At 60.8% G+C, this 55,868-nt stretch carries 47 protein-coding genes and 1 pseudogene; 34 read left to right on the top strand and 14 right to left on the bottom strand.

Going from position 1 to position 55,868, the window contains the following annotated elements; translation table 11 throughout:
• Positions 1-105: 105 nt before the first annotated feature.
• The 4 genes and pseudogenes from ACIQU2_RS26910 to ACIQU2_RS26895 form a co-directional block, all read right to left on the bottom strand.
• Positions 106-514: pseudogene (locus ACIQU2_RS26910) on the bottom strand (hypothetical protein).
• 127 nt (positions 515-641) lie between these two features.
• Positions 642-1,055 carry a VOC family protein gene (locus tag ACIQU2_RS26905; RefSeq protein ID WP_347806308.1) on the bottom strand — a complete coding sequence of 138 codons (414 nt, stop codon included), beginning with the start codon at positions 1,053-1,055 and terminating at the stop codon, positions 642-644.
• A gap of 199 nt (positions 1,056-1,254) precedes the next feature.
• A complete protein-coding gene (locus tag ACIQU2_RS26900; RefSeq protein ID WP_403145253.1) occupies positions 1,255-1,857 on the bottom strand; it encodes a TetR/AcrR family transcriptional regulator in 603 nt (200 codons plus the stop codon).
• On the bottom strand, positions 1,844-2,695 hold the full coding sequence (locus ACIQU2_RS26895; protein WP_347806310.1) for a 3-hydroxybutyryl-CoA dehydrogenase: 852 nt from the start codon (positions 2,693-2,695) through the stop codon (positions 1,844-1,846). The genes ACIQU2_RS26900 and ACIQU2_RS26895 overlap by 14 nt, the downstream gene beginning before the upstream one ends.
• 165 nt (positions 2,696-2,860) lie before the next feature.
• On the opposite strand from ACIQU2_RS26895, the gene ACIQU2_RS26890 reads away from it, so the two are divergent.
• Together ACIQU2_RS26890 and ACIQU2_RS26885 are read left to right on the top strand one after the other, a co-directional pair.
• Positions 2,861-3,880: an AraC family transcriptional regulator gene (locus tag ACIQU2_RS26890; protein WP_403145250.1), complete on the top strand. Its 1,020-nt coding sequence runs from the start codon at positions 2,861-2,863 to the stop codon at positions 3,878-3,880.
• Positions 3,877-5,691, top strand: coding sequence for an ABC transporter ATP-binding protein (locus ACIQU2_RS26885; protein WP_403145249.1), 1,815 nt, complete (start codon positions 3,877-3,879; stop codon positions 5,689-5,691). The genes ACIQU2_RS26890 and ACIQU2_RS26885 overlap by 4 nt, the downstream gene beginning before the upstream one ends.
• 41 nt (positions 5,692-5,732) lie before the next feature.
• Here the strand turns inward: ACIQU2_RS26885 and ACIQU2_RS26880 are convergent, their stop codons facing one another.
• The 3 genes from ACIQU2_RS26880 to gspG all read right to left on the bottom strand — a co-directional run bounded on the left by ACIQU2_RS26880 (position 5,733) and on the right by gspG (position 8,015).
• Positions 5,733-6,233, bottom strand: a complete 501-nt coding sequence (locus tag ACIQU2_RS26880) for a hypothetical protein (protein ID WP_403145248.1) — start codon at positions 6,231-6,233, stop codon at positions 5,733-5,735.
• Positions 6,234-6,378: 145 nt separating this feature from the next.
• Positions 6,379-7,566, bottom strand: coding sequence for a type II secretion system F family protein (locus ACIQU2_RS26875; RefSeq protein WP_403145245.1), 1,188 nt, complete (start codon positions 7,564-7,566; stop codon positions 6,379-6,381).
• Between the two features lie 14 nt (positions 7,567-7,580).
• Complete coding sequence (gene gspG / locus ACIQU2_RS26870; RefSeq protein ID WP_347806388.1) at positions 7,581-8,015, bottom strand: type II secretion system major pseudopilin GspG; 435 nt, start codon at positions 8,013-8,015, stop codon at positions 7,581-7,583.
• Between the two features lie 195 nt (positions 8,016-8,210).
• Between gspG and ACIQU2_RS26865 the strand changes: the two genes are divergently transcribed.
• The 20 genes from ACIQU2_RS26865 (at position 8,211) to ACIQU2_RS26770 (ending at position 30,854) form a co-directional block, all read left to right on the top strand.
• Positions 8,211-8,819 (top strand): lytic transglycosylase domain-containing protein, encoded by a 609-nt coding sequence (locus ACIQU2_RS26865; RefSeq protein WP_347806387.1) that lies wholly within the window; start codon positions 8,211-8,213, stop codon positions 8,817-8,819.
• 443 nt (positions 8,820-9,262) lie between these two features.
• Complete coding sequence (mnxG, locus tag ACIQU2_RS26860; RefSeq protein ID WP_403145241.1) at positions 9,263-15,049, top strand: manganese-oxidizing multicopper oxidase MnxG; 5,787 nt, start codon at positions 9,263-9,265, stop codon at positions 15,047-15,049.
• A 165-nt stretch (positions 15,050-15,214) separates the two neighbouring features.
• Positions 15,215-17,167: a YncE family protein gene (locus ACIQU2_RS26855; RefSeq protein ID WP_403145239.1), complete on the top strand. Its 1,953-nt coding sequence runs from the start codon at positions 15,215-15,217 to the stop codon at positions 17,165-17,167.
• A gap of 13 nt (positions 17,168-17,180) precedes the next feature.
• A complete protein-coding gene (locus ACIQU2_RS26850) occupies positions 17,181-17,837 on the top strand; it encodes an SCO family protein (protein WP_403145238.1) in 657 nt (218 codons plus the stop codon).
• On the top strand, positions 17,834-18,472 hold the full coding sequence (locus tag ACIQU2_RS26845; RefSeq protein ID WP_403145236.1) for an SCO family protein: 639 nt from the start codon (positions 17,834-17,836) through the stop codon (positions 18,470-18,472). The genes ACIQU2_RS26850 and ACIQU2_RS26845 overlap by 4 nt, the downstream gene beginning before the upstream one ends.
• Positions 18,473-18,481: 9 nt before the next feature.
• Positions 18,482-20,032 carry an ABC transporter substrate-binding protein gene (locus ACIQU2_RS26840; protein ID WP_403145234.1) on the top strand — a complete coding sequence of 517 codons (1,551 nt, stop codon included), beginning with the start codon at positions 18,482-18,484 and terminating at the stop codon, positions 20,030-20,032.
• 15 nt (positions 20,033-20,047) lie between these two features.
• On the top strand, positions 20,048-21,001 hold the full coding sequence (locus ACIQU2_RS26835) for a peptidylprolyl isomerase (protein WP_347805339.1): 954 nt from the start codon (positions 20,048-20,050) through the stop codon (positions 20,999-21,001).
• A gap of 224 nt (positions 21,002-21,225) precedes the next feature.
• Positions 21,226-21,759 carry a response regulator gene (locus ACIQU2_RS26830; protein WP_347805340.1) on the top strand — a complete coding sequence of 178 codons (534 nt, stop codon included), beginning with the start codon at positions 21,226-21,228 and terminating at the stop codon, positions 21,757-21,759.
• 84 nt (positions 21,760-21,843) lie between these two features.
• Positions 21,844-23,550, top strand: a complete 1,707-nt coding sequence (locus ACIQU2_RS26825; RefSeq protein ID WP_403145231.1) for a GspE/PulE family protein — start codon at positions 21,844-21,846, stop codon at positions 23,548-23,550.
• Positions 23,531-24,334 carry a hypothetical protein gene (locus ACIQU2_RS26820; protein ID WP_403145229.1) on the top strand — a complete coding sequence of 268 codons (804 nt, stop codon included), beginning with the start codon at positions 23,531-23,533 and terminating at the stop codon, positions 24,332-24,334. The genes ACIQU2_RS26825 and ACIQU2_RS26820 overlap by 20 nt, the downstream gene beginning before the upstream one ends.
• A 1-nt stretch (position 24,335) precedes the next feature.
• Positions 24,336-24,881 (top strand): PilN domain-containing protein, encoded by a 546-nt coding sequence (locus tag ACIQU2_RS26815; protein WP_403145226.1) that lies wholly within the window; start codon positions 24,336-24,338, stop codon positions 24,879-24,881.
• Entirely contained in the window at positions 24,868-25,416 is a 549-nt protein-coding gene (locus tag ACIQU2_RS26810) for a GspMb/PilO family protein (protein ID WP_129443230.1), read from the top strand. Before ACIQU2_RS26815 ends, ACIQU2_RS26810 begins: the two co-directional genes overlap by 14 nt.
• Positions 25,416-25,934: a hypothetical protein gene (locus tag ACIQU2_RS26805; protein ID WP_347805344.1), complete on the top strand. Its 519-nt coding sequence runs from the start codon at positions 25,416-25,418 to the stop codon at positions 25,932-25,934. Before ACIQU2_RS26810 ends, ACIQU2_RS26805 begins: the two co-directional genes overlap by 1 nt.
• Positions 25,931-27,775, top strand: coding sequence for a secretin N-terminal domain-containing protein (locus ACIQU2_RS26800; protein ID WP_403145222.1), 1,845 nt, complete (start codon positions 25,931-25,933; stop codon positions 27,773-27,775). Before ACIQU2_RS26805 ends, ACIQU2_RS26800 begins: the two co-directional genes overlap by 4 nt.
• Positions 27,776-27,777: 2 nt before the next feature.
• The gene (locus ACIQU2_RS26795) at positions 27,778-28,251 is read left to right on the top strand and encodes a type II secretion system protein (protein WP_403145219.1); all 474 of its coding nucleotides are present in this window, start codon (positions 27,778-27,780) and stop codon (positions 28,249-28,251) included.
• Positions 28,252-28,255: 4 nt separating this feature from the next.
• Positions 28,256-28,630 carry a type II secretion system protein gene (locus ACIQU2_RS26790; RefSeq protein WP_347805347.1) on the top strand — a complete coding sequence of 125 codons (375 nt, stop codon included), beginning with the start codon at positions 28,256-28,258 and terminating at the stop codon, positions 28,628-28,630.
• Positions 28,605-29,150 carry a type II secretion system protein gene (locus tag ACIQU2_RS26785; protein ID WP_403145216.1) on the top strand — a complete coding sequence of 182 codons (546 nt, stop codon included), beginning with the start codon at positions 28,605-28,607 and terminating at the stop codon, positions 29,148-29,150. Before ACIQU2_RS26790 ends, ACIQU2_RS26785 begins: the two co-directional genes overlap by 26 nt.
• Positions 29,147-29,539, top strand: coding sequence for a curli production assembly/transport protein CsgE (gene csgE / locus ACIQU2_RS26780; protein ID WP_347805349.1), 393 nt, complete (start codon positions 29,147-29,149; stop codon positions 29,537-29,539). The genes ACIQU2_RS26785 and csgE overlap by 4 nt, the downstream gene beginning before the upstream one ends.
• Complete coding sequence (locus tag ACIQU2_RS26775; protein WP_403145213.1) at positions 29,536-29,955, top strand: curli assembly protein CsgF; 420 nt, start codon at positions 29,536-29,538, stop codon at positions 29,953-29,955. The genes csgE and ACIQU2_RS26775 overlap by 4 nt, the downstream gene beginning before the upstream one ends.
• A gap of 32 nt (positions 29,956-29,987) precedes the next feature.
• A complete protein-coding gene (locus tag ACIQU2_RS26770) occupies positions 29,988-30,854 on the top strand; it encodes a CsgG/HfaB family protein (RefSeq protein ID WP_056746588.1) in 867 nt (288 codons plus the stop codon).
• Between the two features lie 952 nt (positions 30,855-31,806).
• On the opposite strand, the gene ACIQU2_RS26765 is transcribed toward ACIQU2_RS26770, so the two are convergent.
• Positions 31,807-33,147 carry a hypothetical protein gene (locus ACIQU2_RS26765; protein WP_403145210.1) on the bottom strand — a complete coding sequence of 447 codons (1,341 nt, stop codon included), beginning with the start codon at positions 33,145-33,147 and terminating at the stop codon, positions 31,807-31,809.
• A 573-nt stretch (positions 33,148-33,720) separates the two neighbouring features.
• On the opposite strand from ACIQU2_RS26765, the gene ACIQU2_RS26760 reads away from it, so the two are divergent.
• Entirely contained in the window at positions 33,721-34,077 is a 357-nt protein-coding gene (locus tag ACIQU2_RS26760; protein WP_403145208.1) for a DUF6124 family protein, read from the top strand.
• A gap of 104 nt (positions 34,078-34,181) precedes the next feature.
• Here the strand turns inward: ACIQU2_RS26760 and ACIQU2_RS26755 are convergent, their stop codons facing one another.
• Genes ACIQU2_RS26755 through ACIQU2_RS26740 form a run of 4 tightly spaced genes read right to left on the bottom strand, consistent with a single transcriptional unit; the run spans position 34,182 to position 39,808 of the window.
• On the bottom strand, positions 34,182-35,630 hold the full coding sequence (locus tag ACIQU2_RS26755) for a curlin (RefSeq protein ID WP_403145206.1): 1,449 nt from the start codon (positions 35,628-35,630) through the stop codon (positions 34,182-34,184).
• A 27-nt stretch (positions 35,631-35,657) separates the two neighbouring features.
• Entirely contained in the window at positions 35,658-36,119 is a 462-nt protein-coding gene (locus ACIQU2_RS26750) for a curlin (protein ID WP_403145203.1), read from the bottom strand.
• A 60-nt stretch (positions 36,120-36,179) separates the two neighbouring features.
• Positions 36,180-38,426 carry an Ig-like domain-containing protein gene (locus ACIQU2_RS26745; protein WP_403145200.1) on the bottom strand — a complete coding sequence of 749 codons (2,247 nt, stop codon included), beginning with the start codon at positions 38,424-38,426 and terminating at the stop codon, positions 36,180-36,182.
• 35 nt (positions 38,427-38,461) lie between these two features.
• Positions 38,462-39,808 carry a hypothetical protein gene (locus ACIQU2_RS26740; protein WP_403145197.1) on the bottom strand — a complete coding sequence of 449 codons (1,347 nt, stop codon included), beginning with the start codon at positions 39,806-39,808 and terminating at the stop codon, positions 38,462-38,464.
• Positions 39,809-40,091: 283 nt separating this feature from the next.
• On the opposite strand from ACIQU2_RS26740, the gene ACIQU2_RS26735 reads away from it, so the two are divergent.
• The 5 genes from ACIQU2_RS26735 (at position 40,092) to ACIQU2_RS26715 (ending at position 48,564) form a co-directional block, all read left to right on the top strand.
• Complete coding sequence (locus ACIQU2_RS26735; protein ID WP_403145195.1) at positions 40,092-41,540, top strand: sensor histidine kinase; 1,449 nt, start codon at positions 40,092-40,094, stop codon at positions 41,538-41,540.
• A 192-nt stretch (positions 41,541-41,732) separates the two neighbouring features.
• Positions 41,733-44,540, top strand: a complete 2,808-nt coding sequence (locus ACIQU2_RS26730) for a multicopper oxidase domain-containing protein (RefSeq protein WP_403145194.1) — start codon at positions 41,733-41,735, stop codon at positions 44,538-44,540.
• 17 nt (positions 44,541-44,557) lie between these two features.
• Positions 44,558-45,568 carry an SCO family protein gene (locus ACIQU2_RS26725; RefSeq protein ID WP_403145192.1) on the top strand — a complete coding sequence of 337 codons (1,011 nt, stop codon included), beginning with the start codon at positions 44,558-44,560 and terminating at the stop codon, positions 45,566-45,568.
• Between the two features lie 103 nt (positions 45,569-45,671).
• Complete coding sequence (locus tag ACIQU2_RS26720; protein ID WP_403145191.1) at positions 45,672-47,165, top strand: sensor histidine kinase; 1,494 nt, start codon at positions 45,672-45,674, stop codon at positions 47,163-47,165.
• Complete coding sequence (locus ACIQU2_RS26715) at positions 47,134-48,564, top strand: sigma-54-dependent transcriptional regulator (protein ID WP_403145189.1); 1,431 nt, start codon at positions 47,134-47,136, stop codon at positions 48,562-48,564. The genes ACIQU2_RS26720 and ACIQU2_RS26715 overlap by 32 nt, the downstream gene beginning before the upstream one ends.
• 3 nt (positions 48,565-48,567) lie before the next feature.
• On the opposite strand, the gene ACIQU2_RS26710 is transcribed toward ACIQU2_RS26715, so the two are convergent.
• Positions 48,568-48,954 (bottom strand): hypothetical protein, encoded by a 387-nt coding sequence (locus ACIQU2_RS26710; RefSeq protein WP_347805745.1) that lies wholly within the window; start codon positions 48,952-48,954, stop codon positions 48,568-48,570.
• A 185-nt stretch (positions 48,955-49,139) separates the two neighbouring features.
• On the opposite strand from ACIQU2_RS26710, the gene ACIQU2_RS26705 reads away from it, so the two are divergent.
• From ACIQU2_RS26705 to ACIQU2_RS26680, 6 genes are all read left to right on the top strand, one after another.
• Positions 49,140-49,940, top strand: a complete 801-nt coding sequence (locus ACIQU2_RS26705; RefSeq protein ID WP_347805746.1) for a class I SAM-dependent methyltransferase — start codon at positions 49,140-49,142, stop codon at positions 49,938-49,940.
• Between the two features lie 77 nt (positions 49,941-50,017).
• On the top strand, positions 50,018-50,686 hold the full coding sequence (locus ACIQU2_RS26700) for an ABC transporter ATP-binding protein (protein ID WP_403145185.1): 669 nt from the start codon (positions 50,018-50,020) through the stop codon (positions 50,684-50,686).
• A 1-nt stretch (position 50,687) separates the two neighbouring features.
• Positions 50,688-53,159 carry an FtsX-like permease family protein gene (locus ACIQU2_RS26695; protein WP_403145183.1) on the top strand — a complete coding sequence of 824 codons (2,472 nt, stop codon included), beginning with the start codon at positions 50,688-50,690 and terminating at the stop codon, positions 53,157-53,159.
• Complete coding sequence (locus tag ACIQU2_RS26690; RefSeq protein ID WP_403145182.1) at positions 53,149-54,213, top strand: lipocalin-like domain-containing protein; 1,065 nt, start codon at positions 53,149-53,151, stop codon at positions 54,211-54,213. Before ACIQU2_RS26695 ends, ACIQU2_RS26690 begins: the two co-directional genes overlap by 11 nt.
• 127 nt (positions 54,214-54,340) lie before the next feature.
• Positions 54,341-54,583: a hypothetical protein gene (locus ACIQU2_RS26685; RefSeq protein ID WP_056746628.1), complete on the top strand. Its 243-nt coding sequence runs from the start codon at positions 54,341-54,343 to the stop codon at positions 54,581-54,583.
• Positions 54,584-54,594: 11 nt separating this feature from the next.
• Positions 54,595-54,768 (top strand): hypothetical protein, encoded by a 174-nt coding sequence (locus ACIQU2_RS26680; protein WP_403145177.1) that lies wholly within the window; start codon positions 54,595-54,597, stop codon positions 54,766-54,768.
• Positions 54,769-55,560: 792 nt separating this feature from the next.
• Here ACIQU2_RS26680 and ACIQU2_RS26675 read toward each other — a convergent pair.
• Positions 55,561-55,773, bottom strand: a complete 213-nt coding sequence (locus ACIQU2_RS26675) for a DUF6124 family protein (protein ID WP_403145256.1) — start codon at positions 55,771-55,773, stop codon at positions 55,561-55,563.
• Between the last annotated feature and the right edge of the window lie 95 nt (positions 55,774-55,868).

Here is a 55,868-nt window from a genome sequence, read left to right as displayed (position 1 = left end):
TTTCCCCATGTGAGAGTAGGTCATCGTCAAGATTAAATTCCGAAACCCCTATCTGCGTATGCAGGTAGGGGTTTTGTTTTGCCCGCAGGAAAGTGCGAGCGGACATTACCGATACTTGATCACAATCCCTTTGAGTTTCCGACCTTCGATGGTTTTTACGTCGCGAGCCCAAAGCGGACCGTTGACATAGGTGCCCACCGCTTGGATATGGTCGTAGACCACCACCACGGCATCGCCGCCGAGCTTGGCGGACTCGTCGCGTAGTTTTTCTTCTACCTGAGTGATGGGAGGAGCAGGCTCGACGCTGGCATCGATGAGCACCTCACCCAATCGGACGTGAGGGCGAAGAGGCTCGGTGTGCAGCACCACGACCTCGCTGGCGAGCGTCGGCGCGGGATGCTCTACGCCCATCGACGGTGGCGCACCCACTCAGCGCGAGCAAAGTGGCGGTGAGCCCTCCAGCCAGCAGTGACAGTTTGAAACGAGTGGACCAAGGCACGTCATGGGCAGGCATAGTGGGGTTCCTCCGAACAATCCGCTGCTGTACGAGATAGCGTGTTGACGGTAGCAGACAGTCCGGCAGTTGCCAGAAGCCCAACCTTTTCAGGTTGGGCTTTTTTTATGACTTGAGAAAGTGAGTTTCACTGATCCTTTTCGCAATTCACCATCCACGACACACCAAACCGATCAACCAACATGCCGAAGCGAGCCGCCCAGAACGTGGTTTCCAGTGGCATTTCCACCTTGCCGCCGTCCGACAACGCAGAAAACACCCGTTCAGCCTCCGCAATGCTGTCGACATTCAGTGAAACCGAACAGCCGCTCATTTCGTCAGTAGGACGATCAGGTGTTGTGTCCGAGCCCATGATCGCCTGATCGCCCACCAGTAGGCGGGTGTGGATGATCAGGTTGTGGTAGTCCGCCGGGAAGTGCTCGCGCGCGGGGCTTTCGCCGAAGGTCATCATGACTTCGATCTGGCCTCGCAGACTTTGGGCATAGAAGGTGAAGGCGGCTTTGCAATCGCCGTTGAAGATCAGATAGGGATTGATTTTCATGCTTTGCTCCCGGTTACGAAGAGGCGAAGAGAGGCCGAATTCACCTCAGGCTCCGCAGTGATTGGGCTCCCATTAGCAAAGCGTTAGATGTCGTGATTGGCGGGAATTGTTTAGATGTTTTTTCTATTGAAGCGACGTGGCTTATGGCTTCCGGCGCCTAGGTGTCGATCCACGGTCACGGGGATATCGTCCTGGGTCCTCAAGCTACTGCGCGTGGAACTGAGGGGCGCAGCAAACGCTCGATGGCACCGCTGACCAGGTTTTCCAGCAGCTCATCTCGCTCCGCTTCACTCAGCGTGTGCTGCGCCAGCCAATTGGGCGCACTGTTGAGTAAGTTGGCGATTGCATGTCCGGTGGCCAACAGGCCTTGCTCACTGAACCGCGACCGGGGCCCAAGCATCATGAGCAACTTGCGCTCGTATTGCTCGCGCAGCTGCCGAACCCGTTTCTGTTGCTCTTCATTCAGGCAGCCGCTGTCACGCTCTGCCAGACGGAAATGCCAGGGCATCTCCTGATGCAGGTTCAAATGCGCTCGGATGAGGGCATGGAGTTTGTCACGTTTTGCCGGCGCCTTTTGCTGGATCCGCCCCAAGGTTGCCAACAGCTCTTCGTAGAACTCTTCGATCAGGTCGAGCAGCAAGTGCTGTTTGCTGGGGTAATGGTGATACAACGAGCCGGGAGCGAGCCCCAGGCAGGTCGCGAGCTCACGCATGCCGACCTGTCCGAAACCTTTGCAGGCGAACAGCTCCAGCACCTTGTCCCGGTACTCGGCAAAGCGCGAGCAACGCTCAGGCATAGGCATGGAAGCCACGCCCCGTTTTGCGCCCCAGGTACCCGGCGGCGACCATTTCCTTGAGCAGTGGAGCAGGACGGTACTTGCTATCGTTGAAGCCGTCGTAGAAGGCTTCGAGGATCGCCAGCACGGTATCCAGGCCGATCAGGTCCGCCAACGCCAACGGTCCGATCGGCTGATTGCAGCCCAGGCGCATGCCGGCGTCAATGTCTTCGGCGCTGGCCAGGCCTTCCTGAAACACCAGGATCGCTTCGTTGATCATCGGCACCAGAATCCGGTTGACCACGAAACCCGGACGGTTGCCCGCGGTGATCGCGGTTTTACCGAGAGTGGTCGCCATGTCCAGCGCCAGGGCGTGGGTGGCGTCGCTGGTTTGCAAACCGCGAATCACCTCGATCAGGCCCATCACCGGCACGGGGTTGAAGAAGTGCAGGCCGATGAAGCGCTCAGGCTGGCTCACGTTGGCAGCGAGCTGCGTGATGGACAGCGACGAAGTGTTGGAGGCGATCACGCACTCGGCGCTGACCTGCGCGGCGATCTGTTGCAGCACGCGCAGTTTCAGGTCGAGGTTTTCGGTGGCGGCTTCGATCACCAGTTGCACGTTCTGCAGGCTACTGTAATCGGTGCTGGTGCGGATCTTGTCGAGGGCGGCGAGCTTTTGCTCTTGCGTCAGCGTTTCCTTGGCAACCTGCCGATCGAGGTTTTTGCCGACGGTTGCGATGGCTTTTTGCAGGGCGCTTTCGGAGATGTCGAGCAAGGTCACGTTAAAACCGGCCAAGGCGCAGACTTGCGCGATGCCATTGCCCATTGTGCCTGCGCCGATCACGCCAATGTTTTGCAGATTCATGTTCTGTCCTTCCGATCAAATCCCGCGATACCTTGGCCGCCATAGTGGCCGAAGGCGTACTATTGGCCGCGAGTCTAGAGCCGGCAGGGCGGTTGTCCTATGCCGAAACTGTTCAACGGCACTGGTGTTTTTTGCCATTCGGGTGATGGGGAGAGAAGCGTTCACATGCGGGAAAAGGACTCGGTTTCCGCCTACTTCGTGCAGGCAATGATCTATGGGCTGGGAAACAATCCGCAACGTCAGAGGGCTGCGCTGGAACAGGCCGGCATCGATCCGGCGTTGATGGAGCAGCCCACCGCGCGTGTACCGGCGAGTGCGTTTGCCGCATTGTGGCTGATCCAGATCCGCGAGCTTAACGATGAATTCTTCGGGCTCGACTCCCATGGCATGCCGCCAGGCAGTTTCGCCCTGATCTGCCGGGCATTGATTCAGGAGCCTGACCTGCACAAAGCCATGCGCCAGTGCCTGGCCAATTTCGCGCTGTTCCTCCAGGACTTTCGCGGCACGCTGACGGTGCGCGGCAAACGTGCGGTGATCAGCTTGCAGAACCACTCGCCAAACAGCGACGTCAGCCGTTTGGGCGAGGAGACGTTCCTGGTGTTGATGATCAGTCTGCTCTGCTGGCTGGGTGGGCGGCGCATTCCTATCGATCGCGCAGACTTTCGCCATGAGCGTGTGTCGCTCAGCGATGACCGTTTACTCTGGGGACCGAACCTGACCTTTGGCGCGGAGCGCACCGAAATCGAGTTCGCCAGCCACTACCTGCGTCTGCCGGTGGTTCAGGATCTGGCATCCCTGAAAGTGTTTTTGCGCACCGCGCCGCAATGGCTGGTGATCCGTTTTCGTAATCAGCACGGCCTGGCGTCGCAGGTCCATCAGCGCCTGCGTAACAGCCATTACAGCCAATGGCCGACCTTGCAGGCCTTCGCCCTGGAACAGAACCTGAGCCCCAGCACCTTTCGCCGTAAACTCGAACGGGAAGGGTGTTCGTATCAGGAGATCAAGGACGAGGTGCGGCGTGGCGTTGCCTTCGAACAGCTGCGCCAGAGCCGAGCGAGCATCAGTGACATTGCCGAGCAGCTTGGCTTTCAGGAGCCGAGTGCGTTCCATCGAGCGTTCAAGAAGTGGACGGGGGAAAGTCCGGGACGGTATCGGGCGAGGTATCAGGGGGAGCTCACGGAGTGAACCCTGTTCTTGATCGTTTCACCTTGTTACTCGACCAGGCGAGACGCGCCTTGCTGCTGGTCTGGGCAACGTCACGCGGACTGTTTCTGGGATTGGTGCTGGCGACGCTGATCGCCGGTGTACTCCCGGCACTGGCCGCCTGGTTGGGCCAACGCATTGTCGATGCGGTGGTCACCGCCATGCAGTTGCACGCACAACAGGGCAGCGCGCCGTTGTGGCCGGTCGTGCGTTATGTGCTTTTTGAAGCGGGCGTGCTCGCGTTGCTGTCCGGGGCTCAGCGGGCGCTGTCGGTCCAGCAATCGCTGTTGCGGGTGCAGTTGGGGCAGAAGGTCAACACGATGATTCTGGAGAAGGCCCAAACGTTATCGCTGGTGCAGTTCGAGAATTCCGAGTTCTACGACAAACTGGTTCGGGTCCGCCGCGAGGCTTCGACCCGGCCGTTGGCGCTGGTGATGAAGTCGTTGGGGCTGATCCAGAATCTGATCGTGTTGATCAGCTTCGGTGTGTTGCTGGTGCATTTTTCGCCCTGGGCACTGGTGCTGCTGGTGGTCGGCGCGTTGCCGGTGTTTTTTGCCGAAGCACATTTTTCCGGTGATGCGTTCAGACTGTTCACTCGCCGCGCGCCGGAGAGTCGGCAACAGAGTTACATCGAGACGCTGCTCTCTCACGAGGGCTACATCAAAGAGGTCAAACTGTTCGGCTTCGCGCCACTGCTGTTGAAGCGTTATCGCGAGACGTTCGCGCGGCTCTATGCCGAAGACCGGCGCCTGACGCTACGTCGAGATGGCTGGGGATTTGTCCTCGGACTGCTGGGCACCGGCGCGTTTTATCTGGCGTATGCCTGGGTGGTGGTCGATACCGTTCATGGCAACATCAGCCTCGGTCAGATGACCATGTACCTGGTGTTGTTCAAGCAGGGGCAGACGGCAGTAAGCAGCAGCTTGAGTGCCATCAGCGGTCTCTACGAGGATGGCCTTTACCTCTCCAGTCTTTATGAATACCTGGCTGAGCCTGTTGTGGCGGATACCGGCAACCTCAGCGTGGGCGCCGTGCCCGGCGATGGCCTGCGTTTCGAAAACGTCGGCTTCCGTTATCCGGGAGCCAGTCGCGCCGCGCTGGAAGGCATCGATCTTCACCTTGTGCCCGGGCACAGTGTGGCGCTGGTGGGGGAAAACGGTTCGGGCAAGACCACGCTGATCAAATTGCTGACGCGGCTGTACCGTCCTGATCAGGGCCGTATCCTGCTGGACGGCAGCGATCTTCAAGCGTGGGAAGAAGACGCGCTGCGGCGGCGCATCGGGGTGATTTTTCAGGACTACATCCGCTACCAATTCTCCGTCGGCGAGAACATCGGCGTCGGAGACACCCTGGCGTTCAACGATGAACAGCGCTGGCAGGAGGCCGCCGCCGAGGGCATGGCCGCACCCTTTATCGAAGGGTTGGATCGAGGGTATGCCACGCAATTGGGACGGTGGTTTGCCGGCGGCCAGGAGCTGTCCGGCGGGCAATGGCAGAAGATCGCGTTGTCGCGTGCCTACATGCGGCGCAACGCCGATATCCTGATTCTGGATGAGCCGACCTCTGCACTTGACCCGGCGGCGGAAGCAGCGGTGTTCGAGCATTTCAGTGAGCACACCGAAGGCCGGATGACGTTGCTGATCTCTCACCGGTTTTCCAGCGTGCGCAATGCGGACCACATCATCGTGCTGGACCAGGGAGCGATCCTTGAGCGGGGCGATCACGACAGTCTGGTGGCCGCGGGCGGGCGCTATGCACAGTTGTTTGATTTGCAGGCCCGCGGTTACCGATAGATCTCAAGACTCCCGAGAAACCCGAGTCACCGCCGGGGTTGTCAGTTCCTTTTGTCATCGCCCGGTTCACCGCCGACATGCACGCCGTGGTCGTCACCGACTTCACCCGAGCGATGCACACCGTGGTCATCGCCCACTTCACCGGCACGATGAACGCCGTGATCATCCCCAGGTTCAGCGTGAGTGCCACTGCGCCCGGAGGAGGATGAGGCTGAGTTGCCGGAATGCCCCGAGCCATGGTCGCTGCCACCGTGGCCGCTTCCACCATTGCCGCCACTGCCGCTTCCACCGTGACCGCCGCCATTGCCGCCGCCACCGCTTCCACCGCTTCCACCGCCGCCATTGCCGCCACCGCCACCGCCACCGCCACTACCTCCGCCGCCGCCATTGCCGCCACTACCGCCTCCACTACCGCCACCGCCACTGCCTCCGTCTTTGGCTTGAGCGCTCGACATACCGGACAGGCTGTCCGGGATCAGAACGGTGGATGCCGACAGAACTGCAGCAACAGCCAATGCCAGCAAAAGCTTTTTCATGTGCATATCGTTCTCCGTCTTCTTATTCAGATTGGAACGTTGATGAGTGCAACTTGCACTTGATTCAGTGGGTAAACACCTCAACGTACTGATTTATTCAGTTGTATCGTCGATGAGCTCTAAAACGTCCATCTCGATCCCGTTCCAGGGGTCAGTGAATACTTGAGGCCAGCTCGAAAATCGGGATGTACATCAGGATCACGATCACCCCGATCAGCAGGCCGATGAAGGTCATGAGCAAGGGCTCGAACAAGCGCACAAACCATTCGATCCAGCGGCTGATTTCTTCGTCGTAGAAGTCGGCACTGCGCTCCATCATTTGCCCAAGGTTGCCGGACTGCTCGCCGGCGCGCAGCAAGCGCAGGGACACGGGGGTCACCAGATGATTGAGCTCCAGCGCGGCCGACAGCGACTGACCCTCGCGCACCCGTTCGCAGGCCTGGTCCAGGCGCGCGCGGGAGGCGACGGTGAGCAGGCCGCGAACCATGCCCATGGCGGTGACGAGGGGAATGCCGCCTTGCAGCAGAATCCCCAGCGAGCGGTAGAAGCGAGCCAGTTCGTACATGAAGATGCGTTGATGGACCGCCGGGAGTTTTTCGATCACACGGTCCAGGCCCCGACGAAAGGCCGGTTGACGCTGGAGGAAGGTGAGGGCGACGATGATCGCCAGCAATGTGCCGAAGAATTCGCCCTGATGGGCGTGCAGGAACATCCCGCTGCTCATCAGGATCTGCGACAGCCACGGCAGGTTCGAGCCCAGCCCTTCGAACACCAGACTGAAGCGCGGCACCACGTAGCCCATCAGAAACAACACCACGCCACCGCCCACCACCAGCAACAGCATCGGGTAGATCGAAGCGCTGACGATTTTTTGCCGAACCTCGTCCATGCGCTGGCGATAGCTGACATAGCGGCCCAGGGCATCGCCCACGGCGCCGGTCTTCTCGCTGGACTGCACCAGCGCTACGTAGAGCGGAGGGAAAACCGCTGACAACTGGCCAAGTGCCTGGGAGAACGATTTGCCTTCATAAAGCAGGCGCACCAGTTCGCTCAAGGTCTTGCGGGCCTGGGGCGCGTTCTCTTTTTCCGCCAGGCTTTCCAGCGCATCGATCAGCGGCAGGCCCGCATTGAGCAACGTGGTCAGTTCCTGGCTGAACAGCACCAGGTTGAAGGTTTCGCGCTGCCTGACGCGCAACGCACGCCAGTGACGCTCGGCGTACAGGCTGATCACGCGGTAGCCCTGGTCTTCAACGATACGCCGGGCTTCGCTGTGGCCGAGCGCCTCGACGGTCATCGAGACGACGCCGGCCTTGCCAACGGCTTTGAGATGAAATCGCATGGTCGCCACTCCCGTTATTGCCAGCTGGTGACTTCGGCGTTTTCGCCTTCGCCGCCGGGTTGTCCGTCCTTGCCCATGGACAACAAGTCGTATTCACCGTTTTCGCCGGGGTGGCGATAGGTGTAGTTGCGGCCCCACGGATCCTGCGGGAGTTTTTTCTGCAAGTAAGGGCCGGTCCAGCGGGTTTCATCGCTGGGCGCGGTGACCAGCGCCTGCAAACCCTGTTCGGTCGACGGGTAATGACCGACCTCCAGACGGTACAGATCCAATGCTTTGCCCAGGCCTTCTATTTGCGCCTTGGCCACCTTCACTTCGGAGCGGCCCAGTTGGGCGAAATACTTCGGCGCGACGATGCCGGCCAACAGCCCCAGCACCACCAACACCACCAACAGCTCGAGCAGGGTGAACCCGTGTTGAGTACGCGGGGTGGAACGCAAACGCTGATTCATGATGACCTCACACAGTCGGCAGAAGGGTCGCCGTGAAGGCTTATGCAATTGCCATGCACATGCCCGGACATTCTTCTGCAACCCCTGAATTACGGGCCTGCGCGCATCCGGCACAGTGCTTGCGTATGGCTGGTTTACTACCGGCCATTGGGGCATTAGCCCCATTTTTCGGGGCCGGGCAGGGGAGGCAAAAAAATGAAAACACTCACCACAGGACTGCTCGGTCTGCTCGTGTTGACCGGCGTCGTACAGGCCGATGTGTTCGTTTCCGTGGACGCCAAGGGCAGCTACGTTCTGTCCAATGTCCACCGTCCCGGCCGCACCTATGAACGGGTGATTCACGAGTCAGAATCCGCCCGGGTCAGCATGGATCAACAACCGCAGATGATTGCCCGGCAGCCCTATGCCGAGCTGGTTTCGGCGGCTGCCACGGCCAATCAGTTACCGGCGGCGCTGTTGCATGCCGTGATTCAGGCCGAGTCCGCCTACGACTCTGGTGCCCGGTCACCCAAGGGGGCTGGAGGGTTGATGCAATTGATGCCTGACACCGCCCGGGAGTTGGGGGTGAAGAATGTCTACGACCCGAAAGCCAACATTCAGGGTGGCGCCAAATACCTGAAGCGCCTGATGACCCTGTTCGACAACGACATCAGCCTCGCCGTGGCGGCGTACAACGCCGGGCCGCAAGCGGTGCTCAGCCGAGGCGGGGTGATCCCGCCGTTCGCCGAAACCCAGCGTTACGTGCCCGGTGTCTTGCGCCAATACCGACGTTTGCAAGGCCTGGCCGCGGATGCACCGCTGTGATTGGGGGATTCCCCCATATGTGGGGCAACGCGATCCGTACCGCCGACCGAAGACCGCAATCGCCCTGTAGCAGCTGTCGAGCTTGCGAGGCTGCGTTCGGCGCGGGCCGCGTTCGGACGCAGCCGTCGTAAAACCTGAGCGTGAGGTTTTCCTGAAACACCGCGTTGCCGGATCTCACGACTGCTTCGCAGCCGAACGCAGCCTCGCAGGCTCGGCAGCTGCTACAGAGCCGCACGCAGGCTCGGCAGCTGCTACTGGGTGTGCGTTTTGGGGGACGTTATCTTCAGCCCGAATGGGGGGATTGGGTGGGGAATATCCCCCAAGTTATTAAGTCGTTCATATAACTGATTGAAAAATAACTAAATTATTTATGGCATGCGGATTGCTCAAGAGAATTTGTCGAGAAGTATTCCCTGTGAGCATCCACAGCGAGGCCCGTGATCATGACCGGCATACCCTACGCCCCGTCCCTGTTCAAATTGCTGTTGTTGGGGACGTCGATGCTGGGCATCGAGCTGGCTGAGGCAGCCGTGCGTTGCGAGCGCAATCTGGTAGCCAACGTCGTGGCGCTGGATCAGCCGCTGATGTTCAACCGCCTCGGTGCACAGAACGTCAACGGCATGATGTTCGCCCTGCGCCGCGATGTGGTCGATGACCACGAGATGTCCCTGGCCCAGGGCGGGGCGGCGGTGCCGGGTAAGGTTTCGCTGCGGCCCGACAAGCGTCCGCGTCCGCTGGTGCTGCGTGTCGCCGCCGGTGATTGCCTGACCATCAACCTGCAGAACCTGCTCGCCTACCAGGCCAACCCCGGCAGCCACGAAAGCGGGGAGGAGGAAGAAGGTGGGATTGAGGGCGAAGTCGCCATCGGCAACGAAGACGAATTCAAGGTCGATGAACAGGTCGCCGACCGCCACGTCGGCTTCCAGGTCAATGGCATGCAAGCGGTCAACAGCATCGACGACATTGCGTCCTATACCGGGCGCAACGCCAATACCTTGATTCCCCCCGGCGCTACCCGTTCCTACACTCTGTACGCCGAGCGCGAAGGGGCGTTTGCCGCCAGCAGCCGCGGCGCGACCTTCGGGGGTGAAGGGGATGCGGGCAACGTGGCCAACGGACTGTTCGGCCAAGTGGTCGTGGTGCCCAAGGGCGGCCGCACCTATCGCAACACCGTGACCGAAGAAGAGATGCGCCTGGCCAGCGTCGGCCGCACCCCGGCCGGCCAACCGATTGTCGATTACCAGGCGCGCTATCCGCAGCGTGAACCGTGGATCCGTGAAGGCAAGGCCGGCACGCCGATCATAAACATGGTCGACGGCAATGAAATCATTTCCAGCGAGACCGACGCGATCGTGATGGGCAGCAACGCCGACGGCAGCTTCCCGCCGTCGACCTATCCGCTGGAAGCCATCGGCAAACGCAACCCGGCGATCCCGAATCGTCTGGAACCGTTCCGCGATTTCGCCTCGCAGTTCCAGGATGAAACCGCCGCAACCCAGGCGTTCCCCGCTTACTGGGCGGACCCGGTGATGGCCCACGTGCTGGAGCCGACGCGCGACTCGTTCATGATCAACTATGGCTCCGGCGGCATGGGCGCCGAAGTGGTCGCCAACCGTTTGGGTGTCGGGCCGATGCACGATTGCCTGTCGTGCGCCTATGAAGAATTCTTCCTCAGCTCGCACACCGTCGGCGATGTGGCGATGCTGGTGGACGTGCCGGCCAACGTCGGCCTGGAAAATATTCGTCCCGGTGAAACGCCGAGCGCCGATCAGATCGGGGTCAAGGCGACCATGGCGCTGTATCCGTCCGAGGCGTCCAACGTCAACCACAGCTACATCGGTGACTTCATCAAATTCCGCAACACCCACAACGGCCACGAGCAGCACATTTTTCACCTGCACGGGCACCAGTGGTTGTTCAACCCCAACGACGACAACTCCGACTATGTGGACGCCCAAGGCATCGGTCCGGGCGCCGGTTACACCTACGAAATCGCCAACGGTGGCTCGGGCAACCGCAACCGGGTCGCGGGCGATGCGATTTATCACTGCCACTTCTATCCGCACTTTGCCCAAGGCATGTGGAGCATGTGGCGGGTGCATGACGTCTTTGAAGAAGGCACCAAACTCGAGGTTTCCCAGCAGGGCTCCGACGGTTATCACAGCGAACCTTATGCGCTGCGCAGCGGTAAACCGGCTGCAGGTGCCCGGGCCTTGCCCGATGGCGAGATCGTTGCCGGTACACCGATTCCAGCCGTAGTGCCGCTGCCCGGCAAAGCCATGGCACCGATGCCGGGCAAAGTCGCGGTCGTGCCGAAAATCGGCGAAACCCTGCTGGCTGGTGGCGATGATGACGCTCAAGCCTTCGGTTCCCTGGCCCTGGTGGATCGCAGTGAAGCCAACCGCAATGCCGACGGCAGCCTGAAAAACCCTGGCTATCCATTCTGGATCGGCGGCATGGAAAGCTCGGTCGGCCAGCGTCCACCGACCCCACCGCTGGACATGCTCGACGCTGCCAAGGCGCAGTCCCTGAAAACCAGCGGCAACGCCTTGTGGGCCAACCTCGACCCGGCTCAGTCCGGTGGCTGGGACGGCGGTCTGGGGCGCCATACGCTGGACGGCTTCTCCTCCGGTGGCCAGGCGCAAACCATTACCACGTCCTTGGATTTCTCCAAGAAAGTGACCCGGGCCAAGCCGATTTACATGCCGGAAGAGGGCACCGAAGTCGAACAGGCGGCCATGGCGTTCCATGCCAAAAAGGATCATCCAAGTTTTGCCGTGCTGCCCGGTAATCAAATCGTGGCGCGAAACTTTGGCACCAACGGCGCGTTGCCAACGGCTGGCGCGCCTTACTTCGAACCTTGCATGGATGACCGGCAAAAACGCCTGACCAGCAGCGCCGGCACCGGCGAGTTCGCCAGTGGTGAACGGATCGACGGCATGTCCTTTACCGGCTCTTCGACTTTTACCGCCGACCGTCCACGGGTCTATAAGGCCGCAAACATTCAGTTCGATGCGGTCTACAACAAGGTCGGTTACCACTTCCCGCAAGCGCGCATTCTCGCTCTGTGGGAAGACGCCTGGCCGGTGATCACCAAGCAGCGCCCACCTGAGCCTTTGGTGATGCGCATGAACACCTTCGACTGCGTGCAGTACCAGCAAACCAACCTGGTGCCGGCCACCTATGAGATGGACGACTATCAGGTGCGCACGCCGACCGACGTGATCGGCCAGCACATTCACCTGCCTAAATGGGACCTGGTGTCTGCCGATGGTTCGTCCAACGGCTGGAACTATGAAGACGGCGTGCTTTCCCCGGGGGCCGTGCAAGAACGTATCCGCGCCATTCGCGAGTTCAACCAGTGCGAAGGCACCGATCCACGTGACGGCACGCCGGCCTGTCCGAAAGCCAAAAATCACCCGTACTTCGGTCAATTTGGTCGTGCTGACTGGGTCGGCGCGCGCACGGCGATGCAGCGCTGGTTTGTCGATCCGGTGGTGAACACCAAAGGTGTCGACCGTGGGCTGGGGACCATTTTTACCCACGACCACTTAGGCCCATCGACTCACCAACAGGTCGGTCTGTACGCCACTGTGCTGGCCGAGCCGGCCGGTTCCACCTGGTTCCACGCTGAAACCGGCGAGCCGTTGTACAGCGGCGCGCGGCAGGATGGCGGGCCGACTTCATGGCAAGCGGTGATTTCCACCGGTGACATCGATGGTGACGGCAAGAACGACAGCTTCCGTGAGTTCTTCCTTGAGTACAGCGACTTCCAGCACGCCTATGAAGCGGGTGTGTATGTTGGCGCCGGCCCCAATGGTGTGCCCGATCCGCAAGCCTTCCCGGCCACCGCCGACAGCTTCCGCTACGCGATCAACCCGCCGGTGCGCAATAACGCCAGCAACCTGCTGGAAGGGATCGTCGAAGTGCAAGGCGGGCAAGTGCCCGGTTGCCCAAGCCGGCCATGCCCACAAGCGATCTCGGTCGATGACCCTGGTATGTTCGTGGTCAATTACCGCAACGAACCGCTGGCCCTGCGGGTGTACGACCCGAACAAGATCGGCCCGGACGGCAAGCGCGGCATGCAGGCCGACGGCCTCGGCGGCGACCTCGCGTATGCCATGCAAAGCCGCACCGACCGCGCCATCCCGGCGATGAACCTGGCGCCGAACCTGGTGACCGCGGCCACCGGTCCAACCGGCGGCACTACGCTGTTCCCGCCACACATCAACCGTGGCGGCGCAGAACCGGGTGACCCGTTCACCCCGATGCTGCGCACCTACACCGGTGACAACGTGCGGTTGCGGGTGCATGCCGGCGGTCATGAAGAAGAGCACAACGTGACCCTGCACGGTGTGAAGTGGCTGCAAAGCGGTTCCGGGTTCGGCAACAGCTCCAACTCGGGCTGGCGTTCGTCGCAGATGGTCGGGATCTCCGAGCAATTGGGCTTCAATGCACCGGTGTCGATGGTCTCCAGCTCGGCCGCGACCACGGGTGACTACCTGTACTCGATGGACGCCTCCCTGGAAGGATACTGGAGCGGGATCTGGGGCGTGATGCGCAACTACACGGCCCAGCGCAGCGATCTGTTCGCGCTGCCGAACAACCCGAAACCGATGGGTATGCGCAACACTGTGGCGTTCGATGGTATCTGCCCACGGTACGGCGCCAACCCTAATGGCATCGGCACCCGGCCGACCGTGCAACGCAACTATGAAGTGGTCGCGGCGCTGGCCAACGACATCCTCGGCAACCCGCTGAACCTGTCCATCGGCGATCCGGCGGGGATTGGGCAACATGTCGGCGGGCCGTTGAATCCGGCGGGCGGCACGCTGGTGTTCAACTCGCGCCCCGTGAGCATTGCGCAGGTCACCGTGACCGACCCCGAAGACGGTGAGACCTTCACCATCGGCGGGCAAAGCGGGCCGCTGCATGACCCGACGGCGATCCTTTATGTGCGCAAGGGCGATCTCGACCCGATCACCGGCAAGCTCAACCCCGGTGTGCCTGTCGAACCGCTGGTGCTGCGCGCGGCGGCCGGTGATTGCATCAAAATCACCCTGGAAAACCGTCTGCCCATGATCATGCCGGACCTGACCCAGACAGCGGTGATGCAAGGCGTGGTCAAGCGTGATCGCAACAGCGGCCTGGGGGCGACCACCTTCAGCAATAACCTGATGCGGCCGTCCAGCCACGTTGGCCTGCACGCGCAACTGCTGGCGTACGACATCACCAAATCCGACGGCACTAACGTCGGCGCCAACCCGATCCAGACCGTGCCGCCGCGTGTTGGCAGTGTCGGCGCGTACCCGACACGTACCTATCAGTACTACGCCGGGCACCTGGAGCGTGAAGGCAAGCCAATCACGCAACTGGGCCGCAGTGTCGACAACATCAACGCCACGGCGGTGGAGTTCGGCGGGTTGAATTTCACTCCGGCGGACGTCATCAAACAGCCGCAGAAAGGCCTGGGCGGGGCGATGAGCATCCTGCCGATCGGTGCCACCTGGGTTGACGATGCACGCAAAGTCTCAGCGACGGTCACCGCATCGGGGCAGACCACCTACCGCGATTTTGCGATGGTCTGGCAGAAAGCGTTGAACATTCGCTGGGCCAACGGTCGGCCGGTGGAAGGCATTGCCGCGGAAGGCCTGGGGGTGCCGACCGATCCGCAGGACAACTCGAGCATGGCCATCAACTACAAGGCCGAGCCGCTGTGGTTCCGCTTCGGGCTGGCACCGGATGCGCCATTCGGCCGTGCCGACGGCCATGGTTATGGTGACGTGCCCAATGCGCACATGGCTTACAGCAACGCGCTGGTGGGAGGCGATCCGCAGACGCCGGTGCTGTATGTGAAACCGGGGCAACCGTTTCGCACCCACATCATGATGCCCACCGGTGGCAGTCGCGGCACGACCTTCCAGCTTGACGGTCACGTCTGGTCGGTCAACCCGTTCCAGTCGGAGAAGAGCGATACCGGCGGTTATCCGACGAATACACCAGGGGTGGGTTCGGTGCGGTTCGGTTTCAACCCGATGTCGATGTACATCGGCGCCCGCGAAAGCATCCTGCCGGCGGCGCACTTCAGTTTCATGCACCCGAGCGCCGGGGGCAGCAACGCGATACCGGGCGATTACCTGTTCCGTGATTACGGCGCTTATGGCAACACCGCCGGGCTTTGGGGATTGCTGCGGGTGACCAACGAACCTGAACCGGCTCCGTCACCGTAGGAGTCGGGATGGGGTGGTGGATGGCACCCCCCCCTGTGGGAGCGAGCTTGCTCGCGATGAAGTCACCTCGGTTTTGCGTGGTGAGGCGAATGACGCAATCGCGAGCAAGCTCGCTCCCACAGGGGCGCGTTACGGCAGGCTCAGATTAGAAAGGGGAGAAGCATTATGAACAGGACCATCAAAGTGGCCGGAGGTGCGCTGGTTGTAGCGTTGGCGCTGATCTGGCTGGGTGTGTGGCGCACGACGCCCCCGGCCATGCTGAGCGAGGTCGCGCTACCGGACACCTGGAGCGGCCAGACGCTTAAGCGTGACGGGGTGTCGGTGGCGATCGAGGTGCGGCCTCTGGCGCAGGACGGGGTGCTGCGCGAGGGCGAGTTCGCCGACGTGCGCTTTCGGGTCACTGACAGCGCTTCGGGCCAACCCATGTCGGGCGTGAACCCGGGGGCCTGGCTCGATCCGGAAACTGTCGCCGCCGACCAGGCCCAGGGCCGTGAACACAGCTGCAAATCCCGGGTCGGGGTGTTTCTGAAATCGAGCATCGGCGCGCGGCCGTTGCTCGATCTGAACAGCTACTTCCTGCTGGTGATGAACCGCGATGCCAGCGTCTCGGTGGTCGACCCGTCGGTGTCGGTGGGCGGGATCACCAGCACGATGGCGCGGATCGATATCAAGCAGCCGCCGATGGATTGGGTGACGCCCCGTGACAACAAGCGGGTGTTCGTCTCAATGCCGACCGCCGATGAAATTGCGGTGATCGACAGCGAGCAATTCAAGTTGATCGACTCGGTGGCTGCCGGCAGCAACCCGGTACGGCTGGCATTGCAACCCGATGAGCGTCTGCTGTGGGTCGGCAACAACGCGAAATCGGTCGAGGCGTCCGGGGTGACGGTGATCGACACGCGCAGCCTCAAGACGCTCAAACACCTGGCCACCGGTGCCGGGCATCACGAAATCGCCTTCAGCCAGGACAGTCGTTTTGCCTTCGTCACCAACCGCGATGACGGGACGGTGAGCCTCATCGACATCGCCAGCCTGACCATCAGCAAGCAACTCAAGACCGGCTCGCACCCGTTGTCCGTGGCGTACTCGCCACTGTCCCAGGCGGTGTATGTCGCCGATGGCAAGGACGGCACGGTGACCGTGGTCGACACTGCCAGCCTCGCAGTCCGGCGGGTGATCAAGATGAAACAGGGCCTGGGCCCGATGGGTTTCAGCGCTGACGGTCGTTTCGGCATCGTGCTCAACACCCTGGAGAACCAGGCCTCAGTGATCGACGCGGCCACCGATTCGTTGATCCATGAATTGGACGTGTCCGCCGAACCTTATCAAGTGGTGTTCACCAAGGCCTACGCCTACATTCGCGGACTGGCGTCGGCCAAGGTCACGATGATCAATCTGTCGTCCTTGGGTGAAGGCCGTACGCCGATCAGCCAGGGCTTCGAAGCGGGGCCTCAGGCGCCACGGCTGGCCGGTGACCTGCCGCTGGCATCGAGCCTGGCGGTGTCGCGGGATGACAACGCGGTGTTTGTGGTCAACCCGGTGGACAACACCACCTACTTCTACGCCGAAGGCATGAACGCGCCGATGTCCGGCTACCCGAATCGGGGGCAAGTGGCGCGGGCGGCGATGGTCATCGACCGCAGCCTGCGCGAAGTCGAGCCGGGGCTGTACAGCGCCCGGATCAAACTGCCCACTGCCGGGCGTTTCGACGTGGCCTTCCTGCTGAACCAGCCGAACATCATCCATTGCTTCACGGCTTTGGTTGAGCCGGATAAAAACCTCACCCGGCACCCGGGTGTGCCGAAGGTGGAATTCATGCTCGACACGTCCACGGCCGCCCTTGGCAGTCCTTACGTGGTGCGTTTTCGCATCGTTCAGGGCAAGCAGAAGGCCCAGCGCAGAGGCGTCAAGGACGTTCAGGTGCGCTACTTCCGGGCCCCGACGTCCCGGGTCCAGCAAGTCGCCGCGCTGGAAGTGGGCGACGGCGTTTATGAAGCCCCGGTGACCCTCGACCAGAACGGCGCCTGGTACCTGCACGTACGCGCGGCGTCGCTGGGCGCGAGCTTCGACGACAAGACTTTTGCCAGCGTTCGGGTCCTGCCCGGCGATGCCCACTGAAAGGAGTTTCGACATGAACCGATTCGCACACCGTGGGCTGCTGACGTTCTATCTGCTGGCCGCCGGTATCGGCCAGGCCCTGGCCCACTCGGAGGATGAACACGCCGGTCACGAAATGCCGGCCAAAAGCGCCCGTTCGGAAAGCGCCCAAGTCAAGTTCGCCGACGTGGCGCTGGTGGACCAGAACGGTAAAGCGGTGCGCCTGGAAAAAGACCTGGTGACCAACAAGATTGTAGTCATGAGCTTCATCTACACCCGCTGCACCACGGTTTGCCCGGTGGTGTCGTCGATCATGGGCAAGGTGCAAAAACAGCTGGGTGCGCGGGTCGGCGGCGAAGTGCAACTGGTGTCGATCAGCATCGACCCGCAGCGCGATGACGCCAAACGCCTGAACGACTACGCCCGCAACTTCCAGAAAGGCCCGGGCTGGAGCTGGCTGACCGGCAGCTCGCAGTCGATCAACGAAACCCTCAAGGGACTGGGCACCTTCAGCGGGGACTTCAAAAGCCATCAGCCATTGATTCTGGTGGGGGATGGCAACAGCCGCCACTGGACCCGCTACTACGGCTTCACCGACCCGACGGTGCTGGCCCGTGAAGTGGAGAAACTCAGCGGTCAGCGCAACGTTCACGCCAAGCACACGGCCATCGCGATGGAGCACAAGCCATGAGAGCCCTCGACTGGATCACCCTGACGGTTTGCTTTTGCCTGTTCAGTTCGCTGGCGTCCGCCCACGAAGGGCACGAAGAGCCGGCACCCGCGGTGGCCGTCGTTGCCGCACCGCCCGGCTTGGTTACGGGCACTGGCACCCGCGATGCGAAAACCTGGTTCACCGACACGCCGTTGCAGGACCAGAACGGCGAGACCCTGCGTTTCTACAGCGACGCGCTGCAGAACCGCGTGGTGCTGCTCAATGTGATTTTCACCAGCTGCAACGATGCCTGCCCGCTGATCACCCGCAAGCTCAAGGAAGTGCGTGAGTTGCTGGGCGACAAGGCGGACGGCATCACTTTTATCTCCCTTACCAGTGATCCGCTGCGGGACACGCCAGCGGTACTCAAGGCTTACACCTTGAAGCAGGGCGTCGATGGCCCCCACTGGCTTTTTCTTACCGGCGACAAGGCGCAGATGGACCTTGTATTGGGGCGCATCGGCCAGACCGTGCCGACCCCCGAGCAGCATTCAACACAACTGATCGTGGGTGACGTGGCCAATAAACGCTGGAGCAAGATCCGTCCCGATGCCCCGGCCGCCGCCATTGCCCAGCGCTTGCAGTGGCTGACAATGCCCGTGGCCGGTCGTTGAGCCCGCGCCATGAGAACTTCACTCGCTCTCGGCCTGCTACTGCTCGGCGGCTTGCATTTCGCCGCTGAAGCGTTGCCGCTGAGGCCTAACGAAAGCGCCGGCAAACGGCTGTATCGCGAGGGTGTGTCCGCGAGTGGCGAGCCGATCATGGCGCGGGTTGGGGCGGCGGACATACTGTTGCCGGCCACCAGCCTGCCGTGCGCCAACTGCCACGGCGCCGATGGCCTCGGGCGGCCCGAAGGCGGGGTGCGACCGCCGGATCTCAGCTGGTTGCGACTCACCAGCACCTACGGCCAGCAGCAAATCAATGGCCGTGCGTACCCGGCGTATACCGAAGACACGTTGGCGCGTGCCATTCAGGAAGGGCGTGATCCGGGCAACAATCGGCTCGACCCGGCGATGCCGCGCTTCGTCCTGTCGATGAATGATCAGCGCAACCTCACGGCTTACCTCAAACGCGTGGCCGAGGACCGCGACCCCGGCCTGACCCCCGACAGTCTGCACCTGGGCACGTTGTTGCCACGCCACGGACCGTTGAGCGAGGAGGGCGCCACGGTGGCGGCGGTGCTCAAGGGCAGCGTGGCGCGAATCAACGACGCCGGCGGGATTCATGGTCGACAGTTACGTCTGAGCATCGTCGACCCGGGCCCGGACCGTGCCAGTGCCGAGCAGGCGTTGGATCAATTGATCGAGCAGGAACAGGTGTTCGCCCTGATCGCGCCGCTGGCACCGGCACTGGACTCGGACCTGGCCGTGCGCCTGGAACGGGCCGGCATTCCGCTGATCGGACCGCTGTCGTTGTTGGGTACGGCGCAGGTCAGTCGACAGATTTTCGAACCACTGCCAGGGTTGCGCGAGCAACTGATCGCCCTGGCCGATTACGCCACCCGCAATTTGCGGGTGCTCGAGGGACCGACGCTGATCCTCTATCCGGACGAGCCCAGTCAACGGCTGGCGGCGCAGAGCCTCGGCCAGTACTTGCAGGATCGCGCCTGGCAAAAGATCAGTCTGAAAGTCTACGACTCGGCGCAAGACGAACTGTCACTGGGCTCGCGTTCGGTGTTTTACCTGGGCAGCGGCGGCGGTTTCAGTCGCCTCGCCGAGCGCTTGCAGGCGGCGGGGCAGGTGCCTTATCTGTTCGCTGCGTCGAACCAGGTGGCGGGTGATCTGTTGCAGGTGCCCAGTGATTTTTCCCGGCGGGTGTTTCTGGCTTATCCGTTCGTGCCCAGTGACTGGACGCTGGCCGGACGCCTGGCCCTGACCCAACTGCGCAAACGCCAGGGGCTCGGCGGTCAGCATGCGATGCTGCAAGTCGGCGCGTTCAGTTCGATGTTGCTGCTCAGCGAAGGCATGAAACAGGCCGGGCGCGACGCCAGCCGCGAGAAACTCATCAGTGCGCTGGAAGGCCTGCATGACTTCGATACCGGGCTGACCCCGCTGATCAGCTTCGGTCCTGGCCGCCGCCTCGGCTTGCGTGGCGCGCATATCGTCACCGTGGACTTGCCCGGCCAGCGCTTTTATCTGGTCGCTCCCTATAAACCCATTGCCGCTACACCCTGACTGGAGGTCTCGATCATGCCGCTCAAGACTCTGTTGCTCCTGCTCACGATGTGGGTTCCCGTGGCGTTCTGCAGCAATGGCCCGGCCGCCGCGCGGGTCAATGGCGAGGAAATTTCCGAATTGCGCCTGGAGCGCTATTTCGCCGAATACCTGGAGGACCAGGGCCGGGCGCTGGGCAGCATCCGCAACCCCAAGGCCTACAAGCAATTGCGTCAGGCGGCACTGACCGCCTTGATTGACAAAGAATTGCTGTGGCAGGAAGCCGTCAAGCGCGGGGTGGTGGTCAGTGACGCGGTGGTGCAACGCCTGGTCGATCAGACCCGGCAGGCCATGGGCGGTGCCGACGTGTTCGCCCGGCGCCTGGAAGAGGCCGGTTTCGACGAAGTCGGTTACACCGAGTACACCCACCGTGAGCTCGCAGCCCAGCAAGTGTTTGCCGACCTCACCCAGGTCGCCGGGCCTGACGAAAAACAGGTCCGTGCGTTCTATGAAGAGCATCGCGCCGAGATGAGCCGGCCGGAACAAATCCAGGCACGGCACATCCTGATCAAAGTGCCTCAAGGCGCGGATGCCGCCACAGTTGAAGCAGCCCGGCTACGCTTAGAGGAGATGCAGGTGAAAATCAGTCAGGGTGAGGATTTTGCCAGCGTGGCCCGGGCCGGTTCCGAAGACGCTTCCGCCAGCGAGGGCGGTGATCTGGGCTATTTTCCTCGTGGGCGGATGATGCCTGAATTCGAAGCGGCGGCTTTTGCCCTGGCTCCGGGGGCTGTCAGTACACCGGTGCGTACACCGCTGGGCTGGCATTTGATCTACCTGCAGAACCACTTGGAGGCGACCGATGTCTCAGAGGTGCAAGGGCTTGAAATGGTCCGGGCTTACCTTGCCCGACAGCAACAAGCTCAGGCTCGTCTACAGGTTCTCGCGCAGCTGCGATCAAGCAATCGAATCGAACGGGTTGACGATGATTGAAGGTTCTCCCCCCCAATAGTGGGGAAATGCTTCAAGGTACATCCGAGTGCTTCCCCGCCTTTGGGGGATGGAGTTTCTGGATGAAATGGTTTTTTCATGAAAATCAAAGACGTGCAACGGTAAAAAAACCGGCGCTCAGCCTGGCATGAAGTGTGCGTTAGCCTCAGTGAAGGCGCGTACTCCCAGGGCTGAAACATCGGACCTGCGGTTTCAAGGAGTCGACCTTGTTAAACAAAGTACTGGTTGTCGAAGACGAACAGCTCCTTGCCGAAAATCTCAAGGATTACCTTCAGGCGCAAGAGCTCGACGTCCGGATTGCACATGACGGTGCGGCGGGTATCGGTGAAGCCGAACAGTTTGCACCCGATGTGATGGTGTTCGATTACCGCTTGCCCGACATGGAAGGCTTTGAGGTGCTCGATGCTGTCCGCCAGAACAGGAAGTGTCATTTTGTGCTGATTACCGGGCACCCAACCGCTGAAGTCTGTGAGCGGGCCCGGCAACTGGGAGTCAGCCATATCCTGTTCAAACCGTTTCCATTGGCGGAATTGGCCCGAGCAGTCTGCGACCTTCTGGGGATGGAGCGCGAAGCCAAAGCAGGCATGAGCAATTCGCAAGGTTTTGTCGAACGACGCCAGAGCAGGACCGAGAGTTTCCCGCTGCAGTTGTACGACGGCAGTTGGGTGCTGGCAGATCGTCGACGAAGTCTATCGACCTCCAAGGCACCAGGCGACGAACAATTGCTCACCGGGGAGTAGTGGCGCGACAAGACGTTCCGGCAATCGCCGCAATGGCCTGCCGCGTCGACAGGGCTCAAAGCCCCCGGCGTTGGAGAGCATGCCATGGACCGTCTATCCCTTGTCGTCGAACCGGCGCTGTCGGACTGTGTACCGTCTCGATTTTCCAGTGAGCAACTGGCCCAGGCACGCTCCCTGGCCGCCAGTTCCGGCGAACGGGTACTGGAAGCCCTCGGGGGGGTGTGCGAGCTGGCCCCCATGCCCTTCATCCAGAGCCTCGGCGCGACCCTGCATTATCCGGTGCTCGACACCGACAGCCTGTTCAAAGCCATCCCGGTGTTCGACCGGGTCACCCTGGCCCAATGCCTCAAACGCGAATTCATCCTGCTGCGTCACGACGATGCGGTCATCGGTGTGTTTGCCGACCCCTTCGATACCTCACGCCTGGCCTGGATCGACGACTGCCTGCACGGCGCGCCGCTGTACCTGGTGCATGCCGACGACCTGAAGGCCTACCTGGCACGCCACGAAGAGAGCTTCCACGCCGTGGAATCGCTCAACGCCCAGGCCGACGCCAATGTCGAAATCGATACCCTGCAAAGCCTGTCCCTGACCAGCATCAGCGAGGACGCCAGCGTCGTCGTCAAACTGGTCAACTCGACCCTCTACGACGCGCTGAAAATGCACGCCAGCGATATCCATCTGGGCACTACCGGCAGCGGCCTGGTGATCAAGTACCGGATCGATGGCGTGCTCAACAACATCAGCAAAATCCAGGGCAGCGAATTCGCCGAGCAAGTGATTTCTCGGGTCAAGGTCATGGCCGAACTGGACATCGGCGAAAAACGCGTGCCCCAGGACGGTCGCTTCAAGATCGGCATCAGCGGCCGGCAGATCGACTTTCGGGTGTCGATCATGCCGAGCATTTTCGGCGAAGACGCGGTGCTGCGGGTCCTCGACAAACAGGACCTGGCCGACAAGGTCTGCGGCGTGCAGTTGCAAGCCCTGGGCTTCGAAGAAGAAACCCTGCGCCATCTGCGTCGGCTGGCGGCCGAACCTTACGGCATGGTGCTGGTGACCGGCCCCACCGGTAGCGGCAAAACCACCACGCTGTACGCGATGATCACCGAGATCAACCACGGCGTTGAAAAGATCATCACCATTGAAGACCCGGTGGAATACCAACTGCCGGGCGTGCTGCAAATCCCGGTCAACGAAAAGAAAGGCCTGACTTTCGCCCGTGGTTTGCGCTCGATCCTGCGCCATGACCCGGACAAGATCATGGTCGGTGAAATCCGCGACCCCGACACCGCGCAGATCGCCGTGCAATCGGCGCTCACCGGACACCTGGTGTTCACCACCATTCACGCCAACAACGTGTTCGACGTGATCGGCCGGTTCACCCAGATGGAAATCGACCCTTACAGCCTCGTTTCGGCACTCAATGCGGTGCTGGCCCAGCGGCTGATCCGACTGGTCTGCGCCAGTTGCAGCGCGCCGGCCTACCCGACCGATGAAGAATTGCGCCTCTCGGGCCTCGATCCGCAACAGGTCGATCACTACCACTTCGTCCACGGCAAGGGCTGCGGTCATTGCCGGGGCACCGGTTACCGCGGGCGTACGGCGATTGCCGAACTGCTGCACCTCGACGATGAGCTGCGGCAAATGATCGTCGAGCGCCAACCCATTTCGAAAATCAAGGCCCTGGCGTGCAGCCGTGGCTTGCGCCTGTTGCGCGAGTCGGCACTGGAGCTGGTTGCAGAGGGGCGGACCACGCTCGAGGAGATCAATCGTGTCACTTTTATCTCGTGATCGTTTTGTCGCCGTGCTCGGCGCCAGTGGCGTCGGTCTGGGCCAGCGCCGTGGCAGTGAAACCTTGTGGCTGGGGAGTGTCGGCTTTATCGACGAAGGCTTCCATGCCTGGGCCGTGGCGCTGGACACCCTCGACCGTCTGCTGGGCGAACACACCCGTCCCGGTGCCGAATTGAGTGTGGTGATCTCCGGGCACTTCAGCCGCTTCTGTCTGGTGCCCTGGAGCGAACAGATCAGCAGCCCTGCCGAATTGCTCGGGTTTGCCCAACTGTGTTTCGAAGACCTTTACGGCGTGCCGACGCAACCCTGGAGCATGGTGCTGTCGGCCGAACCGGCGGGCTACGACCGGGTCGCCACCGCGCTGCCGCAAGACTTGCTGACGCATCTGCGCACGCTGGTCACGGGTCGTGGCCTGCGCCTGCGCTCGGTGCAGCCGTACCTGATGGCGGCGTTCAATCATTTCGATAAAAGCTTCGACGCCGGGGACTTTCTGTTCGTGGTCGCCGAACCGGTGCGCAGTGTGTTGCTGTGGGCCCGGGAAGGGCGCTGGGCATCGGTGCGTTCGGTGGGCAGCAGCGACAGCGATGCTGCACTGACTGCATTGATCGGGCGTGAAAACCAATTGCAGGCGTCCACCAGCGAGCGACCACTGAACGTTTACCTGCACGCGCCGGCACGCATTGACTCGCACCCTGACGTACCCGGTGTGCACCTGCGCACCCTCGAAGAACACCGGACATCCGTACGCGATGGCTTGTACGTCATGTCCCGGGCGGTGGCCTGACATGCGCGCCCTGATGCTCGACTTCCAGCCACGCCGTCGCTCGGGCCCTTTCGGCTGGAGCCTGCTGGTCGGTGGCGTGGTGCTGACGCTGACCTGCGTGCTGGTTCAGCAGCACCTCAGCGAACAGGCCGCGCAACAGCAAGGCCACTTGCAAACCACTCAGCGCGTACTTACCGGCGACACGGGCGGCAAAGTCAGTCTGACCCCGGCCGAAACCCGTGAACAGGCGCACAACCTGGCCGAGATGCGCAAGGTGTCCCAGCAATTGCGCCGGCCATGGGAGCGTCTGTTCGCCATGCTCGAAGCCATGCCCCGGGACGACATTGCCTTGCTGACCCTGACCCCGGATGCCCGCAAAGGCCAGGTGCGAATCAGCGCCGAAGCGCGGGATCTGGAAGCCATGCTCGACTTCCACCGCAGCCTCGAAGCCAGCGACGAGCTGTCCGATGTGTCGCTGCTCAGCCACGAAATCGTCGCGAACGTGCCGGAACACCCGGTGCAATTCAACCTGTCGGCTAGCTGGGAGATTGGCGATGCAAATCCCTAGATTGATCGTCCACGAATACCTGCAAGGCTTGGGCATTCCCGGCCTGGCAGGGCTGGCGATGTTGCTGCTGGCGCTGGTGTATGGCCTGGTGGGCCTGATGCCGGACTGGCAGTCGCTGCAAACGCTCAGCCAGCAGACGCGCGAAGCCGGCGAATACCTGGCCAAAGTCGAAGACGGCAGTGTTGCCGCGCCGGTGGTGCCGCAACGTCAGCTCGACGACTTCCGCAGCAAGTTGCCGTCCCAGCCGCAGGCCACCGTGGCCATCGACAAGATTTACGCACTGGCGGCTCAGGAGCACATCACCCTGGCCCGTGGCGAATATTCCCTGGGCATCGACCCCAAGACGCACCTGGCCCGTTATCAGATTCTGCTGCCGGTGCGCGGCAGCTACCCGCAACTGCGGCGCTTCCTGCACGCCTTGCTCGGCCAGTTGCCGGCGGTGGTGGTGGAGGACGTGGAGTTCCAGCGTAAAAAAATCGCCGACACCGACCTGACCGGGCGGATCCGCATGACCCTTTACCTGTCGAGGTCATGATGAATCCCAAACGCGTAGTGGGTTGGGTGGCGTTCTTCGGTGTGGCGGCGGCGCTGACCTGGTTGCCTGAATACTTCACGTCGTCAGAGGAGGGCGATGCGTTGGTTGCCGCCGTGGCCACCCCGACCAACAGCAAAACCCGTGGTGCGCTGCCCGCCGCGTCCGCCGGCAAAACATCGGCAGCGGTCAAGGACCTGAGCCCGGTTGGCGACCTGTTCGCCTCCCGCAGCTGGAAGGTTGCGCCGCAGCTCGCCACCGTCACCGAACAACCCGTCAACTTGACCCCGGTGGTGCAAGTCCCCACGGCACCACCGATGCCTTTCCAGTTCATTGGCAAGCTGAATGACCGTTCCGACCTGCAAGTTTTTTTGCAGAACGGCGAAAAAATATACGTCGTGCGCAAGGGGGATGTGATCGACGACACGTGGCGGATCGAGGGGATTTCCGACGTGGAACTCAGCTTTGTCTACCTGCCGCTGCATTTGTCTCAGACTTTGTCTGTGGGGAGCACGCAATGATCAGATCATGCCGTAGTACCATAGGAGCGCTGATGAACCTTTGCCTTTGTGCAGGACTGGCCGCGTGCAGTTCGGCGCAGGTTGCCAAGCAAGAGGCGACCGACCTGATGGAGTCGGGACAATACGAAGCCGGCCTGGCCCGCATTGAGGAAGGGCTGAAGGACAACCCTCGCAACACCGAGCTGCACCTGGCCCTGAACAGCAGCCGTGCTCGTGCAGTGACGGCGCTGTTGACCCAGGGCGACATGGATCGCGCCCAGCGTGATTTCGCGTCTGCCCGCCAGGCTTACAGCCGGGTGTTGACCATCGAACCGAACAACCGCCGGGCCCAGGACTCGCTGCGCCAGCTCGATCACATGCGCAGCCTGGATGAAAAACTCGAACTGGCCCGTGGTGACCTGCGTCGCGGTGACATCTACGGTGCCGACCGCCAGGTGAAACAGATCCTCGAACTGGACCCGAAGAATGAAGGGGCGCTGGAGCTGCAAAGCGACGTCCGCCTGGTGCAAAGCCGCAATGTGATTGCGTATCCACAACTGCGGACCCGTCTCGATCGGCCGGTGACCCTGGAATTTCGCGAAGCCAACCTGAAAACCATCTTCGAAGTGCTGTCGCAGGTCGCCGGTTTGAACTTCATCTTCGACAAGGACCTGCGCCCGGACATGAAAGCCACCATCTTCGTGCGTGACGTGCGCATCGAAGACGCCGTGGAACTGCTGCTGCAACAGAACCAGCTGCACCAGAAAGTGGTGAATGAAAACACCTTGCTGATCTACCCGGACTCGCCGCAGAAGCTCAAGGATTACCAGGAGCTGGTGATGCGCACCTTCTACCTGACCAGCATCGATGCCAACACCGCGCTGAACATGATCAAAACCATGCTCAAGACCCGCGACGTGTTCGTCGACGAACGCCTCAATACCCTGACCATGCGCGACTCTGAAGACGCTATCCGCATGGCCGAAAAACTCCTGCAATCGCAGGACCAGTCCAACCCTGAAGTGGTGCTGGAAGTGGAGGTGATGGAAGTCGCCACTCAGCGGATTCTCGACCTTGGCCTGCAATGGCCGAACACCTTCGGCGTGGTCAACAGCGACGGCTCGGCCGTGACCCTGCTCGATCAACTCAAAGGCATCAACTCCAGCCGGATCTCCATCTCGCCGTCGCCGCAAGCCAAGATCAACGCCCAGGACAACGACATCAACACCCTGGCCAGCCCGGTGATTCGCGTCAGCAACCGCGAACAGGCGCGCATCCACATTGGTCAGCGCGTACCGATCATCAGCGCCACCTCGGTGCCCTCGACTCAAGGCCCGGTGATCACCGAAAGCGTCACCTACCTCGATGTCGGTCTTAAACTTGAAGTACAGCCGACTGTGCACCTGAACAACGAAGTGGCGATCAAAATCGCCCTGGAAGTGAGTAACGCCACGCCACTGGAACCGACCCGCCAGGGCACGATTCCGGTTCAGGTCGACACCCGCAACGCCCAGACCACCCTGCGTCTGCATGACGGCGAAACCCAGATCCTCGCCGGCCTGATGCGCAACGACCATGGCGCCACCGGCAACAAAATCCCCGGCCTTGGCGACATTCCAGGTCTTGGCCGCTTGTTCGGCAGCAACAAGGACACCGTCGGCAAGTCGGAGTTGGTGCTGTCGATCACGCCGCGGATCGTGCGCAACCTGCCGTACCAGAGCCCGTCGGACATGGAGTTCACCACCGGTACCGAAACCAGCATGCACATTCAGGCACCGGACCGTGGGATGGACTCGGCGATTCGCCCAGAGGCCCTGAGCGCTCCGGTTGCTTCCACCCGCGTTGTCGTCGAGAAGCCTTGATCATGAACGCCTCGCAACGCGGTTTTACCCTGATCGAAGTCGTTGTGACGCTGGCCCTGATCGGCCTGCTGGCCGGCATGGCTGCGCCGCTGACCGAGACCGTGGTGCGCCGGGGCAAGGAGCAGGAACTGCGCACGGCGCTGTATCAGATTCGCGATGCCATCGACGCCTATAAACGTGCTTTCGACGCCGGCTACATCGAGAAATCCCTGGACAGCAGCGGCTACCCGCCGAACCTGCAAGTGCTGGTGGACGGTGTGCGTGATGTACGCAGCGCCAAGGGCGCCAAGTTCTTCTTTTTACGGCGCGTGCCCCATGACCCGCTGGCGCCGGTCAAGCGTGACGACGAAGGCGGCTGGGGCGTGCGCTCCTACGACAGCACGGCTCAGAATCCGCGGGAAGGCGTAGACGTTTTTGACGTTTACTCCAAGGCGCGCGGCAAGGGGCTCAACGGCATCGCCTACCGGGAGTGGTGAGATTATGCGTCGGGAAAAGGGTTTTACCCTGCTGGAACTGATGGTGGTCATGGCAATCATCGCCACCTTGATGACCATCGCCTTGCCACGCTATTTCAACAGCCTCGAGGCCGCGAAAGAGACCACGCTGCGCCAGAGCCTGTCGGCCATGCGCGAAGCACTGGACCACTACTACGGCGACACCGGGCGTTATCCCGACTCCATCGAACAGATGGTCGAACAGCGTTACCTGCGCAACCCGCCGATGGACCCGATTGCCGAACGCAAAGACCTCTGGGTGCTGGTGGCGCCGCCTGACGGCGTCCCGGGCGGAGTCGCCGATATCAAAAGCGGGGCCACAGGGAGGGCGCGTGATGGCAGCCTTTATTCCGAGTGGTAAGCCCTCGAATGAGGCCGGGTTCACTTACCTGGGCGTGCTGTTTCTGATCATGCTGATGGGCCTGGGTCTGGCCAGCGCCGGCGAGTTGTGGTCCACCGCGTCGCGCCGTGATCGTGAACGGCAGTTGCTCTGGGTCGGCACTCAATATGCCCAGGCATTGCGCAGTTATTACCGCAGTTCACCTGGCCTGGCCCAGTACCCGAAGGAGCTGGCGGACCTGTTGCAGGACGAGCGTTTTCCGTCGCCCAAACATCACTTGCGCAACCTGTACCCGGACCCGATTGGTGGCGGCGAATGGACGTTGATGCGCGGTTTTGACGGACGCATCACCGGCCTCAGCAGCCCCTCCACGGACACGCCGCTCAAGCAGGCGGATTTTCCCACTCAATGGTCGGACTTCACCGGCATGGCGAGCTACAAGGACTGGCAGTTCGTGGCCGAGAAGGCCTTCCTCGATAGCGCGTCCGCGCCCAAAGGCCAATCCAAAAACGACTCGGGTGTTGGGGCGGTGTTGCCATGAACAGACACTGGCTACCGGCCCTGGTCCTGATGCTGATGACGTCCTTCGTGTCGGCTGCCGAAGAAGACGAAATGATGGGTTTTATCGTCGACGACACGATCTCGCACATCGGCCACGACTTTTACTACTCGTTCAGTGAACGCCTGCGTGCCACCAGCCCGATGGACTTCAACCTGGTGGTGCGTGAACGACCTTCGGCACGCTGGGGCAGCCTGGTGACCGTGGAATATCAGCAACGATTGGTTTATCGGCGCTTCCTGCCGCCGAACACTGTGGAGTTGAAGGACGAGGCCTATGAGGCTGCCGATCTGGTCCGCGTGCAGATCGTCCAGCGCAAGCTGGAAACCTTGTTGCAGGACACCACCGACCTTGAGAGGGACGAACTATGAACACTGGAACTTTCTCGAAACGCACGGGCATGTGGTTATTGGGGCTGGGCAGCTGTGGGCTGGTCCAGGCCACGGAGCTGGTCTACACGCCGATCAACCCGTCGTTTGGCGGCAACGCGCTGAACGGGACCTGGTTGCTCAACAACGCCCAGGCGCAGAACGATTACGACGACCCTGACTTGAAGAACCGTACCAGCGCGGCCGGCACGTCGGCCCTGGAGCGCTTCACCAGTCAGCTGCAATCACGGCTGCTAGGGCAGTTGATGGACAACATCTCCGCGGGCAATGCCGGGAGCCTGACCACCGACGCTTTTGTTGTGAACGTCATCGACGACTCCGGTGCACTGACTATTGAAGTGACCGACCGAGCGACCGGTGAAGTTTCCGAAATCCAGGTGAATGGCCTGGCCCCTTGACGGGGGACTTGGATCGATGGGGAGTTAAGGACATGAAAAAAATAATAGCGCTAGGGCTGATGTTGGCGGCATTACAAGGGTGCAGTTTGCGCGAGCCGATGGGGGCCGAGCAGGACACCGAATCACCGACCCTGACACCTCGGGCGTCGACCTATTACGACTTGCTGAACATGCCACGACCCAAGGGGCGGTTGATGGCGGTGGTGTATGGCTTCCGGGATCAGACCGGGCAGTACAAACCGACCCCGGCCAGTTCCTTTTCCACCAGCGTGACCCAGGGCGCGGCGAGCATGTTGATGGATGCGTTGCAGGCCAGTGGCTGGTTTGTGGTGCTGGAGCGTGAAGGGCTGCAGAACCTGTTGACCGAGCGCAAGATCATTCGCGCCTCGCAGAAGAAACCGAATACGCCGGTGAATATCCAGGGCGAGTTGCCGCCGTTGCAGGCGGCCAATTTGATGCTTGAGGGCGGGATTATTGCCTATGACACCAACGTGCGTAGCGGCGGGGAAGGGGCGCGGTATCTGGGGATCGATATTTCCCGGGAGTATCGGGTGGATCAGGTGTCGGTGAACCTTCGTGCGGTGGATGTTCGTAGTGGGCAGGTGTTGGCCAATGTGATGACGAGCAAGACGATTTACTCTGTCGGGCGCAGTGCGGGGGTGTTCAAGTTTATCGAGTTCAAGAAATTGCTGGAGGCTGAGGTCGGGTACACCACGAACGAGCCGGCGCAGTTGTGTGTGTTGTCGGCGATCGAGGCGGCCGTTGGGCATTTGCTGGCGCAGGGGATTGAGCGGCGCTTGTGGCAGGTGGCGGGGGATAATTCTTCGCCTGACAACAATGCGACGCTTGACCGCTACCTGACTCAGAACAAGGTTGTGCCTGAGGGTGAGGAAGAGTGAACCGAGGCGGCCTTCGGGCCGACCTGGCTGTTGTTGACTGAGTACATATCCATTTCTGCGGTAACGGCGGCTGGCGGTTTCGCCCTTACGGCGAGGCACTTTTTTCAAACGCCAAAAAAGTACCCAAAAAGGCTCGCCCCGAGCGTCCGGCCCCTCGCTTAGGCTCGGCGTTCCTTCGTTCCGGCATTCATCTGGGGGCATCGCCTCCGGTCGGCTTCGCTTCGACCTCCTCTCGATGTGTTCGACTGCGTCGAACGGCGCTGCGCGCCTGCCCCCAGATGAACACCTCCACTCAGCCTCCCGAAGGGGCGGGTGGATCAAGATCAAGTGCTGCAGGCGAGCTAACGCTCGGCCTGTTGAGTGGTGGATTACGGCTGTGGGTTTGTGTTGTGCTTTAAATCCACCCCTCATCGGAACGCCGCCCGTCGATCCCTCCCGAAACGTCGGACCGGCCCATAGGGGCGAGGGGGAGAGGGAGTTGATCTTTGTGCTTTTCAAAACCTGAATTCGATTCGTAATTGCAGGTCGTTAAATTTCTTTTAAACACCTCGGTCAGTTCCCTCACCTAGGCTCGGCTAAACCAGGCCCGTGTATCTGGCCCAACCACACATTGCAAACATCCAGACAACGCAGAATAGATTGATATGGCCAGGAATTACGATCCAAGGCCGCAGATGTGCAGGAAACGTCTTCACTTCTTCAATTGAGACGGGATCTAAACGGCGCTGATATTTGAATACCAATAGGGAATAGACCATTCCCATACTTCCTAGCCGGCTTAAGAAACTGCCGGACGGTTTAAATCGGTATTGCTCGACCAGATTCGATTTCACAAAGTGCGCCTGGCATTCCTCCGCTTTGACGTAGGCGGCGTATACCGATACCGCTGTGTTCACCAACATCACTGCCGCCCAAAGTAAACAAGATGCCAAAAACACCCAGTCATGCCGACTCATGGAGCGGTAACCTGATAAAGCATTTCGCCGGCAACTTCACCGAGAACTGCCCCCCCGTCTGCAGTACCGGCGATCACAGCCCCACTCACCACCAACATACAAACGAGTCCACCTAGCCCTGCCGTTCCAGCGCCAATGGCTGCACATGTTGCAGGGGCAACCATCGGGGCCAGTCGGCCTGCCGCTATGCCACCCAAAACGTTGCCAGACAATTTCGAGCCCTCCACAAACTTCACCTGACGACATTCCTCTTCGCGCCCACTGCGGCAAGTCTCGCTAATTTTCATTGCGGCTGAACCTGCACCCAGAGCAATCGCCACGTAACCACCTACCTTCATATATTTAGCGGCTTGAGTGACTGCCGAGATGTTCGTTGCGTAACCCGGTAACTGCGTTGGAGAACCTGCTTTGTTCCAATGATGAATAGTTTTGCGAGACGAAAGCCCCAACGCTCTTTTGAGCTTAGGATGATCTGCGAGCCCGAGTCCCTTACGCACCAAAGGCCCGAAACCGGCGTCCAGTTTCGCCATCAGGCGTTTGCGTCGAGCAAAAAACTCTGGTGAATGAAGATGACGATGTTGTCGGTACTGCTCTTGATGTAAGCGCTCCAATTCTTTGAGAGTGTCTCCGAGGTCTTCCAAGTGACGACCGACCATAAACGACGCCACGCCTAGTCCACCTGAAGAGATACCTAGAAACGGTTCTATAACCTCATGGTGTTCAACCATAAACGAAGCCTCTTCATCACTCAGATCCTTGAGCGCCTCGTTGACCTTCTCGGCAGCAATCATCATCTGCGCCTCTTCACGCCGGCACATGTAGTGCCGTGGATCGCTGAAGATCACCATTTGCCCCGGTTTCACCCTTTCGCCGAGATGGCGATTGAGCGAACGAAATTCGCGACGTAACGCATCGCTTGGCGAGCTCTCGTAAAGTGAGCGTTCCAACGACTCAAGGCTCATGGCCTTTTCAACAATATGAAAGCCCGACTCGGCCGGTTTGGGCTGCGTGAAGGCGTGATCTTCGACCAGATGTTGCGCCGGGGGTGGTTCGGGTTTTGTTTTGAAACCGTTCCATGATCCGCCTCCGTTATCCGTATTGACGCGAGGTGTGACTATCGCCCAATCGCCGTTGCTCACGGCCTGAATCAGTTTTTGCTGGTGGGCGGTTTGCATGTAGTTGGAGCGGTTGGCGCCCACGGCATTCAGCAGGTCGTCGAAGCCTTGTAAGTCGTATGGGTAGTTCAGGGCCTGACGAAGAGCATCGGCAGCTTGATGGCTGTCGAGTACTTGGCCGCTCTGGCCGGCGAGTTGGTGTTGGGGGATGAGTTTGGTCACGCTTTGTGCCCGGTCCTTGGAAACGGGGCACTTTGGCGATAGGGCTCAATGGTGGATGCCGGGGGATTCGGTTTGGCTTGTAGGGGAAGTCCGAATTTTTCTCGGTGTTTGGGGGAGGGTGGTTTGTCAGTAGGTTATTGGCCTGCCTGCGATTGCGGCCTGACAGCCGACCAGTCTCTTGCAGATGGACCCAGTCCCACAGGGAATATGTGCTGATTCGAGGGGCGTGTTTAATGGCGTTTAGCGTTACTTCCTGAAAGCTACAGATCCTTGCGCCGTTGCCTACGACTACGCCAGAATCCGCCGGCTTGTACGCTTTGTACCTGGTCTTTATCGTTTCCGGGCCGCTGTGTTCAGCGGCCGGGTTTAGCGACCCGGACTATTCAAAGTGCATCAGCGTTCCAGACTTTCTTGCTGACTTTTGATGTCTGCAATTACGTTATGGTGGCTGTATGCGGGAGATCTTCGGGTCTACCGGGTGCCTTTGGCCGGTTCGCTAACCTGCATACAGTCGCCACCCTTACTTGTTTAGCGACAGGTTCTGGTGGCGCTATTTTCCAAAGGAGCTTCACCATGTTCAAAGCCACACCCAATCCCCCAGAAACCGACACCGTCTCCCCCTACGTGTCACCCGATTCAAAAAAACTCCACGAAGCGGCCAACCGCGGCCTCGACCATTACCTCAATCCCCAAAAAGACACGCCTGAGCGTAAGCCCAGGACGATGTTCGTCATCGCCCCGGACATCGACACCGAAAGCCTCTTGGCCCACGCCTGTGAGTCGTTGGCTTCCGCCAGTGTCATGGCCACTGATTTCGCGGTGTTTCTGGAGGGGCCGCAGCGCAGCATGTTGTTGGGCATCCAGCAGGTCATCATGCTGGCCGACCTTGCGGTAAATCGGGCGCTGGATAACATCGATCCGCAAGAGTAAGCGCTGAACCATTGTGGCGAGGGGGCTCCCCCCGTTGTGTTGCATCAGCCCATAAAAAAACCGCGACCCCCCACCCAGGGCCGCGGTTTTTTTATGCAGTGCGATTATTGCTGTAGCACGGTTGCCCGGTTGTCGCTGCCCACCTGTTGCACCGTCGCCATCTGGGTCATGCCACTCTGATTAACATTGGCAATGTTGGCGGTGCCGCCCTGAGTCACGTAGGCCACGTTCATGGTGTCAGCCTGTTTGACCGTGATCATGTTGTCGCTGCCATACAGCTGCGTGGTGAACGCCTGGTTGCCGGTGCCGGACTGGTCGAAGTCGGTGGTGTTGCCGGTACCGTTGCTGCTGCCCTGGGCCAGGTTGGTGGTGCCGCGCTGGTCGGCGATGAGGATGTTGTCGCTGCCGTTTTGGTCGAAGTACAGCTCGTTGTAGTTTTCAGCCTGTTTGACGGTGGTTTTGTTGCCGGTACCGGTCTGGCTGGTGGTCATGAGGTGGCCGATGCCGTCCTGTTTGAAGCTGGCGGTGTTGTTGGTGCCGTTCTGGTTGACGGTTGCACGTTGGTTGCTGCCGAACTGGCCACCCTTTTCCGGGCCTTTCCAGTCGCTGGCGTAGACCTTGTTGTCGTTACCCACGGAGGTGGCGTTCAGCACATGGCTGTCGCCCTTCTGGTAGGTGAAGTGCACGTTGTTGGTGCCTTGTTGGTACAGCGCCAGGGTCGAGCCGACGGATTCGAACTGGTCGGCATAAATCGCGTTGAGGTCGCCGACTTGCAGCACCTGGGCGACGTTGTTTTCGCCGAAGCTTTGGTCGACCACGGTTTCGTTGGTTTGCCCGTACTGGTTGACAGTGGCCTCGCTGGCGGTTTGCCCGCCTTGCCAGACTTCGGCGCCGTTGAAGTCGCCGAACTGGTTGATGGTCACGGTACCGCCGTTGCCATCGCGCTGGTCGCCATAGGCGTAGTTGCCTTCGCCCGCCTGGTTGAGATTGATCTGGCCACCCATGTGGGCGATTTGTTCGGCGGTGGCGTAGTTGGCGGTGCCGTACTGGATGATCACTGCGTTGTTGGCAGTGCCCAGTTGGATCTGTTCGATATTGGCCTCGTTGCTGTCACCAAACTGGAAGGTTTGAGCTTGGGTGGCTTCCTGAGTGTCCTGATAAATGAACGAGAAGTTGCCGGTGCCTTGCTGTTGTTGCAGCGCTTCGTTGCCGCCCACGCCTATCGACTGGCTGGCGTGGCTGGTGTTGGAGCTGCCGACCTGTTGCTGGGTGATGGTGCTGCCGTTTTCGAACAGTTGCTCAGCGTAACCGGCGTTGTAGTCGCCGAGTTGATCCTGGGTGATGGTGCCGGTGGCGTTGTCTTGCACCGCTGCGGCGTCGTTGCCCTCGCCGAGTTGTTGTTGGGTGGCGGTACTGAACGGGGCCGCGGTCTGTTTCACGTCGGCGATGTTGGCGGTACCGACCTGGTCCTGGGTGGAAACGCTGTCGTCGGCCATCGCCTGGGCACTGACAAGGACCAGGATGGCAGCGGTGAGGGGCGTCAGTTTGAACATGATGAAACCTCCAAGTGGTGCAGTGCTTTAGCGGTATTGTTTGACCGAAACGCTCATGCCGTTTCCGGACTGGGTCACGGCGCTTGAAAGCCCCGTGCCGGCCTGATCGATGCTGGCGTCGTTGTTGTTGCCGTTCTGGGAAATCTGCGCGCGGTTGTGGCTGCCGGTCTGGGTGATCGAGGCGGCGTTGCCGGAACCTTGCTGAGTGATCATTGCCATCAGGTCGCTGCCTTGTTGCAGGATGTAGGCTTCCTGATTACTGCCCGACTGGACGATGGTGCCGAGCAGCGACTGGCCGTTCTGTTGCAGCAGCGCAACGTTGGCCTGGCCGTTCTGATCGATCAGTGCTTGCTGGCCAATCGGTGGTGGTAACTCGCCGAGGTCGGCGCCGGGGGCCAGGTCGTCGTTCTCCATCAAATCGTCGGCGTGCGCGCCCGCACTGCTGCAGAGCAGAAGCAGGCAGAGCAGGGCGACGGTCGAGGTTTTCATGGCTGCGTCCTTTGGGAAGAGGCCGGCCCCACCCACCGAATCGGCGGGCGGGGCGAGGGCTCAGTTGGAGATCACCGACACCGTACGCTCGGTGCCCTGGGACGAGCGGATGGTTGCAGTCGGGTTAGCCGACGGGATCACTGTGGTGCTGTTGCTCACCGTCAACCGCCAGCGACCGGTCACTGGCACCGTGGTGGTGCCCAGGGTTGCCAGCCCGGTCGGGGTGGTGACCTGCACGGTGATGGTGTTGCCGGTGACCACCGATGAAGTCCCTGCAAAGTCCCAGGTGAAGCGGTTGTTGGAGCGAGCCGACACCGTAGCCGTGGTCACCGTGAAGTTTTCCGCAGCAGGCCTTGGCGAGACTTGCACGGTGACCGTGGCCGGTGTCGACAGGGCACCGAAGCTGTCCCGGGCGATGTAGGTGAAGGTCGTGGTGAAGGCCGTCGTGACCGTGGCCGGTGGGGTGTAGGTGATCACCGTACCGTTGCTGCTGACGGTGCCACGACCTGCCGGTGGTTGGGTGAAACTGGCGACGGCTAGAGGCACGTTGCCTTCCGGATCAGTGTCGTTGGCCAGCACGTTGATCGGAACCGCCACGCCCAGGGTCGCGATGCTGTCGGCGACCGCCACCGGAGACTGGTTAGGCGCAACGGTAATGGTCACGGTCGCCGCAGCGGTCGAGGCCAGGCCTTTGACGTCTTGAGCCTTGTAGGTGAAGGTCGTGGTCAGCAGTGCATTGACCACGGCGGGTGGGGTGTAGACAACTGATGCCGTTCCGCTCAATGCCACGGTGCCCTGGCCGGCGGCCGGTTGGGTCAGCGCGGTGATGCTCAGTGGCGTGTTGCCGTCCGGGTCGCTGTCGTTGGCCAGCAGGTTGAGGGTGATCGGCACGCCGAAGCTGGTGCTGCCGGTGTCGGCAACGGAGAGCGGCGCCTGGTTCTCGCCGGTATCCGGTGCGGTCCCGACAACCACGACGAGCTCGGTATCGCTGCCGCCCGCCGCCGATTTGACCGTGACGCTGGCCGGTGGCTGAGTCAGGTCGGCGACGGTCAGGCGTTGCAAGATGCCGGTTTTCGACAGACGTCCGTAACCCTGCGCGACCATGTCTGGCACCGCCACTTCGTCCGTGGAGGTGGCCTCGATCACCAGGCTGTGACTGCTCCAGTTGTAGCGAGCGGTCTGGATTTTCACCAGGTCGGTGAGCTTGCTCGACACGGCTGTTGGCCGGGTGGTGGCACTCGGGTCGGTAGCGGTGACCACCACCACCGCAGGCACGGTGGCACCTGTCAGGCGATGGCCGAAGAACTGGCCGTTGTTGTCGCCAAGCATGTTGGTCAGGCATGGCGACTGCGGTGGTCCGGGCACAAGGGCTACGGTTTCGCGGAAGCACAGACTCGAACCGTTGGTCGATTTGCCAAACACTTCTACCCGGGTACTGCTGGTGCCCGGGCCTGAAGCGGTTCGGCGGTAAGTGGCGCGGCCAATTTCCACCGGGGTTTGCGCACGGTTGTCGAGGACTTTGCCGGACACGGTAAAGAGGGTGGTCTGGATGGTCCCGGCCGGCCCCTGCACACGCAGGAAGTTGTTATTGAACGGGCTGCCGGTGACCGCTTCGGTGAGGTTCGGATCGCCGACGTATGTCTCGATGGAACCGGTGTCCGGGTTCACCTCGGTGTAGGGGCCGTTGACGCTGCTCAGGAATGGCCCGACCTGCCCGTTGAGGGCACCCGAGAAGTTACCCGGTGCGCCGATGCCGATGTCGCGGGTGATGTTGATCGCCCGACGCCCCGGCGTGGTGACGGTGACCGTTTCCACGCCGTACGGGTGGGTGATGGTGTAGGTCCCGGCGACAGGCACGTTCACCCGCAAACGAATCCGCGCGAAGCTTGCTTGATCGCCGTCGACAGGGTTTTCCGCAGCGAATGCCGCTTCGATCCCGGCCACGTAGGCATCCACACCATAGCCTCCGACATCGGCGATGGTGGTCTCGGCGAGGTACCAGAACGCTTCCGGTGGCCAGTTATCCGGAAACACCATCGGCAGGGTGTCGTCGAAAACCCCGGGTTCCGGATTCAGGATGCACATGTAGGAGGGCGCGCCAGGTGCGCCAGGCGACCGCGAGCTGGTCGCCCGCGACTGGCACAGTTCCAGCGACAGCAGATTGTTGTCCTGATACCACATCGGGAATTTCCCGGTGGCAAAGGTGTAGGGGCCGGGGTCGACGGCAGCGAGTTGCGCGAAAGCACTGCCGGACAGCGATAGAGTCAGTCCCAGGGCGTTGAGCGCCAGGCGTGGCAATTTGTTCATGATGCCTCCTGATGAGGATCTGGGCATGTGTGCGTTCATTGCACGATGACCACTTCTTCGGTATCGCTGCCGCCATTGGATGACGTCACTCGAACCTTGGCCGGTGGAATTGGCGAGATGCCGGTCGCCAGGGATTTCACTGCGCCATCGCCACTCAGGGCTCCTATGGCGACACCGGTGCTGGTGGTGGCGGTGAGTACCGGCGGCGAGGTTTCATCGCTGGTCGAAGCCACTACCGTGATTTGCGCGGAGCTCAAGCTGTACTGGGCGGTCTGGATCACCACCAGGTCCGTCAGTGGCATCGACAGGGTGGTCGGTGTGCTGCTGGGAATGGCCAGGTGGTTATCGGCGGTCAGCACCAGGTTGTTTGGCAATGTCGGGTTGGTTGCGGACTGGGCGTACCAGTGGCCGGAGGTATCAGCCTCGGTCAGGTTCAGCACCGGAGTGTTGCTGTCCAGGGTCACGGTGGCCGGTGGCGGTGGGGCCATGACGAACACATCCTGCTGCGCCACCGGTGCGCTTTCACCGGCCTTACGCGAGTAAGTGCTGCGCTCGGTGATCATCGGAGTTGGCCGGACCACGGTCGCCAACTTGCCGGAAATAGCCATTACTGTTGTGCGCAAGTCCAGACCGTTAGGCCCTTCGATGCGGATGTAGTTGGTATTGAAAGGGCTGCCGGTGAAGGCTTCTTCCAGATTCGGATCGCCAACGAAATGCTCGGCCGACCCGGTGGCCGGGTTAGTCTCGGTGTAGGGGCCGTTGACGCTGCGCAGGAATGGGCCGATGTCACTCTTGAGTGCGCCGTCGTAGGTTTTCGGCGTGCCAATGCCGATGTCGCGGGTCATGTTGATTGCGCGGCGTCCACCGGCGGGAACGTCAAATATGTCGACGCCATAGGGGTGGGTGATGGTGTAGACGCCGGCGGTGGGCACGTCCACCCGAATGCGGATGCGGCCAAAACTGACCTGGTCGCCGTCTACCGGTTCTTCAGCGGCGAAGGCGGCTTCCACGGCGCTGACATAGGTCAGGTCGATGCCCCGTGCGGTATCGACGATTGAGCCGTCGCCGGTGAACCAGAACGCCTCATCGGGAAAGTTGCTCGGGAAAACGACGGGCTGCGTGTCGTCGAAAACGCCGGGGGTCGGATTCAACAGGCACATGTAGGCCGGCGCACCGGGTGCACTGGCAACCCTGGAGCTGACGGCCTTGGACAGGCAAAGCTCGAGGGTTCGACCGTGAGTGTCCTGATACCAGGCGGCGAACGAGCCATTGGCGGGTACATAGGGGCCGGGGTCGACGGCAAAAAGCGCCGCCAGGGCGACACCTTGGGCCAGTGCACTAACGACCAGGGCGACCGCGGTTTTGGACAGTAAAGGGTGCATGAGTTAAGCCCTCTATATATCGGAATGCCTGCCCCATGGAGACGGGTCAGTTGAGAGGGCTTCGGCAACTTCCATACCAACCGGCGAAAACGGCCGGTAGAGGCCCCAGTCACGGGCGTATCACTCACAAACGGCATCGGAGCGCGGTTTTTGGGAACGGGCCACTGTCCCCAGCATTGGGGGTAGATGGGCATAAGGAGGAAGTGGGGGGATGAGACCCAACGTCGGGCAAACGGCCATTAGTGGGCTATAACCCTATAGGGGAATCGTCGGGAACACGTCCATGGACATGCCTACTCAAACACTCCAGGCCGAGGGGGGTGATATTCGCCTGAGCTCGCGCAAGCAGCCGTTCAATTTACTGCGCTGGTTTTCGCTCATCAGCATGGCGGTGATTGGCGCGGTGGCGGTGGCGTTGGGGGCGGTGTCCACCCGGTTCGTGATTACCGAAAGCGTGCAACGCGATGCGTTGTTGACGTCCCAGTTTATTCAGGCGATTGCCTTGGTCGAGGTGCGCCACGTATCGATTCCCAACGTGCGGACCATGGGCGAACTGCTTGATCCGCGTAACGACAAAGACTTTTCCGACGTCGACCCGCTGGCCCGCGCCATTGCCCGGGGCGAATTCCTCGACCATATCGAGCACTTGCCGGACGTGATCCTGGCCAACATCTATGCCCCCGACCGCATGGTGATCTGGTCGACCAACCCGGCATTGATGGGCACCACGATCCACTCCGACGAGGACCTGGATCACGCCTTTACTTCCAAAGTTCCTGTGTCGGCCAGCTATCACGATGTGGACAAGAGCCGCATGGAGCAGAAGTTCGTGACGCCCCCGGAATACATCTTTATCGAGAACTACATTCCGCTGTTCGATGCCGACGGCGACAAAGTCACGGCGATGGTCGAGATCTACAAGGAACCCAAGGACCTGATCAGCCGCATGGAGCGCGGCCTGGTGCTGATCTGGCTGGCCACTGCGCTGGGCGGCGGGCTGATTTACCTGGGGCTTTACTGGATCGTGCGCCGGGCGGCCATTTTGCTGGAGGCGCAACAAAAGCAACTGATCACCAACGAAACCTTTGTCGTCCTGGGCGAGATGTCGTCGGCGGTGGCCCACAGTTTGCGTAATCCGCTGGCGACCATCCGTTCAAGCGCCGAACTGGCGCTGGAATTCGACAGCGGCCCGGCCCACAAGAACATCAATGACATCATCGGCCAAGTGGATCGCATGTCGAAGTGGGTGAGGGAGCTGCTGCAATCCTTGCGTCCGCTCAACGATGACTCCGAGCCTGTAAACCTGGTGGCGGCGCTGCATGACAGCCTGATGGCTTTCGAGCATCAAATCGCCAAAGCCTCGGTCCACGTGGTGTTCGACCCGAAGCTGACGCCCATGGTCCTGAGTCAGCAGGTGCAGTTGACGCAGATCCTCAACAGTTTGCTGGCCAATGCACTGGAAGCCATGGACAAGAGCGGCACGTTAACCATCACATTGGAGCCGACCGATTCCCGTGGCCTCGGCGTGGTGGTGAGCGACACCGGCAAAGGCATGAACGAAGAACAGCGCAGCATGGCCTTCCGGCCGTTTTTCACCACCAAACAAGGCGGGCTGGGTGTCGGACTGGTGCTGGTCAAGCGGATCATGGAGCGGTTTGGCGGTGCGGTGACCCTGGAAAGCCGTGAAGGCGAGGGCACGAGTGTCCGTCTGTCGTTCAAATTGGTCCCCTGAAAACGGGTGTGAACTTTCCCCGTTAGCGGGTGTCATTCCCCAGTCGTTTCCCCAGTAATGGCGCATCGATGTTGATAAGTCATTGTTTTGTTGAGTATTAATACTTTCGTAGGAAACGGTTACACTCTGGCGAGGTCCTTGCACAACCCCCATTACCCCCCTTCATGACTCATGACTTCAAGGCGGCTGGTGATGGACAGAAAAGCGCGGTACCCCTTCAAACTGTTCGGCCTCCTGACGCCTCTGAGCGTTCTTCTGACAATGACGCTGGGCACAACGACTCTGCGCGCCAGCCCCATCGACGACGAGCGACAGCCACAACCTTCCGACCCCTCGGCTTACCACGATGAACCGGCTGACAAAGCGGCGGCTCTGAACGCCATTTTGACCATGCCCCCGGCTAACCTGGATTCCTTCGATTTGCCGGGTGGCGTCAAAGGCACCCGAAAAACCCCGCTCCAGGAAAACATCCTGCCGCCAGCGCTGCAGACCAGTTTCAATTACCCTACTAACGGAAAACCCAGCCCACTGTACGGTGCTCTGCCGTTCACTCAGCCACTGGCGCTGTTCGAAGAATTCGGTCTGGAAAAACTCGACCCCACTACCCCGGCGGCGCAGTTGCCCTTTCCACCCGCCACCATCGGCCCGCTACCGCAACAAGATCCCACCAGCGTCGCCCGCAGCGCTCCGCCGAGTGCGGCGCTCGACGCGTTCTTGCGTCAACCAGGCCTGACTCCGTTCCCCAGCCAGTATTCCAACGTGGTCGACCGCAACCCTTGGCAGAAGCAGATTGAATTTTTCCTCAACCGCCGTATCGGCTCGTCGGCGGAAGGCCGTCCGCCAGGGAAAGGCTGGTCGCACCAGCGCTGGAACGAGTTTTACCCGCAGGTGGCCTACAAGACCGTGCAGACCGGCGCACGGGTGAATACCGGTTTGCGTGACAGTCGTCAGATGCACCGCTATGCCGTGGGCGAGTTTGGCCCCAGTGGCCTTTATTACAATGTGGCGGGCGTGCCGGCGACCGCAGGCACCTCCAAAGGCGTTGAACCGCGTTTTCACCCGAAAATGCCGGTGCAGAAACACAACTCGGTATGGACCTTCGACGGCACCTTGCCGCCCAAATTGCTCATGGTTCGGTACGGACAACCGGTGTTGATGCGCCATTACAACGGCTTGCCGATCGACCCGTCGGCGAACATGGGTTTTGGTCTGCACACCATCACCACCCACGAACACAACGGTCACGTACCGGCGGAAAGCGACGGCTATGCCAACGCGTTTTTCTTCCCCGGGCAATTCTATGACTATCGCTGGCCGATCCAGTTGGCCGGCTACGACAGCATCAACACCACGGCTGCAGACCCGCGTGCAGCGTTTCCGTGCTCGCCGGGCGAAACCCTGTGGACCAACGACCTCACCCCCGGCCGCAAAACCTGCGACAACGGCATGATCAAGGTCCGCGGCGACTGGCGCGAAACCATGAGCACCCACTGGTTCCACGACCACATGCTCGATTTCACCGCGCAGAACGTCTACAAGGGCAACGCGGCGATGATGAATTACTACAGCGCCCTCGATCGCGCCAATGAATCGGTGAATGACGGCGTCAACCTGCGCCTCCCCAGCGGCAGCGCCTTGCCCTGGGGTAACCGCGACTACGACGTTAACCTGATGTTTTCGGACAAGGCGTGGGATAAGAACGGTCAACTGTGGTTCAACCCCTTCAACACTGGCGGCTTCCTCGGTGACCAGGTGCTGGTCAACTGGAAATGGAAACCGGTCCTGGATGTGCGCGCCCGCAGCTATCGCTTGCGCATGCTCAATGGTTCCGTGTCGCGCTACTTCAAAATGGCGCTGGTGCGCGAGATCAAGGGCAGCACCGGTGAGTTCCAAGGGCCTGCCGGGTCGGGCGTGTCGTATGCCCGGGTGCCGTTCCACATGATTGCCAACGACGGCAATATCATGGAACACAGCGTACCGTTCGACGGCAGCATGGACCTGGATGCCGACGGTGACAAACAGAACCACAACGCGATCCTGCCAACCCTGGGCATAGCCGAGCGTTTCGACATCATCGTTAACTTCTCGAAAAACGGGATCAAACCAGGCGACAAGCTGTTCTTCGTCAACCTGCTGGTTCACCAAGACGGCAAGGGTCCGGAAGAACCCGTTGCCCTGGCTGACGTGCTGTCCGAGAAATACCGGGCGATCATCAAGCAAACCAGCAAGGGGCCAAAGTGGGAGGACGGTGATCCGGCGGTAGGCAAGGTGTTGCAACTCAACGTCAAGGCCTACACCGGACAGGACCTGGCCATGGACCCGGCCGCTTATGAGCCGGCCAAACCGGGCAAGGCTGAAGGCCTGTTTATGATCCCGCTGAAGATTCACCGCGACAATGCTGCCGACAAGGCGCTGCTCGCCAAAGCCCGCCACCGCACCTTTACCTTCGGCCGTTCCGATGGCACCGATGAAGCGCCCTGGACGGTCAAGACCGACGGCGGTTTCGGGTTTCGCATGGACCCGCGCCGCCTGAACGTCTCGACCAAACTGGCCAGCGGTCCGACCGACGCCGGCGTCACGGGTTTCGGCACGCTGGAAGTGTGGCTCATCAAGGGCAATGACACGGGCTGGGGCCACCCGGTGCACGTGCACTTCGAGGAAGGGATCATCCTCAGCCGTGGCGGCAAGCCACCACCGGAATGGGAAAAATGGGCACGCAAGGACGTGTATCGCGTCGGTTCGGAAAAGGATGGTACGGACAATGTCGAGATTGCGATCCAATTTCGCGAATTCGCCGGCACCTTCATGGAGCACTGCCACAATACGCAACATGAGGACAACTCCATGCTGTTGCGTTGGGACGTTGAAAAACCCGGGCAAGTGCAGTTGATGCCGACTCCTTTGCCGAGCTGGGATGGTGTGCGCTACGTGAACTCCGCTGCGCTGCCAACCTTCCGCACCGGCGATGGCTACGGCACCAAAGCAGAGGTCACACCATGATCCGCAGGGGAGCCGACATGACATCACGTACGCCGCGCTCCCGCGCCCTGGGCATTCGCCTGATTTTGCTGATGGTCACCTGTGTGCTGGCCGCTTGGGTGCTGCTCGCTCATGAAGGTGCACTGTCGCCGACGGAATCGGCCACACCCTGGGGCGGCGATTACTTCCCCAACACCTTGCTGATCGATCAGGACGGTCGGCAGGTGCGTTTCTTCGATGACCTGATCAAGGGCAAAGTGGTGGTGATCAACTTCATCTTCACCACGTGCAGCGACTCCTGTCCGCTGGAAACCGCGCGCCTGCGTCAGGTGCAGCAGTTGCTGGGGGACCGGGTCGGCCAGGACATTTTTTTCTACTCCATCAGCATCGACCCCTTAAGCGATACACCCGACGTGCTCAAGGCCTATGCACAACGCTTCAAGGTCGGGCCAGGCTGGCAGTTCCTCACCGGGGAGTTCGAGGCCGTCACCGATCTGCGAAAAAAACTCGGGCTGTTTATCGAAGGCGTCGACAACGGCCGCAGCAAGGACCACAACCTGAGCCTGATCGTGGGCAACCAAAGCACCGGTCGCTGGATGAAAGCCTCACCGTTCGAGAACCCGTGGATCCTCTCCGATCAGTTGGCCAATACCTTGCAGAACTGGAAGCAACCCAGCGTTGAAGAAAGTTATGCCGATGCGCCCGAGATCCGTCCGCCGAGCAACGGCGAAGAGTTGTTTCGCACCCGTTGCGCGTCGTGCCACAGCCTGGGTCCGATGGACGGGCAGGGTATCGGCATGCGCAGCATCGGCCCGGACCTGATCGGCGTCACTCGCCTGCGTGATCCGGCCTGGCTGAGTCGCTGGATTCGCGAGCCGGACCGCATGCTGGCGGAAAAAGACCCGCTCGCGATGGAACTGTTTGAGCGTTTCGACAAAATCCCCATGCCCAACCTGCGCCTGGATGAGAACGCGGCGCAGTCCATCGTGGATTTTTTGCAGGAAGAAACCGATCGTCAGCAACCGCTACAGGCGGTGCAAACGCAATAGCGGCGAAATACTATCATTGGCGCCGTCAGCCTCGATCAATGCCACCTACACTGATCCGAAACGCGGCTGAAAAGGCTTGATGCAAGGCATCCGGGAAGGTCCTATGCAGATACCAGGACAACAAAAAATACCTGCGCCGGTTACGTCGGCAGCAGTCGGCAAGGGCTGGCGAGGACAGTTCAATTTGCTGCGCTGGTTTTCCCTGGGCAGCTTTTTCATCATCGCCGTCGTGGCGCTGGGGTTGGGCTACATTTCCACGCGCTTTGTGGTCGAGGAGAGCATCGAGCGCGATTCGATGCTGACCGCGCAGTTCGTCCAGGCCATTGGTGATGCCGAAATTCGCCATGCCGCGATTGCCCCGAACAGAACCATGGGTGAAATGCTCGACCCGCGCCAGGACAACGCCTATCCCGACGTGAGCCCAGCCTCCCGCGCAGCTTCGCGCACCGAGTTTCTCGATCATGTAGAGCATCTGCCGGACATTCTGTTGGCCACGGTGTATGCCCTGGATCGCACCGTGGTCTGGTCGACCAACCCGGAGCTGATCGGCGTGCGCATCGAAGATGACCGAGAACTGGACGAATCTTTCGAAATGAAGGAACCGGTGTCCACCAGCTACCACGAAATCGATGAGGAGCGCCCCGAGCAGAGGTTTCTGCGTGAGCCTGAACACCTGTTCATCGAGAACTACATCCCGATGTTCAATGCTGACAAAAGCAAAGTGATCGCCATGGTGGAGATCTACAAGGAACCTGTGGACCTGGTGGAACGCATCCAGCGTGGCTTCAAGTCAATCTGGCTGGCAACCCTGCTCGGCGGCCTGGCCATCTACCTCGGACTGTTCTGGATTGTGCGGCATGCGGCAATGCTGCTGCAGAGCCAGCAGAAACAACTGATCAGCAACGAGACCTTCGTCGCGCTGGGGGAAATGTCCTCGGCGGTGGCCCACAGCTTGCGCAATCCGTTGGCCAACATTCGTTCCAGTGCCGAACTGGCTCAGGAAATCTCCAGCCAGAACGCGCAGAAGAACATCGGCGACATCATCAGTCAGGTCGACCGCATGTCGCGCTGGGTTCGGGAGTTGCTGGTGTCATTGCGACCCATGAACGACGACTACGAAACGGTAGACCTGGTGCTGGTCATCGACGACACGTTGAGTGCGTTTGACGCGCTGATTAAACGCTCCAGCATCGACGTGCGTTTCACCCCTCAGAGTTGTCCGCCGGTCGTCAGCCAACAGGTGTTGCTCACGCAAATTCTTAATAGCCTGTTTGCCAATGCCCTGGAAGCCATGCCCAAGGGCGGCGTGCTGAGTATCGATATCGAAACGCCGCAGCCCGGACTCGTGCGCATGACCCTGAGCGATACCGGCAAGGGCATGACCACGCAGCAAGAACAAATGGCCTTCAAGCCGTTTTTCACCACCAAACAAGGAGGGTTGGGCGTGGGCCTGGCCCTGGTCAAAAGAATAATGGAGCGTTTCGAAGGCTCGGTCGAATTGACCAGCCGAGAGCAGGAAGGAACCCGCGTCTGTCTCAATTTTAAAGTGGCAACGGGAGGGGAATATGGAGCACAGCATTCTGCTGGTCGAGGATGATGAACTCCTCGCCGAGAATATTCAGACCTACCTGGAGCGCAAGGACTTCGAGGTGACGGTCTGCCACTCGGCTGAGGACGCGCTAGAGCAATTGGGCACTTTCGTCCCGGACGTGGTGCTGACCGATAACTCGCTGCCGGGTATGAGCGGTCACGACCTGATCCAGAAGCTGCGCATCAGCGCGCCGGATCTGAAAGTGATCATGATGACCGGCTATGGCAACGTCGAAGACGCCGTGGTGGCGATGAAAGAGGGCGCTTTCCATTACGTCACCAAACCGGTGGCGCTGCCGGAGCTCAAGCTGCTGCTGGACAAGGCCCTGGCCACCGACCGAATGGAACGCACACTGTCGTTCTATCAGGAGCGCGAAGCGCAGAAGTCAGGGGTGCAGGCATTGATCGGCGAATCGGCACCGATGCAGTACCTGAAAAGCACCATTGGCCAGTTAATCGACGCCGAGCGGCGCATGGCCAATACCGATCTGCCACCGGTGTTGGTGGAAGGCGAGACCGGCACCGGCAAGGAACTGGTGGCCCGTGCGTTGCACTTCGACGGCCCGCGCAGCAAAGGTCCGTTCATTGAGTTCAACTGCGCCTCGATTCCTTCCAACCTGGTGGAGTCGGAACTGTTCGGCCACGAGAAGGGCGCCTTCACCGACGCCAAGGACCGCCGCGTCGGGCTGGTGGAAGCGGCCGATGGCGGGACGCTGTTTCTCGATGAAGTCGGCGAGATGGACCTGTTGCTGCAAGCCAAACTGCTGAAGCTGCTGGAGGACCGGACGATCCGCCGGGTCGGCTCGGTGAAGGAGCGCAAAGTCGATTTGCGGGTGATCAGCGCCACCAACTGCAACCTTGAACAAATGGTCCAGCAGGGCAAGTTCCGCCGCGATCTGTTCTTCCGTTTGCGGATCATCTCGATCAAGGTGCCGCGCCTCTATGCCCGTGGCGCAGACATCCTGCTGCTGGCTCGACACTTCCTGGCGATCCACGGTAAACGCTATGGCAAACCGAACCTGTATTTCAGCGATCAGGCCGAGGAATTGCTGCTCAGCTACAGCTGGCCGGGCAACGTGCGCGAGTTGCGCAACATGCTTGAGCAAACCGTGTTGCTGGCCCAGAGCAACACCATCGCCGCCCATCAATTGAACGTGTGCCTGAGCCTGGTGGATGAGCCGCTGTTGTTCCAGCAAGAGCCGCAACACTGCGAGCCGCGCCCGGTCTACAACGGCACCGAGTCCATGAACCTGCCGGAAGTGGAGCGCGACATGGTGCGCAAGATGCTCGACAAGACCGACTGGAACGTCACCAAGTCCGCACGGCTGCTGGGCCTGAGCCGCGACATGCTGCGCTACCGAATCGAGAAGCTCGGCCTCGCGCGCCCGGACAAACGCCAGTGGTAGACCTTATTGCATCACTGGCGTCTGACGGCTGAGGCACGCGAGCAGGCACGTAGGGTCGAGGACTTCTTCGTTCACGTAGACACCGCGTTGCTGATCGTAGGAGCGGACGAACACTCGAACCGTGGCATCCGCTACCGTCGGCAATCTTGAGTCGTAGAACTCATGCTGGCTCGAAATGGGGATGAAGTCCTGAGGCGCTGTCGGGATGTACGACCCTGGCGGTACCGCGCTCAGTGACGGTGGCACGGGGTGAGCGAAGGGTTGGTCGGCTCCGTAATAGTTGAACTCACTGCTGTAATCGCTAGTGGGTGTCAGGCTGTCGTCTGCGTGAGCGCTAGCTGTGGTGATCAGGCAGAGGGCGAACAGTAGTCTCAGATCGGTTTTTTTCATGGCAGCACCTGCGAAATCGGCTTTTCCCGCATTTCCCCAAGGCCATTAACTATAGCTGCCGTACGAGCGCGCGTTCGCGATGCCCGGATTACAAGATTTGAACAAAGACTCAATGGGTTTTTTCGAAACCCTGATCTAGACTCGTGCCGGTCAATCAAGACCCCAGTCTGGAGCGCGCAAAGGAAATGCCGACAAAAGAAAAAGCCATCGCCAGCAACCGCGATGCCTGGAATGACTCCGCCCGACACCACAAAGACACCGCCGAATGGCGAGCCCGTTTGGCGGCTGTTGGTGATAGGGATTTTTGCTGCATGGACGACACCCTCCGAGGTTTGCTGGAACAAGTGGGTGTCGACGGCAAAGATCTGGTGCAACTGGGCTGCAACAACGGCCGCGAAAGCCTTTCGTTGTTTGCGCTGGGTGCCCGCAGCGTCGTAGGCGTCGATCAGTCCGAGGCTTTCCTCGATCAGGCGCGGGAACTGGCGTCACGCTCGCCCCATGCGCCTGAGTTCATCGAGGCAGACATCCATCACTTGCCGACTGAACTTCATGGCCGTTTCGACGTGGCCCTGATCACCATCGGCGTGTTGAACTGGATGCCGGACATCGGCGAATTCTTCCGCCACGTCGCGCAAACCCTCAAGCCCGGTGGCAGCCTGGTGGTGTACGAAACCCATCCCTACCTGGAGATGTTCGACCCCGAGTCAGCCGATCCGTATCGGCCGGACAGCTCGTACTTTCGCAGCGAACCTTTCGTGCAGGACCAGCCGATCGTCTACGAAGGCAAAGTCGACCAGCAGGCGGCTCCGTCCTACTGGTTCGTCCACACCCTGGGCGCCATCTTCACCGGCGCCATCGACGCCGGATTGCAGGTCAGCCACTTCAAGGAGTACCCGCATTCCAACCGCGAGGAACTCTATGATCGGTATGAGCAGCAAACGGCGCAGCTGCCGTTGTGTTTTACGTGGGTGGGGGTGAAGCGATAGGTTTCAGGATCGGGACCTATTCGCGGTGCCGCTACCGTCCGCTATCCTTGCTCCACGCACATCGAACGGTTTTCCCCATGCTTTCGGTCCAAGGCGTCTTCAAAAGCTACGCCACTCCCCAGGGCCCATTAGCGGTTCTGCAAGGTGTCGACCTCACCTTGAAACCCGGCAGCAGCCTGGCGTTGATGGGGGAGTCGGGCAGTGGCAAGAGCACTTTGCTGCACCTGATTGCCGGGCTGGACAAGGTCGATCGCGGCAGCATCCGCAGCGGCGAACATCGGCTGGAGCAGATGAACGAAGGGCAACTGGCGAACTGGCGGCGGACCGAAATCGGCCTGGTGTTTCAGCAATTCAACCTGATCGGCAGTTTGCGCGTGGAGGACAATCTGGCGTTCCAGGCACGACTGGCGGGGCGCCATGATCCGCGCTGGCAGGCGCATCTGGTGCAACGTCTGGGCTTGGGTGATTTGCTGCAGCGTTATCCGGAACAACTGTCCGGCGGCCAACAGCAACGGGTCGCGCTGGGCCGTGCCCTGGCGTCGCAGCCAAAACTGCTGCTGGCCGACGAACCGACCGGCAGCCTCGATGAAGCCGCCAGCGATGAGGTCTTGAAGTTGTTGCTGGAGTTGCTCGACGACAGTCCCACCACCTTGTTGATGGTCACCCACAGCCCGCGGGTTGCCGCCCGGTTGGCAGAGAAAGTGGTGCTCCACGGTGGCCGTCTGGCTAGAGCGGACGAGCGCTGAGGTGCGGGTCTTTCGAGAGACGCTGCGGGCGCTGCTCAGTCATTGGCGGCAGCATCCGGTGCAGTTTTTCAGTGTGCTGACCGGGCTCTGGCTCGCCACCAGCCTGCTGACCGGCGTGCAGGCGCTGAACAGCCAGGCGCGCGAAAGCTACGCCCGGGCCAGTCAGTTGATTGGCGGCGAACCCCAGGCCAGCCTCAGTTCACCCAGTGGCGCAACCTTCTCCCAACACGTGTTTGTCGACCTGCGCCGTTTGGGTTGGCCGGTGTCGCCGGTCCTGCAAGGCCGGGTGACGCTCAAGGGCCTTGAAGACCAGCGCTTGCAGCTGATGGGGATCGAGCCGGTGTCGCTGCCCGCCGGTTCCTCAGTGGCCGGGCAGCCGTTGGCGATTGAGCAGGTTGTCGAGTTTTTCAGCCCGCCGGGCAGTACCTGGATTTCGCCGCAGACGTTGCAGGCACTGGGTCTGCATGAGGGCGAACGCCCGCTGACTTTGAGTGGTCAGGCATTGCCGCCGCTGCATGCCCAACCCGATATGGCTCCCGGTGTGTTGTTGGTGGACATCGGCTTCGCCCAGCAGATTCTTGGCCTGCCGGATCAGCTGTCACGCCTGCTGCTGCCGAAGGATTTCACCGCGCCCCTGCCTGATCAATTCAAGGGTCAACTGCAGCTCAAGACCAGCGGCGAAGAGAACAATTTGTCGCGCCTGACCGAAAGCTTTCACCTGAACCTCGATGCGCTGGGTTTTCTGTCATTCGTGGTCGGCCTGTTCATCGTCCACGCCGCGATCGGCCTGGCGCTGGAACAACGCCGTGGCTTGCTCAGAACCCTGCGCGCCTGCGGTGTCAGTGCACGGATGTTGATTGCCTGTCTGGCGGTTGAACTGGGCGGTCTGGCGTTGATCGGCGGACTGGTCGGCGTTGCCAGCGGCTACCTGCTGGCCAGCGTGCTGTTGCCGGATGTCGCCGCGAGTCTGCGCGGGTTGTACGGCGCCGAAGTGGCGGGGCAGTTGAGCCTCAGTCCTTGGTGGTGGCTCAGCGGCGTCGGCCTGAGTCTGTTGGGCGCGTTGTTGGCGGGGGCCAACAGTTTGTTGCGGGCCGCGCGCCTGCCTTTGCTGGCCCTGGCCGCCCCGCAAGCCTGGCATCAGGCTCACGCCCGCTGGTTGCGGCGCCAGGGTTGGGTCGCCGTGATCGCCGCGGTGATCGCACTGCTGGCGTTGATCTTTGGCGACAGCCTGAGCAGTGGCTTCGTGCTGATGGCGGCACTGTTGATCGGCGCTGCGCTGGCGTTGCCGGTGGTGCTCAACCGGGTGTTGAACCTGGTGCTGCATCGCAGTCGCTCGGTGCTCGGCCAATGGTTTCTCGCCGACTGCCGTCAGCAACTGCCGGCCCTGAGCCTGGCGCTGATGGCGCTGTTGTTGGCACTGGCGGCGAACATTGGAGCGGGCAGCATGACGGCCGGTTTTCGTCAGACCTTCAGCGATTGGCTCGAACAACGCCTGACCGCCGAACTGTACGTTAATCCGCGAAATCCGGCCCAGGCCAGAGAGCTGCAAACCTGGCTCAAGCAGCAACCCGGACTCACGGCAGTGCTGCCCAACTGGCAAGTGTCGATCCAGTTGCAAGGCTGGCCGGCTGACGTCTTCGGCGTGATCGATCACCCGACGTATCGCCAGCATTGGCCGCTACTGGAAGCCTTGGGTGACAACCCGTGGGACCGACTGGCCAAGGACGACGCACTGATGCTCAGCGAGCAACTGGCCCGTCGGCTGAAGGTGCGTCTTGGCGATCACCTGACGATTCCCACACCGAACGGCACATGGTCGCCACGAATCGTCGGCATCTACGCCGATTACGGCAATCCCAAGGGCCACATTCTGGTCAACGTCAACCATCTGCTGCGCGGCTGGCCGCAGCTGACACCCAGCCGTTTCAACCTGCGCATCGACCCGACGTTGATCCCTGCCTTCCAGACCGCGCTGCAAACCCGCTTCGTGCTGGAGGACAGCCGCATCGTCGACCAGGCCCGGCTCAAGGGTTGGTCCACGCAAGTCTTCGAACGCACCTTTGCCGCGACCGCCGCACTCAACAGCCTGACCCTCTGCGTGGCGGGCGTGGCGCTGTTCATCAGCCTGTTGACCCAAAGTCAGAGCCGCCTCGGGCAACTCGCCCCGCTGTGGGCGCTCGGCGTGACTCGCCGGCAACTGATGTTGCTCAATCTCGGGCAGACCTGGTTGCTGGCGGTGCTGACCCTGGTGCTGGCGTTGCCGTTGGGGATCGCGTTGGCGTGGTGCCTGGACACGGTGATCAACGTCCAGGCCTTCGGCTGGCGCTTGCCGCTGCGGGTGTTTCCGATGCAGCTGTTGCAGTTGATGGGGCTGGCGCTGCTGGCGACTTTACTGGCGTCGGCGTGGCCGCTGTATTCGCTGTATCGCACGCAACCGGCGGATCTGCTGAGGACGTTTGCTCATGAAGATTAAGGTCGGCGTGTTGCTATTGGCGTTATTGAGCGGGTGCGATAACTCGGCGCCTGTCGAGAAAGGCTTCGCGGGGCTGGGTCATCACGCCGCCGCGTTCACCCCGGTAGTACCCGGTCGGGTGTTCAGCTTTCCGGCGGATCACGGTCCTCATGACGGTTTTCGCATTGAATGGTGGTATGTCACCGCCAACCTCAAGGACGATCAGGGACGCGAGTTCGGCGCGCAGTGGACGTTGTTTCGCAGTGCGTTGAAGGCTGCTCCCGAGGTGGCAGGTTGGAATAATCAGACGATCTGGCTCGGTCACGCGGCGGTGACTTCTGTCACGGTGCATCACGCTGCCGAACGCTATGCCCGTGGCGGCGTTGGGCAGGCCGGGGTGAGCCTGGCGCCGTTCAACGCGTGGATCGATGATTGGCGTTTCAGCAGTCATGGTTCCGACCCTATGGCGGATCTTCAACTCAGCGCCCGGGACAAGGATTTTGGCTATCAACTGCGGCTGACCTCCACGCGTCCTTTGGTGCTTCAGGGCGACAAAGGTTTCAGTCAGAAGTCCGAACAAGGGCAGGCGTCGTACTACTACAGTCAGCCGTTTTTCCAGGCCAGTGGCACACTGGAAATCGACGGTAAAACATATCAAGTCAGCGGCCCGGCCTGGCTCGACCGGGAATGGAGCAGCCAACCCCTGACCGCCAACCAGACCGGTTGGGACTGGTTTTCCCTGCACCTGGACAGCGGCGAACAGGTGATGCTCTACCGCATGCGGCAGAAGGACGGCGCGCCTTACCTCACCGGCACCTGGATCGACGCTCAGGGCCAGACGCAGCTACTGCACGCCAGCGACATTAGCCTCACACCGCAAGACACCGCCAACGTCGCCGGCCGTTCGATGCCGGTGCGCTGGTCGATCAAAATCCCCGACAAACACCTCGACATCACGATCAGCGCGCTCAACCCCAATGCGTGGATGGCTTTGCGCATTCCCTATTGGGAAGGGCCGGTGCAATTGAGCGGCAGCCATGGTGGGCAGGGTTATCTGGAAATGACCGGGTATTAAGGCTCCCCTGTAGGAGCTGGCGAAGCCTGCGATCTTTTGACGTTGATCCTGATCTCCCCCGAAATCCCACTGGAACTCCTCGCGACGCCCAACCCTCTACCGTGAGAACCCCCGCAGGAGCCCACACATGAGCGACGACCTAAAACCACCTGACCTTGCCTCGTGGCAGCGCCTGTTCGAAGACAAGGCCTACTGGCAACAGTCCCCTGATGCCCATTACGCCGAACTGCTGCGGGTGGCCGATGACTTGCTGGGGCAGGGCGCCATCGACCTGGAACAGTGGCAAGCCTTGAAGGCCAAGGCCGATCAATCTCATAAAGACTCGCCTGCCGTGAACGTCGCCCAAGAGGTTGACGATCCCGAAGCCTGAGGAGAATTTCCATGAATCCCAAACCGCCTGACACTTTGGAAAACCCCGACGAGCCCCGACCACCGGGTGAAGTCGAGCGCGACAACGACGCCCTGCGCCCGACCGATCCAACCCGACGCAAGGAAAGCGGCAAGGGCACAGACAGTGGTGAATCCACCGCACAGGAAACGGCAAAAACGCTCTGATCAGCGCCGTTGCTCAACTGCACAGAGGGCGCTGGACTGGGGTTCAGCTCCCTCTCCGGCGGGTCAGTCAACAACCATCAACCAACGTCGAAAAACCTGAAGTTCAGAAGAGGCTGAAGGATCTGAAAGTAGGGCAGAGCGTTGTGGTGACCTACACCGATATATTGAAAGTGCCCCGTCAGCACGAAAGTTGAGTATTAGCTCTATATGTATTGATTGTTTTTGTACAAGTTTTGGTACAAGAAGAATCAGTTTTAATGGTCGGATCGGTTAGTTTAAGCGGCGTGTCGAAATAGTATTTGGGCCGACATTTAATCAATGTTGTTTCGATAAATTTCATGTTCATATAGGCGGACATATTCGAAAACTTCAATTAAAATACTTCCCGTTCGCCCAGTGTCAGGGCTCTTTACCGGTGCATGGATTGCCAGGCCATTACACTGGGCGAACACCTTCTCGACATGTGATCCACACTTGCAGCACTACGAAGTCATCAACCTGAATCTCGCGGTGGCGAACATCGATTGCGTCGTCATCGCACCCGAGAATACTTTCCCTTCTGCCGCCTGCTGGGCCGACCTAGGTCCACGCACCCGACCGATTGCCATTTTCAGTTGAAGGTCAATGTCGCCGAGCAACAGTTGGAAGGGGAGTTGTTGTGCGACCAAGCAAGACAGTTTCGGTATCACGTTTATCAACTGGCTAAGTACGCGGTTGATGAGGCTCTACTTGAAATGCTGGTTGGAATATAAAAAAAACGGACGATCTTAAGATCGCCCGTTTTTTTGCCCTTTAAATCTGAGCCTGAATCGATAGCGCCAAGCTGCGGTGCGAACCTTCGAGTTCACAGGCCAGGTCGGCGGTGAGTACGTTGAGCGAGGCGAGGATGCAAGGATGCAAGGATGCAAGGATGCAAGGATGCAAGGATGCAAGGATGCAAGGATGCGTTGGATTGCGGCGAGGGAATCGAATGGAGAATTTTTCATAGTAAAGCTCCTCTAGCAACGTAACCGCTCCATGAACCCCACATTCAAAGCCAGCAGTTGATCCCCGAAGCTGTACTCCGTTTTCTCTCTGGAGCCAGCACGTCATGATGCGAC

The sequence above is a fragment of the Pseudomonas sp. NPDC098740 genome (assembly GCF_044760065.1).
Lineage (GTDB): Bacteria > Pseudomonadota > Gammaproteobacteria > Pseudomonadales > Pseudomonadaceae > Aquipseudomonas > Aquipseudomonas rossensis.
This window is presented reverse-complemented; position numbering and strand designations above follow the sequence as displayed.

Excerpts from the sequence above, each read along its gene's own strand:
- csgE (WP_347805349.1), top strand. The coding sequence starts at position 29,147 with ATGAACAGACACTGGCTACCGGCCCTGGTCCTGATGCTGATGACGTCC.
- ACIQU2_RS26720 (WP_403145191.1), top strand. The coding sequence starts at position 45,672 with ATGCAGATACCAGGACAACAAAAAATACCTGCGCCGGTTACGTCGGCA.
- ACIQU2_RS26875 (WP_403145245.1), bottom strand. The coding sequence starts at position 7,566 with ATGCGATTTCATCTCAAAGCCGTTGGCAAGGCCGGCGTCGTCTCGATG.
- ACIQU2_RS26895 (WP_347806310.1), bottom strand. The coding sequence starts at position 2,695 with ATGAATCTGCAAAACATTGGCGTGATCGGCGCAGGCACAATGGGCAAT.
- ACIQU2_RS26835 (WP_347805339.1), top strand. The coding sequence starts at position 20,048 with ATGCCGCTCAAGACTCTGTTGCTCCTGCTCACGATGTGGGTTCCCGTG.
- ACIQU2_RS26845 (WP_403145236.1), top strand. The coding sequence starts at position 17,834 with ATGAGAGCCCTCGACTGGATCACCCTGACGGTTTGCTTTTGCCTGTTC.
- ACIQU2_RS26685 (WP_056746628.1), top strand. The coding sequence starts at position 54,341 with ATGAGCGACGACCTAAAACCACCTGACCTTGCCTCGTGGCAGCGCCTG.
- ACIQU2_RS26905 (WP_347806308.1), bottom strand. The coding sequence starts at position 1,055 with ATGAAAATCAATCCCTATCTGATCTTCAACGGCGATTGCAAAGCCGCC.
- ACIQU2_RS26680 (WP_403145177.1), top strand. The coding sequence starts at position 54,595 with ATGAATCCCAAACCGCCTGACACTTTGGAAAACCCCGACGAGCCCCGA.
- ACIQU2_RS26790 (WP_347805347.1), top strand. The coding sequence starts at position 28,256 with ATGCGTCGGGAAAAGGGTTTTACCCTGCTGGAACTGATGGTGGTCATG.
- ACIQU2_RS26750 (WP_403145203.1), bottom strand. The coding sequence starts at position 36,119 with ATGAAAACCTCGACCGTCGCCCTGCTCTGCCTGCTTCTGCTCTGCAGC.
- mnxG (WP_403145241.1), top strand. The coding sequence starts at position 9,263 with ATGACCGGCATACCCTACGCCCCGTCCCTGTTCAAATTGCTGTTGTTG.
- ACIQU2_RS26760 (WP_403145208.1), top strand. The coding sequence starts at position 33,721 with ATGTTCAAAGCCACACCCAATCCCCCAGAAACCGACACCGTCTCCCCC.
- ACIQU2_RS26795 (WP_403145219.1), top strand. The coding sequence starts at position 27,778 with ATGAACGCCTCGCAACGCGGTTTTACCCTGATCGAAGTCGTTGTGACG.
- ACIQU2_RS26855 (WP_403145239.1), top strand. The coding sequence starts at position 15,215 with ATGAACAGGACCATCAAAGTGGCCGGAGGTGCGCTGGTTGTAGCGTTG.
- ACIQU2_RS26775 (WP_403145213.1), top strand. The coding sequence starts at position 29,536 with ATGAACACTGGAACTTTCTCGAAACGCACGGGCATGTGGTTATTGGGG.
- ACIQU2_RS26770 (WP_056746588.1), top strand. The coding sequence starts at position 29,988 with ATGAAAAAAATAATAGCGCTAGGGCTGATGTTGGCGGCATTACAAGGG.
- ACIQU2_RS26715 (WP_403145189.1), top strand. The coding sequence starts at position 47,134 with ATGGAGCACAGCATTCTGCTGGTCGAGGATGATGAACTCCTCGCCGAG.
- ACIQU2_RS26730 (WP_403145194.1), top strand. The coding sequence starts at position 41,733 with ATGGACAGAAAAGCGCGGTACCCCTTCAAACTGTTCGGCCTCCTGACG.
- ACIQU2_RS26865 (WP_347806387.1), top strand. The coding sequence starts at position 8,211 with ATGAAAACACTCACCACAGGACTGCTCGGTCTGCTCGTGTTGACCGGC.
- ACIQU2_RS26700 (WP_403145185.1), top strand. The coding sequence starts at position 50,018 with ATGCTTTCGGTCCAAGGCGTCTTCAAAAGCTACGCCACTCCCCAGGGC.
- ACIQU2_RS26900 (WP_403145253.1), bottom strand. The coding sequence starts at position 1,857 with ATGCCTATGCCTGAGCGTTGCTCGCGCTTTGCCGAGTACCGGGACAAG.
- ACIQU2_RS26850 (WP_403145238.1), top strand. The coding sequence starts at position 17,181 with ATGAACCGATTCGCACACCGTGGGCTGCTGACGTTCTATCTGCTGGCC.
- ACIQU2_RS26735 (WP_403145195.1), top strand. The coding sequence starts at position 40,092 with ATGGACATGCCTACTCAAACACTCCAGGCCGAGGGGGGTGATATTCGC.
- ACIQU2_RS26725 (WP_403145192.1), top strand. The coding sequence starts at position 44,558 with ATGACATCACGTACGCCGCGCTCCCGCGCCCTGGGCATTCGCCTGATT.
- ACIQU2_RS26840 (WP_403145234.1), top strand. The coding sequence starts at position 18,482 with ATGAGAACTTCACTCGCTCTCGGCCTGCTACTGCTCGGCGGCTTGCAT.
- ACIQU2_RS26810 (WP_129443230.1), top strand. The coding sequence starts at position 24,868 with ATGCAAATCCCTAGATTGATCGTCCACGAATACCTGCAAGGCTTGGGC.
- ACIQU2_RS26710 (WP_347805745.1), bottom strand. The coding sequence starts at position 48,954 with ATGAAAAAAACCGATCTGAGACTACTGTTCGCCCTCTGCCTGATCACC.
- ACIQU2_RS26755 (WP_403145206.1), bottom strand. The coding sequence starts at position 35,630 with ATGTTCAAACTGACGCCCCTCACCGCTGCCATCCTGGTCCTTGTCAGT.
- ACIQU2_RS26815 (WP_403145226.1), top strand. The coding sequence starts at position 24,336 with ATGCGCGCCCTGATGCTCGACTTCCAGCCACGCCGTCGCTCGGGCCCT.
- ACIQU2_RS26880 (WP_403145248.1), bottom strand. The coding sequence starts at position 6,233 with ATGCACATGAAAAAGCTTTTGCTGGCATTGGCTGTTGCTGCAGTTCTG.
- ACIQU2_RS26705 (WP_347805746.1), top strand. The coding sequence starts at position 49,140 with ATGCCGACAAAAGAAAAAGCCATCGCCAGCAACCGCGATGCCTGGAAT.
- gspG (WP_347806388.1), bottom strand. The coding sequence starts at position 8,015 with ATGAATCAGCGTTTGCGTTCCACCCCGCGTACTCAACACGGGTTCACC.
- ACIQU2_RS26690 (WP_403145182.1), top strand. The coding sequence starts at position 53,149 with ATGAAGATTAAGGTCGGCGTGTTGCTATTGGCGTTATTGAGCGGGTGC.
- ACIQU2_RS26800 (WP_403145222.1), top strand. The coding sequence starts at position 25,931 with ATGATCAGATCATGCCGTAGTACCATAGGAGCGCTGATGAACCTTTGC.
- ACIQU2_RS26805 (WP_347805344.1), top strand. The coding sequence starts at position 25,416 with ATGAATCCCAAACGCGTAGTGGGTTGGGTGGCGTTCTTCGGTGTGGCG.
- ACIQU2_RS26785 (WP_403145216.1), top strand. The coding sequence starts at position 28,605 with ATGGCAGCCTTTATTCCGAGTGGTAAGCCCTCGAATGAGGCCGGGTTC.
- ACIQU2_RS26890 (WP_403145250.1), top strand. The coding sequence starts at position 2,861 with ATGCGGGAAAAGGACTCGGTTTCCGCCTACTTCGTGCAGGCAATGATC.
- ACIQU2_RS26825 (WP_403145231.1), top strand. The coding sequence starts at position 21,844 with ATGGACCGTCTATCCCTTGTCGTCGAACCGGCGCTGTCGGACTGTGTA.
- ACIQU2_RS26745 (WP_403145200.1), bottom strand. The coding sequence starts at position 38,426 with ATGAACAAATTGCCACGCCTGGCGCTCAACGCCCTGGGACTGACTCTA.
- ACIQU2_RS26740 (WP_403145197.1), bottom strand. The coding sequence starts at position 39,808 with ATGCACCCTTTACTGTCCAAAACCGCGGTCGCCCTGGTCGTTAGTGCA.